General features: G+C 71.5%; 53 protein-coding genes, 2 tRNA genes and 3 pseudogenes (1 of these 58 running past the window's edge). 23 read left to right on the top strand and 35 right to left on the bottom strand.

The window, feature by feature from the left end:
* Nucleotides 1-638: pseudogene (locus AB0873_RS09940) on the top strand (IS5 family transposase); the annotation flags it as partial.
* A 1,269-nt stretch (nt 639-1,907) separates the two neighbouring features.
* Here the strand turns inward: AB0873_RS09940 and AB0873_RS09945 are convergent.
* A complete protein-coding gene (locus tag AB0873_RS09945; RefSeq protein WP_366599320.1) occupies nt 1,908-2,192 on the bottom strand; it encodes a hypothetical protein in 285 nt (94 codons plus the stop codon).
* 722 nt (nt 2,193-2,914) lie between these two features.
* Between AB0873_RS09945 and AB0873_RS09950 the strand changes: the two genes are divergently transcribed.
* Nucleotides 2,915-4,138, top strand: a complete 1,224-nt coding sequence (locus AB0873_RS09950) for an MFS transporter (protein ID WP_366599321.1) — start codon at nt 2,915-2,917, stop codon at nt 4,136-4,138.
* A gap of 379 nt (nt 4,139-4,517) precedes the next feature.
* On the opposite strand, the gene AB0873_RS09955 is transcribed toward AB0873_RS09950, so the two are convergent.
* The 3 genes from AB0873_RS09955 to AB0873_RS09965 form a co-directional block, all read right to left on the bottom strand.
* Entirely contained in the window at nt 4,518-4,649 is a 132-nt protein-coding gene (locus AB0873_RS09955; protein ID WP_366599322.1) for a hypothetical protein, read from the bottom strand.
* Between the two features lie 126 nt (nt 4,650-4,775).
* On the bottom strand, nt 4,776-6,338 hold the full coding sequence (locus tag AB0873_RS09960; RefSeq protein WP_366599323.1) for a recombinase family protein: 1,563 nt from the start codon (nt 6,336-6,338) through the stop codon (nt 4,776-4,778).
* A gap of 52 nt (nt 6,339-6,390) precedes the next feature.
* Nucleotides 6,391-6,843, bottom strand: a complete 453-nt coding sequence (locus AB0873_RS09965) for a SigE family RNA polymerase sigma factor (protein ID WP_366599324.1) — start codon at nt 6,841-6,843, stop codon at nt 6,391-6,393.
* A gap of 152 nt (nt 6,844-6,995) precedes the next feature.
* On the opposite strand from AB0873_RS09965, the gene AB0873_RS09970 reads away from it, so the two are divergent.
* The 4 genes from AB0873_RS09970 (at nt 6,996) to AB0873_RS09985 (ending at nt 10,414) form a co-directional block, all read left to right on the top strand.
* Nucleotides 6,996-8,747, top strand: a complete 1,752-nt coding sequence (locus tag AB0873_RS09970; RefSeq protein WP_366599325.1) for a proline--tRNA ligase — start codon at nt 6,996-6,998, stop codon at nt 8,745-8,747.
* 57 nt (nt 8,748-8,804) lie between these two features.
* A complete protein-coding gene (locus AB0873_RS09975; RefSeq protein ID WP_155329571.1) occupies nt 8,805-9,230 on the top strand; it encodes a CBS domain-containing protein in 426 nt (141 codons plus the stop codon).
* A gap of 90 nt (nt 9,231-9,320) precedes the next feature.
* On the top strand, nt 9,321-9,749 hold the full coding sequence (locus AB0873_RS09980; RefSeq protein WP_366599327.1) for a SufE family protein: 429 nt from the start codon (nt 9,321-9,323) through the stop codon (nt 9,747-9,749).
* Between the two features lie 20 nt (nt 9,750-9,769).
* Nucleotides 9,770-10,414 carry a DsbA family oxidoreductase gene (locus AB0873_RS09985; RefSeq protein ID WP_366599328.1) on the top strand — a complete coding sequence of 215 codons (645 nt, stop codon included), beginning with the start codon at nt 9,770-9,772 and terminating at the stop codon, nt 10,412-10,414.
* Between the two features lie 67 nt (nt 10,415-10,481).
* Here AB0873_RS09985 and AB0873_RS09990 read toward each other — a convergent pair whose 3' ends face one another.
* From AB0873_RS09990 to AB0873_RS10015, 6 genes are all read right to left on the bottom strand, one after another.
* On the bottom strand, nt 10,482-11,030 hold the full coding sequence (locus AB0873_RS09990) for a YbaK/EbsC family protein (protein WP_366599524.1): 549 nt from the start codon (nt 11,028-11,030) through the stop codon (nt 10,482-10,484).
* A gap of 121 nt (nt 11,031-11,151) precedes the next feature.
* Nucleotides 11,152-11,346 (bottom strand): hypothetical protein, encoded by a 195-nt coding sequence (locus tag AB0873_RS09995; RefSeq protein ID WP_155329574.1) that lies wholly within the window; start codon nt 11,344-11,346, stop codon nt 11,152-11,154.
* Nucleotides 11,347-11,383: 37 nt separating this feature from the next.
* Complete coding sequence (locus AB0873_RS10000) at nt 11,384-12,199, bottom strand: NAD(P)H-binding protein (RefSeq protein ID WP_366599329.1); 816 nt, start codon at nt 12,197-12,199, stop codon at nt 11,384-11,386.
* Nucleotides 12,200-12,245: 46 nt separating this feature from the next.
* Entirely contained in the window at nt 12,246-12,887 is a 642-nt protein-coding gene (locus AB0873_RS10005) for a GAP family protein (RefSeq protein ID WP_366599330.1), read from the bottom strand.
* Between the two features lie 63 nt (nt 12,888-12,950).
* On the bottom strand, nt 12,951-14,330 hold the full coding sequence (locus AB0873_RS10010) for an MFS transporter (RefSeq protein WP_366599331.1): 1,380 nt from the start codon (nt 14,328-14,330) through the stop codon (nt 12,951-12,953).
* 123 nt (nt 14,331-14,453) lie between these two features.
* A complete protein-coding gene (locus AB0873_RS10015; protein ID WP_366599332.1) occupies nt 14,454-14,714 on the bottom strand; it encodes a hypothetical protein in 261 nt (86 codons plus the stop codon).
* 219 nt (nt 14,715-14,933) lie between these two features.
* Between AB0873_RS10015 and AB0873_RS10020 the strand changes: the two are divergent.
* Nucleotides 14,934-19,343 (top strand): annotated as a pseudogene (locus tag AB0873_RS10020) (HAD-IC family P-type ATPase); the annotation flags it as partial.
* 283 nt (nt 19,344-19,626) lie between these two features.
* Here AB0873_RS10020 and AB0873_RS10025 read toward each other — a convergent pair.
* The 8 genes from AB0873_RS10025 to AB0873_RS10060 form a co-directional block, all read right to left on the bottom strand.
* Complete coding sequence (locus AB0873_RS10025; protein ID WP_366599333.1) at nt 19,627-20,046, bottom strand: CBS domain-containing protein; 420 nt, start codon at nt 20,044-20,046, stop codon at nt 19,627-19,629.
* Between the two features lie 75 nt (nt 20,047-20,121).
* Complete coding sequence (locus AB0873_RS10030; protein ID WP_366599525.1) at nt 20,122-21,075, bottom strand: L-threonylcarbamoyladenylate synthase; 954 nt, start codon at nt 21,073-21,075, stop codon at nt 20,122-20,124.
* A 422-nt stretch (nt 21,076-21,497) separates the two neighbouring features.
* Nucleotides 21,498-22,238 carry an SEC-C domain-containing protein gene (locus AB0873_RS10035; RefSeq protein ID WP_366599334.1) on the bottom strand — a complete coding sequence of 247 codons (741 nt, stop codon included), beginning with the start codon at nt 22,236-22,238 and terminating at the stop codon, nt 21,498-21,500.
* 28 nt (nt 22,239-22,266) lie between these two features.
* On the bottom strand, nt 22,267-22,425 hold the full coding sequence (locus AB0873_RS10040; RefSeq protein WP_366599335.1) for a hypothetical protein: 159 nt from the start codon (nt 22,423-22,425) through the stop codon (nt 22,267-22,269).
* 46 nt (nt 22,426-22,471) lie between these two features.
* Nucleotides 22,472-22,759, bottom strand: coding sequence for a type II toxin-antitoxin system RelE/ParE family toxin (locus AB0873_RS10045; RefSeq protein WP_366599337.1), 288 nt, complete (start codon nt 22,757-22,759; stop codon nt 22,472-22,474).
* A complete protein-coding gene (locus AB0873_RS10050) occupies nt 22,756-23,040 on the bottom strand; it encodes a type II toxin-antitoxin system Phd/YefM family antitoxin (RefSeq protein ID WP_091614758.1) in 285 nt (94 codons plus the stop codon). Before AB0873_RS10050 ends, AB0873_RS10045 begins: the two co-directional genes overlap by 4 nt.
* 278 nt (nt 23,041-23,318) lie before the next feature.
* On the bottom strand, nt 23,319-23,798 hold the full coding sequence (locus AB0873_RS10055; protein WP_366599338.1) for a hypothetical protein: 480 nt from the start codon (nt 23,796-23,798) through the stop codon (nt 23,319-23,321).
* Nucleotides 23,799-24,056: 258 nt separating this feature from the next.
* Nucleotides 24,057-24,317 carry a hypothetical protein gene (locus AB0873_RS10060; protein ID WP_366599339.1) on the bottom strand — a complete coding sequence of 87 codons (261 nt, stop codon included), beginning with the start codon at nt 24,315-24,317 and terminating at the stop codon, nt 24,057-24,059.
* Nucleotides 24,318-24,531: 214 nt separating this feature from the next.
* On the opposite strand from AB0873_RS10060, the gene AB0873_RS10065 reads away from it, so the two are divergent.
* The 3 genes from AB0873_RS10065 (at nt 24,532) to AB0873_RS10075 (ending at nt 26,399) form a co-directional block, all read left to right on the top strand.
* Nucleotides 24,532-24,945, top strand: coding sequence for a contact-dependent growth inhibition system immunity protein (locus AB0873_RS10065; RefSeq protein ID WP_366599340.1), 414 nt, complete (start codon nt 24,532-24,534; stop codon nt 24,943-24,945).
* Nucleotides 24,946-25,142: 197 nt separating this feature from the next.
* Complete coding sequence (locus AB0873_RS10070; protein ID WP_366599341.1) at nt 25,143-25,385, top strand: hypothetical protein; 243 nt, start codon at nt 25,143-25,145, stop codon at nt 25,383-25,385.
* Between the two features lie 279 nt (nt 25,386-25,664).
* On the top strand, nt 25,665-26,399 hold the full coding sequence (locus tag AB0873_RS10075) for a hypothetical protein (protein WP_366599342.1): 735 nt from the start codon (nt 25,665-25,667) through the stop codon (nt 26,397-26,399).
* Between the two features lie 86 nt (nt 26,400-26,485).
* Here AB0873_RS10075 and AB0873_RS10080 read toward each other — a convergent pair whose 3' ends face one another.
* A complete protein-coding gene (locus tag AB0873_RS10080) occupies nt 26,486-27,067 on the bottom strand; it encodes a hypothetical protein (RefSeq protein ID WP_366599343.1) in 582 nt (193 codons plus the stop codon).
* A 209-nt stretch (nt 27,068-27,276) separates the two neighbouring features.
* Between AB0873_RS10080 and AB0873_RS10085 the strand changes: the two genes are divergently transcribed.
* Entirely contained in the window at nt 27,277-27,405 is a 129-nt protein-coding gene (locus tag AB0873_RS10085) for a hypothetical protein (protein WP_366599526.1), read from the top strand.
* Nucleotides 27,374-28,524 (top strand): annotated as a pseudogene (locus tag AB0873_RS10090) (site-specific integrase). The gene AB0873_RS10085 and the pseudogene AB0873_RS10090 overlap by 32 nt, the downstream one beginning before the upstream one ends.
* Nucleotides 28,525-28,579: 55 nt before the next feature.
* Here AB0873_RS10090 and AB0873_RS10095 read toward each other — a convergent pair.
* The 6 genes from AB0873_RS10095 to gyrB form a co-directional block, all read right to left on the bottom strand.
* Nucleotides 28,580-28,655: transfer RNA gene (locus AB0873_RS10095), tRNA-Ala, on the bottom strand.
* A gap of 46 nt (nt 28,656-28,701) precedes the next feature.
* Nucleotides 28,702-28,830: a DLW-39 family protein gene (locus AB0873_RS10100; RefSeq protein WP_208862918.1), complete on the bottom strand. Its 129-nt coding sequence runs from the start codon at nt 28,828-28,830 to the stop codon at nt 28,702-28,704.
* A gap of 42 nt (nt 28,831-28,872) precedes the next feature.
* Nucleotides 28,873-28,949 (bottom strand) — tRNA-Ile (locus AB0873_RS10105).
* 267 nt (nt 28,950-29,216) lie between these two features.
* The gene (locus AB0873_RS10110; RefSeq protein WP_366599344.1) at nt 29,217-30,158 is read right to left on the bottom strand and encodes a DUF3566 domain-containing protein; all 942 of its coding nucleotides are present in this window, start codon (nt 30,156-30,158) and stop codon (nt 29,217-29,219) included.
* A 4-nt stretch (nt 30,159-30,162) separates the two neighbouring features.
* Nucleotides 30,163-33,942, bottom strand: coding sequence for an intein-containing DNA gyrase subunit A (gene gyrA, locus AB0873_RS10115; protein WP_366599345.1), 3,780 nt, complete (start codon nt 33,940-33,942; stop codon nt 30,163-30,165).
* Nucleotides 33,943-34,073: 131 nt separating this feature from the next.
* On the bottom strand, nt 34,074-36,020 hold the full coding sequence (gene gyrB / locus AB0873_RS10120; protein ID WP_366599346.1) for a DNA topoisomerase (ATP-hydrolyzing) subunit B: 1,947 nt from the start codon (nt 36,018-36,020) through the stop codon (nt 34,074-34,076).
* A gap of 501 nt (nt 36,021-36,521) precedes the next feature.
* Between gyrB and AB0873_RS10125 the strand changes: the two genes are divergently transcribed.
* Nucleotides 36,522-37,076 (top strand): hypothetical protein, encoded by a 555-nt coding sequence (locus AB0873_RS10125; RefSeq protein ID WP_155329594.1) that lies wholly within the window; start codon nt 36,522-36,524, stop codon nt 37,074-37,076.
* 78 nt (nt 37,077-37,154) lie between these two features.
* On the opposite strand, the gene AB0873_RS10130 is transcribed toward AB0873_RS10125, so the two are convergent.
* The 5 genes from AB0873_RS10130 to dnaA form a co-directional block, all read right to left on the bottom strand.
* On the bottom strand, nt 37,155-37,673 hold the full coding sequence (locus AB0873_RS10130; RefSeq protein ID WP_155333979.1) for a DciA family protein: 519 nt from the start codon (nt 37,671-37,673) through the stop codon (nt 37,155-37,157).
* Nucleotides 37,674-38,007: 334 nt separating this feature from the next.
* Nucleotides 38,008-39,141 carry a DNA replication/repair protein RecF gene (gene recF / locus AB0873_RS10135; protein ID WP_366599347.1) on the bottom strand — a complete coding sequence of 378 codons (1,134 nt, stop codon included), beginning with the start codon at nt 39,139-39,141 and terminating at the stop codon, nt 38,008-38,010.
* A gap of 16 nt (nt 39,142-39,157) precedes the next feature.
* Nucleotides 39,158-40,030, bottom strand: a complete 873-nt coding sequence (gnd, locus tag AB0873_RS10140; RefSeq protein ID WP_366599349.1) for a phosphogluconate dehydrogenase (NAD(+)-dependent, decarboxylating) — start codon at nt 40,028-40,030, stop codon at nt 39,158-39,160.
* Between the two features lie 41 nt (nt 40,031-40,071).
* Entirely contained in the window at nt 40,072-41,205 is a 1,134-nt protein-coding gene (gene dnaN, locus AB0873_RS10145) for a DNA polymerase III subunit beta (RefSeq protein ID WP_366599350.1), read from the bottom strand.
* A 776-nt stretch (nt 41,206-41,981) separates the two neighbouring features.
* A complete protein-coding gene (dnaA, locus tag AB0873_RS10150; RefSeq protein WP_366599527.1) occupies nt 41,982-43,781 on the bottom strand; it encodes a chromosomal replication initiator protein DnaA in 1,800 nt (599 codons plus the stop codon).
* 682 nt (nt 43,782-44,463) lie between these two features.
* On the opposite strand from dnaA, the gene rpmH reads away from it, so the two are divergent.
* The 6 genes from rpmH to rsmG all read left to right on the top strand — a co-directional run bounded on the left by rpmH (nt 44,464) and on the right by rsmG (nt 47,945).
* Nucleotides 44,464-44,601, top strand: coding sequence for a 50S ribosomal protein L34 (gene rpmH / locus AB0873_RS10155; protein ID WP_155329601.1), 138 nt, complete (start codon nt 44,464-44,466; stop codon nt 44,599-44,601).
* A 36-nt stretch (nt 44,602-44,637) separates the two neighbouring features.
* Nucleotides 44,638-45,045, top strand: a complete 408-nt coding sequence (rnpA, locus tag AB0873_RS10160) for a ribonuclease P protein component (RefSeq protein WP_366599351.1) — start codon at nt 44,638-44,640, stop codon at nt 45,043-45,045.
* On the top strand, nt 45,042-45,329 hold the full coding sequence (yidD, locus tag AB0873_RS10165) for a membrane protein insertion efficiency factor YidD (RefSeq protein ID WP_155329603.1): 288 nt from the start codon (nt 45,042-45,044) through the stop codon (nt 45,327-45,329). Before rnpA ends, yidD begins: the two co-directional genes overlap by 4 nt.
* 4 nt (nt 45,330-45,333) lie before the next feature.
* A complete protein-coding gene (gene yidC, locus AB0873_RS10170) occupies nt 45,334-46,326 on the top strand; it encodes a membrane protein insertase YidC (protein ID WP_155329604.1) in 993 nt (330 codons plus the stop codon).
* A 211-nt stretch (nt 46,327-46,537) separates the two neighbouring features.
* Entirely contained in the window at nt 46,538-47,128 is a 591-nt protein-coding gene (locus AB0873_RS10175; protein ID WP_366599352.1) for a R3H domain-containing nucleic acid-binding protein, read from the top strand.
* 112 nt (nt 47,129-47,240) lie between these two features.
* Nucleotides 47,241-47,945 (top strand): 16S rRNA (guanine(527)-N(7))-methyltransferase RsmG, encoded by a 705-nt coding sequence (rsmG, locus tag AB0873_RS10180; RefSeq protein WP_366599528.1) that lies wholly within the window; start codon nt 47,241-47,243, stop codon nt 47,943-47,945.
* A 484-nt stretch (nt 47,946-48,429) separates the two neighbouring features.
* Here the strand turns inward: rsmG and AB0873_RS10185 are convergent, their stop codons facing one another.
* On the bottom strand, nt 48,430-48,723 hold the full coding sequence (locus tag AB0873_RS10185; RefSeq protein WP_366599545.1) for a hypothetical protein: 294 nt from the start codon (nt 48,721-48,723) through the stop codon (nt 48,430-48,432).
* Here AB0873_RS10185 and AB0873_RS10190 point away from each other — a divergent pair.
* The 3 genes from AB0873_RS10190 to AB0873_RS10200 all read left to right on the top strand — a co-directional run bounded on the left by AB0873_RS10190 (nt 48,617) and on the right by AB0873_RS10200 (nt 52,303).
* Nucleotides 48,617-49,681 carry a ParA family protein gene (locus AB0873_RS10190; protein WP_366599529.1) on the top strand — a complete coding sequence of 355 codons (1,065 nt, stop codon included), beginning with the start codon at nt 48,617-48,619 and terminating at the stop codon, nt 49,679-49,681. The genes AB0873_RS10185 and AB0873_RS10190 overlap by 107 nt on opposite strands.
* Nucleotides 49,682-49,708: 27 nt before the next feature.
* Nucleotides 49,709-50,701: a ParB/RepB/Spo0J family partition protein gene (locus tag AB0873_RS10195; protein ID WP_366599353.1), complete on the top strand. Its 993-nt coding sequence runs from the start codon at nt 49,709-49,711 to the stop codon at nt 50,699-50,701.
* Between the two features lie 681 nt (nt 50,702-51,382).
* The gene (locus tag AB0873_RS10200; RefSeq protein ID WP_366599530.1) at nt 51,383-52,303 is read left to right on the top strand and encodes a hypothetical protein; all 921 of its coding nucleotides are present in this window, start codon (nt 51,383-51,385) and stop codon (nt 52,301-52,303) included.
* Between the two features lie 68 nt (nt 52,304-52,371).
* Here AB0873_RS10200 and AB0873_RS10205 read toward each other — a convergent pair whose 3' ends face one another.
* Entirely contained in the window at nt 52,372-53,352 is a 981-nt protein-coding gene (locus tag AB0873_RS10205) for a D-alanine--D-alanine ligase (RefSeq protein WP_155329609.1), read from the bottom strand.
* 7 nt (nt 53,353-53,359) lie between these two features.
* Nucleotides 53,360-54,673 carry a PLP-dependent aminotransferase family protein gene (locus AB0873_RS10210; RefSeq protein WP_155329610.1) on the bottom strand — a complete coding sequence of 438 codons (1,314 nt, stop codon included), beginning with the start codon at nt 54,671-54,673 and terminating at the stop codon, nt 53,360-53,362.
* Between the two features lie 295 nt (nt 54,674-54,968).
* Here AB0873_RS10210 and AB0873_RS10215 point away from each other — a divergent pair, with 295 nt between their 5' ends.
* Nucleotides 54,969-55,634, top strand: coding sequence for a GNAT family N-acetyltransferase (locus tag AB0873_RS10215; RefSeq protein WP_366599354.1), 666 nt, complete (start codon nt 54,969-54,971; stop codon nt 55,632-55,634).
* A 15-nt stretch (nt 55,635-55,649) separates the two neighbouring features.
* Here the strand turns inward: AB0873_RS10215 and AB0873_RS10220 are convergent, their stop codons facing one another.
* Both AB0873_RS10220 and trxA read right to left on the bottom strand, forming a co-directional pair.
* The gene (locus AB0873_RS10220) at nt 55,650-56,813 is read right to left on the bottom strand and encodes an N-acetylmuramoyl-L-alanine amidase (RefSeq protein WP_155329612.1); all 1,164 of its coding nucleotides are present in this window, start codon (nt 56,811-56,813) and stop codon (nt 55,650-55,652) included.
* Nucleotides 56,814-57,128: 315 nt separating this feature from the next.
* Nucleotides 57,129-57,245: the end of a thioredoxin gene (trxA, locus tag AB0873_RS10225; RefSeq protein ID WP_155329613.1), read on the bottom strand. Its footprint extends 207 nt past the window's final position; 117 of the gene's 324 nt are visible here — the last part of the coding sequence; its start codon lies beyond the right edge, outside the window; it ends in the stop codon at nt 57,129-57,131.

The following is a 57,245-nucleotide window of genomic DNA, read 5'->3' on the forward strand; positions in this document are numbered from 1 at the left end:
TTCGGCTGTTCCCACGAGGCGATCGCCGATGCCACCTGCTCAGCCACCACGATCCGCGGCCGCCGTGACGAATGGATCCGCCTCGGGCTGTTCGCCCAGCTCAAACAGATCGCCCTGGACGCCTACGACCGGCTCGTCGGCCTGGTCCTGGACGACATCGCCGTGGACGGCTGCATCACCAAAGCCCCGGCGGCGGCGAGGTCGCCGGACGCTCCCCGGTCGACCGGGGCAAACAGGGAATGAAACGCTCCACCATGGTCGACGGCTACGGCATCCCCCTCGGTCGGGTCCTGGCCGGCGCGAACCGGCACGACTCACCCCTGCTCGGCCCCACCCTCGACCACCTCGACGACCTCGGCCCACTACCGCAGGCCATCACGGTGCACCTCGACGCCGGCTACGACTCCGCCACCACCCGAACGCTGCTGGCCGAACGCGGCCTGACCGGCGAGATCGCCCACAAGGGCGACAAAGCACCCATCCAAGCGAGCCAACGGTGGCACGTCGAACGGACAAACAGCTGGCACAACGCGTTCAACCGACTCCAACGCTGCCACGAACGAACAGAGAAAGTCATCGACGCCTACCTCGACCTCGCCGACGCGATCATCACCGTCCGCAGCCTCATCCGACGCGCGCTGATGTTGCTGGTCCCGATCGTTGGCTTCCTGGTGCCGGTGAGTCTTCCCTACGTCGTCCTACTTCTGGTGCCAGGAGCCACCGCGGGTGGCGAGTTCGCGGAGGCGATCGACAGAGTGGGTCACCTCACCGGCATCCTCGGCGTGCTGGTGGCGATACGCATCTTCCTCAACGGGCTGCGCTACATCGCCCAGCCCGGCAAGCCGCGCGGGAAGGTCCCGGGTCTGCGTTTTCCGGACGGTCTGTCCAGCAGGGGACGTGACCGGCTCGCCACCAACGCGTTCTGGTTCACGATGGCCCATACCGTCGAGCTGCTCGCCGCCATGTATCCCGTTCTCGTCCTGGTCGCGGTGATACCCGACCTGGCCGATTCCGCCGCGCCGACACCGGACGCCGAGCACGCCGCGCCGGACGTCGACTCCGCACTGCCCCCTCTGCTCGGCGTCATCGTGGCTTTCCTGGCGGTGACGCCGATGCTGGTGCCTGCTCACATTGCCGGATCCGTCCTGCGCCGTCGCTTGGCCGGATGGGAGTTGTCGGTAGAGATCTGCCAGTTGTTGGCTCCGCCTGACGTGGAAGAGCGCGCCGACTCGCTGGAGATGCCCGAACCTCTCCGCGCGGTGGCCGACGCCCACCGCGGCAGTCTGGTCGACATCGCCGTGCTGCTCGATCAAACCGCCGGGCTGTGGGATCGCCGGCAAACACGAGGGTTCGCCCCGCACCCCGCGGCGACCGTACTGCGAGCGGTGAGCGCGTCCATCCGACGACACCTGCAAAGCCCACAGTCGTGCGACCCGACGCTTCCCCTCGACCTGCAAGAAACGCTGCGCACGGTGCTGGACCTACTGGTCGAACCGGAAGGGACATCGTCACTGCCCGAACTCGCCTCAAGGGTTCAGGCGTTCGATGAGGACGGAAGTCCGACAGCAGAGACATTCGTCAAGCCACCCGGGCGCCTCGCGGTGGCGTTGACAAGGCTCACCGACAGCGCGCAGCGAACCGCTGCCGTCCTGGCCGCTGCGGCGGGAATGGCGGCCACCTTCATCGCTGTAGCGCTGACCGCAGCAGGGCAGATCGAGGCCGCTGAGCTGCTCGGCCACCTGAGGTGAGCAGCCTTACCGCTAGCCTGCGACAGTCCATTCAGCGGGTAGTCGCTCTGCGATGGGGGCCACCGCCGAGGCGATTCAGAAGGCACCCACCGCGCGCCTCGACTCCGATCAGCGCAGTGGTTCCGCACGGCTGTTGGGGCGTGTCGCCCCGGAGTGTGACTAGCACACGAAGACACGCTGGTGCAGCCGGCTCATCTCCTCACGGAGGTGCACGGCCACCGCGGGCAGGGACGGCGGCTGGCCGCTGTCCAGCGTCACCCGCACCGGTGTCCGTGAGTGCCGGTCGCCGCCCTCGAACCATCTCGCGGTCGGAAGCGACGGCACCCCGGCGCGCCGGGACAGGGTGGTGAGGGCTTGCACGGGCAGCAGGACCTGCACCGCCGGCAGGTTGAGCTCGCTGATGCCCGCGGTGACGTCCCCGGCGCAGCGCAGGCACGGCTGCACCGGCAGTGGCCGGTTGTCGGACGCCGCCGGGCCGCAGGGGGATGGTCCTGTCCGGCGTCGTTCATGCCCCACATACCCGACGCCGCCCGCCGCCTGTCCGCCGGTCGTGGGAGCCGCGAGGGCGAGTGGACGGTCGCGGCCCAGCAGGGCACGAAGGCGCTGGCGAAGAGGTGTCGGCGCGCCATCCCATGGCCAGCGACCTCTGGTGGAACAGGATGTACGCGTCCTGGTCCTCATCCGGGCCCCGCCACGGATGCGGCGGCAGCTCACCGTAGCAAGCGGCGAACATGGTGCCCGCGAAGACACGGGCACCCTGCTCCGGGCCGGGCTGGGCTTCCCCGCGGCCGTCCGCCTCTCGCTTCCCGGTCACCGGCTCAACCTAGCCCTTCAAGATGCTGGTCGCCGCCAGCCTTGCGGTAGCCGGCATACACTGGGCACCGCGGGCACCGGGCGCGGTCGCATAGCCGGCAGAGGTGGGCCAAGCCGTGGACGCCGGCGACCTCGTCGTGCAGCAGAGTGCGGCGATCTCGGCGAGCTGACCCCGCTGCGCGACACTCAGCGGCGCGAGCAGCGCTGTCAGCGCCTCAAGGGCCTCGCGCGGTCGCTACGGCTTCGCGCCATTGATCAACGCCGGCAGCGCTGATAGCCTGCGGACAGAATCGGGATTTGCACGCGTCCGGTGGCTGGGTAGGCGCGTCTCTTCGTCATGCGAGGAGAACGCCGTGTCATACCGAGAACTCTTCCGCGCGAGCCGTCTTGCCATCTTCCCCGTGGGCCTGCTGGCGCGTCTGCCGTACGCCATGACACCCCTGGGTACTCTCCTGTTGCTGCAGCAGGCGACGGGCAGCTATGCCTTCGCGGGGCTGGCTGCCGCCGCGCAAAGCCTCGCGATCGGGGCAGGAGGCATCGCCGTTGGCCGCCTCGCCGATCGCACCAGCATCCGCCGGCTCGGACTCATCATGGCCGTCGCGAACGCCATCGCTCTTACCGGCCTGCTCGCCACGACCACCGCTGGCGAGGTCGCGATGTTCGCCGCCGCTGTCCTCGTCGGCGCAACTCAGCCGCAGGTAGGTCCGCTCGTGCGTGTCCACTGGTCCCACCTGACCCGATCGCGACCTGATCAGCCCGGCTTGATCACCACCGCACTGTCATATGAAGCGGCAGCGGACGAGGCAAGCTTCATCGCCGGACCCGCCCTCGTCGGACTCCTCGCCGCAGCATCCGCACCGGTACCGGCCGCAGCGCCGCTGACTGCCTGCATCGTGCTCCTCGTCGCCGCCGCCATGCCGGTCGCGTTGCTCTACCGCAATGCACCGGACAAAGCACCAGAGCAATCGACCGCCGTGCCGCTACCCAAAGCGGGACTCGCCGCCCTGTGTGCCGCCATGGCCGTCATCGGCGCCCTCTTCGGCACCGTGCAGGTAGGGGTGACCGCCTACGCCACAGCCGCAGACAACCCCTCCGCCGGCGGACTCACCTACGCTGCGCTGGGCGCGGGAAGCGCCGCCGCCGGCATCGCATACGCCTGGATCCCAGCCCGGATCTCCATGCGAACCCGATACCGCATCTCCGCGGCGACGCTTCTGATCGCCATGCTCTCGCTACCGGCAGCCGGGACGTCGCTGCCACTGGAGGCCGCGATGCTGGTTGCAGGATTGGCCATCGCGCCACACATGATCACGCTCTACGCCATGACCGAGCAACTAGCGCCCACCCGAGTCGCCATCACCATGACCATCGTCTGCGCGGCAGGCCCAGTCGGCACCGCCGCAGGCCAAGCCCTCGCTGGCCTGCTAGTAGAGCAATCCGGACACCGCGCCGCATTCACCCTGGCACCCCTGCTCGCAGCCGTAGCGCTCACCCTAGCGCTGACCAGCCGTGTCGCCTCACCTCTACAAACTGGCGCGGTCACGACCCGAACCGCAGACGCCAGCAGCAGAATCTGACCGAACCACCCCCAACCTTCCTGGGTCATGCCAAGTGCAACCCTGCTGATGAGCTGGTCCCTCTGACAGTTCTCGCCGAAGATGCCGCACCCGATATGCCACGTCGGCGTTCTCCGCCACCGACGACCGAGTCCTGTCACGCCACCGCGCGCCTCAGATCGGACCAGCGTGGCAGCACTTCCGGACTGACCGGGCGTGTCGCCTCGGTCGTCGAGCGTGAGGTGAACCAGCCGGCGGAACTACGCTCAAGTGACGCGGCCACGGCCGCGCAGCCCCGAGGAGGTAGCGGGCGGGGCGCGGTCGCTCGCGGTGCGCGCGCCGCGGTCATCGCGCGGCGGGCGGCGCGAGCGGCGGCGCACATGCCGCGCGGCCCGTGGCATTAGAGGTTGCGGCAGTCTCCGCGCTCGTCGGGTTGGTGGGCGGAGGCGACGTCGAAGGCGAGCCGCCACAGCAGCGGATCGGTGACGTCGTCGGGCAGCACGGCCTGGGTGCTGAGTCGTTCGCGTGGCACAGCTGGACACCTTCCGTCGACGGATCACGCCGCCCGCCCAAGGGGGCGGGCGGCGGACACCATCGACGCTCAGCTTTAGGCGAAGGTCAAGTCGTCACGCGACTCGCCTGAGGCTGCCGGGAGGGATCAGGCCGCTTGTTGGTCCTGTGGGCCGAACTTCCACCGCCAGGCGAGGCGGTGGCGGCCGAAGGTGCGGCGTTCGCCCTTGAACCCGGCACGCAGGAGTTTGATGTCGGCGACGAGGCGGATGATCTCCCGCTTGACCGCAATGTCGTCACCGAGGTCCTGCCACGCCTGCACCGCCTGGTCGCCGATGCGTCCGCGCAGCACGGCGGGGATCCCGGCGTCGGCGGCGCGTTGCTCGTGCTCGGCGATCTGCGCAAGGAGCCCCTTCTCGGCGCGGGCGTAGGCGATCGCGGTGACCTCGCCCTCCTCACCCAGCTTCCGCCAGTCCTCCAGCTCGCCGCGCAGTCGTTGCGCTTCGGCGCGGGCGTGGGCGACTTCCTCGTCGGTGGCGCTGGCGGCGGTGAGGATGTCGTGCACGTCGGGGCGGGACAGCCATGCCACCACCGTGCGCTGCACGTACTCGTCGAGAAATTCGGCCTTGACCGCGGCGCACCGCTTGTGCAGGCACGAGTACACCTGCCCGGTCCAGCCGTGCCGGTTCGCCTTCTGCGACGACAGCGGCCCGTCACACACCCCGCAGCGCACCAGGTACGACAGTAGATGCACCGCGCGGGCAGGCCGCGTGGTCGTGCGGGACGGGTCGCCCAGCATCCGCACCACCGACCAGTACGTCTCCTCCTCGACCAGGGCGGGCCAGATCCCGTCGCCGACGATCTCCCCTCGGAGTACCCGCTTGCCGATGTAGGCCGGATTCATGAGTTGCTTGCGCAGGATGCCGCGCCGCCAGATCCCGCCCTGCGACGCCGGGATGCCGAGTCGGTTCAGTTCGGCCTCCCGGACGGTCAGCGGCGTGCCTTCGGAGATCTTGCGGAAGTTGTCCCGGACCACCTGCGCGTGCGAGTACTCGGTGACGGTCCCGTCCGCCGCCACGGCGGTGCGGATCTCAGTGTCGGGCTCCTGGCGCAGCAGGGCCTTGGTGCGCTGGTCGTAGATCCGCCGGTACCCGTAGGTGATCTTCCCGTGCGGGCGGCCCGCTTCGGCCGCGCCGACGATACCGCGCAGCACGTTGTCGCGGATCGAATCGGCCATCCACTCCGCCTGCACCGCCTGGAAGCCGAGCATCATCCGGTCGTTCTTGTCCCGCAGGTCGTACAGCACCCCGCCGACAAGCCAGAAGTTGAGACCCACCTCGTGGCACATGTCCCGGATCTTCACGAACACCGCGAGGTCCCGTTCCTTGCGGGAGATCTCCCACACCACCAGCACGTCGCCCTTACCGGAGCGGATCTGCTCGATCAACAACTCGAACTGCTCCCGCTCCTTGGTAGCGCGGCGGCTGGCCGAGCGGTGGTTGTCAGTGAACGACCCCGCATCGGTCCAGGACCGCTTCGTGATCTCCGCCAGGTTCAACACGCCCTGGTCGTGGACGCTCTTGCCCTGCTCCTTCTTGTCCTGACTCGCGCGCTGATACCGCAACGCTCGTACCTCTACGCCACCGGCCAGCAGCGCGTCCTTGCTGTCAAACCGGCCCCGGTTCCCCGACCGGGCCTTACGCCGTACCATCAGAGCCGTCCCCCTAGATCGACGTTCGTGTCGGCAACATCGACCATAGCTTCTAACGATTCTTGACAGTGCCGACGGTGACGCCGAGCAGGTCGGCGGCCTCGGCTTCGGTGCGGTCCTCGAAGAACCGCAGGACCAGCACGGCGCGCTGCTTGGCGGACAGCCGGGCCAGCGCGGCTCGCAGGGTGAGCCGCAGGGTGGTCTGCTGCGCGTGGTCGGCGGCCGAGTCGCCTCCGCGTGGCTCGGGCAGATCACCCGGCATCGACTCGGCCACCTTGCGACGCCGCCACCAGGAGACCTGAAGGTGGTACATGGTCTTGCGGGTGTACGCCTCGGCGTTCCCGCTGTGGTGCAGCCGGTTCCACGACCGGTGGGTCCGGGCCAGCGCCGACTGGACGAGATCCTCGGCCAGGTGCTGGTCACCGGTCAGAAGGTAGGCCGAACGCAGCAGCGCTGGCGTGCGCGTCCGGACGAACGAATCGAACTCACTCAGCTGAGGGTCCACACGGGCCGATCCTTGGGGTCAGGTGGTGCATCATCGTGATGCCTCCCCAGACGTCGCCCCGCGCGGGCATGGTTGCCCCGCGGGACGAGCAATTTCCGGCGGGCCGACAAATCGGATCGCCGCCCTGGAAGGCATGGCCGTACGCTGCGGCAATGCTGCTACGGATGTCGACCCTGCTGCTCCGGACCCGGCGCGAGGACCCGGCGGACGCGGAGGTGCCGAGCCACCGACTGCTGCTCCGCGCCGGCTACATCCGGCGCGCCGCCCCCGGCGGCTACACCTGGCTGCCGCTGGGCAAGCTCGTCCTCGACCGGGTCACCGAGGTGATCCGCTCGGAGATGCTCGCGATCGGTGACCAGGAGGTGCACTTCCCGGCGCTGCTGCCGGCGGAGCCGTACCGGACCAGCGGGCGGTGGACGGAGTACGGCGACGACATCTTCACCCTCGCCGACCGGCGGGGCGCCGACCACCTGCTCGCCCCCACCCACGAGGAGTTGGCGGCGCTGCTGGTGAAGGACCTGTTCACCTCGTACCGGGACTTCCCGGTGACGCTGTTCCAGGTGCAGACGAAGTTCCGCGACGAGGCCCGGCCCCGGGCCGGCCTGCTGCGCGGGCGCGAGTTCCTGATGAAGGACGCGTACTCCTTCGACCTGGACCAGGCCGGGTTGCAGGCGGCGTACGACCGGCACCGGGAGGCGTACCGGAAGGTGTTCGACCGGCTCGGCCTCGGGTACACGGTGGTGCACGCGATGTCGGGCGCGATGGGCGGCTCGGCCTCGGAGGAGTTCCTGGCCGCCGCGGAGGTCGGCGAGGACACGTACGTGGGCTGCACGGCATGCGACTACGCCGCGAACACCGAGGCGGTCACCACGCCCGCCCCGCCGGCCGGCGACCCGGACACGCAGCCGGCCACGGAGGTGCACGACACGCCGGAGACGCCGACGATCGCCAGTCTGGTCGACCTGGCCAACGACCGCCGCCTCGCCGGCCGCGCCGACTGGACCGCCGCCGACACCCTCAAGAACGTCGTCCTCACCGTCCGCCGGCCCGATGCCGAGCCGGAGCTGCTGGTGATCGGGCTGCCCGGCGACCGGGAGGTGGACCTCAAGCGCGTCGACGCCGCGCTCGCACCGGCCACCGTCGCGGTCTTCGACGGCTGGGCGGACCAGCCGGAGCTGGTCCGCGGCTACATCGGGCCGCAGGTCATGGCGAAGCTCGACATCCGGTACCTGGTGGACCCGCGGGTGGTGCCCGGCACGGCGTGGCTGACCGGCGCCAACGAACCGGGCCGGCACGCCACGAACGTCATCTGCGGCCGGGACTTCGTGCCCGACGGCACGATCGAGGGGGCCGAGGTCCGGCCCGGGGACCCGTGCCCGGCCTGCGGCACCGGTGAGCTGACCCTGCGCCGGGGCATCGAGATCGGGCACATCTTCCAGCTCGGCCGCCGCTACACCGACGCCTTCGCGGTGGACGTGCTCGGGCCGGAGGGCAAGCCGGTGCGGCCCACGATGGGCTGCTACGGCATCGGGGTGTCCCGGGCGGTCGCGGCGATCGCCGAACAGCACCACGACGAGCGCGGTCTCGTCTGGCCGGCGGCGGTCGCGCCGTGTGACGTACACCTGGTGGCGGCCGGAAAGGGCCCGCAGCTGGAGGCGGCGCTCGACCTCGGCGGACGCCTCGCCGCCGCCGGCCTGCGGGTGCTGGTCGACGACCGGACGCACGTCTCCGCCGGGGTGAAGTTCACCGACGCGGAGCTGGTCGGCATCCCGCGCACCGTCGTGGTCGGCCGCCGTCTCGCCGACGGGTACGCCGAGCTGCGCGACCGGGCCACCGGCAAGCGCACCGAGCTGCCGATGGACGGTCTGGTCGAACGCCTCACCGCCGACATGCGTGTGGTGTAGTCGAGACGTCACGGGGTACCGCACCCCGATCGGGTGGATCGTTACTGGAGGGCTCCCATGGCCGGTTACAAGGTCAGCGACGTGATGACGAAGCAGGTCATCTACCTGCCGACGGAGACCACCCTGGACGAGGCGGCGAAGGTGATGAAGGAGGCCGACATCGGCGACGTGGTCGTCACCGAGGGGGCCACTCTCGCCGGCATGCTCACCGATCGCGACATCGTGGTGCGGGCCGTCGCCGAGCGCAGCGACCCGGCCGTCACGACCATCGGGTCGATCATCACCCGCGAGGTCGTGATGATCGAGCAGAACTGCACGGCGGGTGAGGCGGCGGCGCTGATGCGGGAGCGGGGTGTCCGGCGGGTGCTGGTCTGCGACAGCGAGCGGAAGCTGGTCGGCATCGTCTCCCTCGGTGACCTGGCCATGCAGCTCGACCCCCAGTCCGCCCTCGGCCAAATCAGCGAGCAGGCCCCGACGGTGTAAGGAAGGGCCCCTTGTTAACGCCTCCGGTAGAGGAAGGGCCCCTTCTTAACACCTCCCGTCGGACGCAGTCGCCAGCGGTAGCCTGGCGGGATGCCCGAGATGCCGACCCGGCTGGCCGAGATCGTCGACGAGTTCGCCGCCGCACCCCGCGACGTCGTGCTGGAGATGCTGCTGGAGTACGCCGACGTCATCCCGCCGCTGCCGCCCGAGCAGGCGGACCGGGAGGGCATGGAGCAGGTGCCGGAGTGCCAGACGGCGTTCTTCCTGCGTGCCCGGGTGACCCCGGAGGGCACCGTCGAGACGCTGTTCGACTGCCCGCCCGAGGCCCCCACCACCCGCGCGTTCGCCGGCATCCTCGCCGAGGGGCTCGCCGGGGCCACGCCGGCGGAGGTGCTGGCCGTTCCCGACGACCTCTACCAGCGGATGGGGCTCGCCCAGGCGATCAGCCCGCTGCGCGTACGTGGCGGCACCGCGATCCTGGCCCGGCTCAAGCGCCAGGTCCGGGAACAGAGCCGCTGACCGGGGAGTTGTCACCGGGCATGGAGATCGAGATCTACGCCGACGTGGTGTGCCCCTGGTGCTACATCGGCAAGCGCCGGCTGGAGCAGGCCCTCGCGTCGTACGACGGTGACGTGACGGTCCGCTACCGGCCCTTCCAGCTCGACCCGACGCCGGTGCCGGAGTCCCGTCCGCTGATCGACGCGCTCGCGGACAAGTTCGGCGGCCGCGCCCGGGCGGAGCAGATGGCCGCCCACGTCACCGGGGTGGCCGCGGGTGCGGGTCTGACGCTGAACTTCGGCCATGCTCTGGCCGCGAACACCTTCGACGCGCACCGGCTGATCTCCTGGGCCACCGACCGTGGTCGGGCCGGTGAGACGGTGGACGCACTTTTCCGCGCGCACTTCACCGACGGCGTCGACATCGGGTCGCGGGACACGCTGGCCGCGCTCGCCGGCGAAGCCGGTCTGGACGCGGCCGAGGCGCGCGCCTTCCTCGACTCCGACGAGCGGGTCGCCGAGGTCCGTGCCGAGTTGGCCGACGCGCGGCAGCTCGGCGTCACGAGCGTCCCGACCTTCGTGCTGGCCGGGAGGTACGCCGTCACCGGCGCCCAGGAGCCGGAGACCCTCGTCGCCGCGCTCGAGGAGGTGCGCCGCCGCGAGGCCGGCGAGACCTCAGTCAATTGATGATCATCATGTTTCACGTGCAACAGCATCGATGATCGTCTTCGGCTACGCGGTGGTCGCCCGCCGCTCAGGCGGGTCGGGCCAGGTCGTCGAGCACGCGGGCGTTCGGTAGCGCACCGAGCGCCGGGCCGGGCAGCGCGATCTTGCTGTGCCGCACTCCGGAGCCGATGATCACATGCGGGGTGGCGATCACCCGCGCGTCGACCAGGATCGGCCACTCCTCGGGCAGGCCGATGGGCGTGATGCCGCCGTACTCCATGCCGGTCGACTCCACCGCGTCGGCCATCGGGGCGAAGCTCGCCTTGCGCACGTCGAGCGCCCGCCGGACCACGTTGTTCACATCCGCCCGCGTGGTCGCGAGCACGACGCAGGCCGCGTAGCGCACGAGGCCCTCGCGCTTGCCGGCGACCACCACGCAGTTTGCCGACACGTCGAGGCCCACGTCGTACGCCTCGCAGAACGCCGCCGTGTCGGCCAGATCGGCGTCGATCGGCGCCACCAGCACGTCGTCGACGTCCACCGGCGCGTCGGCGGGCCACTGCGCGAGGGCGGCGGCCACCGGCGCGGCGAGCAGATCCGGGCGGGTACGGGCAGATTCGGTCTTCAGCGTCCCCATCACGGGTGCGATCCTCGCACCCGTGATGGGGAACCGCCCACCGACCGGCGGTGCCGACGGTCGTGTTAACAACGGGCCCTTCCTCTACCGCAGGCGTTAACAAGGGGCCCTTCCTTACACCTCAGCTGCCGGTGAGGAAGCCGTTCTCGCGGAGCAGGGTGCGGTCGCGGTGGGCGGCCAGCTCCGCGGCGCGCTCGGCCTGGATCCGGCGCACCTCCATCTCCTCCAGCGCGTGCCGGATCGCGAGCCGGATCACCCCGTAGAGGAAGACGAACCCGCCGACGTACAGGATCACGGTGGTCACCATGGCGAACATGGCGCCACCGTAGGCCGGACGTGAACGGCGCGAACGTTCACTTTGCGCCGGTTCCCCCATACGTGTCGCTCAGGTACTCCGACCAGGTGCGGATGCCGCGCGGAGCCGCCCCGGTGACCAGCCCGCCCGCCCGCAGTTCCCGGCCCAGCCGACCGGGTACGCGCACCGCCAGCAGCGGTCGGCGCGTACCCCGGGCCGCGTTCCACGCCCGGACCGCCTCGTCGAACCGGAGCACCTGCGGCCCGCCGTACTCCTCGACCGCCCGCAGCGGGCCGGCGGTGAGCCGCTGCACCAGCCGCTCCGCGACATCGCGCGGGTCGACCGGCTGGGCGACCACCGCCCGGTCCCCGATCACCGGCCCGAGCCGGCTCGCACCCCGCAGCATCTCGTCGAGGAACCCACCGAACTGGGTGGCCCGCAGCACCGTCCACGGCACCTCACCGGCGCCCACCACCTGCTCGGCATCCCGCTTGTGCCGGTAGTAGGGGATCGGCACCCGGTCCACGCCCACGATCGACACGTACACCAGGTGGCGGACGCCGGCCTCGCCGGCGGCGACGACCAGCCGGCGCGTGCCGAGCACGTCGACCCGGTAGGTCTGCCGCCCGTTCGGCGCGGACGCCAGGTGCAGGACCGCGTCGACGCCGGCGACCGCCGCTCGCAACCCCTCCCCGGTCGCCAGGTCCACCGACACCCACTCGACCGTCGGCTCGTCGCGGGCGTGCCGGCTCGTCGCCCGTACGCTCCACCCCTCGTCGAGCAGCCGGGGCACGACGACCCGCCCCAGCCGTCCACCCGCGCCGGTCACCAGGACCCGCATGCCGTCCTCCTCCGCGTTCAGGCTGTTCCACACCGGTAGACGGGGCCGGACGGCGACCCGTGACCCGGCGAGAGCCGGCTCACTGGAGCGCGTCCTGCAACGTCAGCGCGAGGAACAGCGCGATCACCACCTCGCTGATCAGCCAGGAGTGCCGGTCGGCCCAGTCCCGCATCCGGGGCAGCACCGCCGCCGCCCGCGGACCGAGCAGGAGCAGCGCCAGCAGCGGCACCGCCAGCAGCAGCACGGTGAGCAGGACGAACGGCAGCAGGTGCCACCACGGCAGGTCGTGCCGGGCCGTGCTCGCGCCCGCGCTGAGCATGGTGAGGTCGTCCACGGGCATCGCACCGAGGAGCAGCGCCGCCAGCCGGGCCGCGTACGCCGGGCCGGACCGCTGCAACCGGTCGATCCAGGACGGCGTGCCACCGCGGTGTCGCCGGACGAACACGACCACCGCCAGCACGACCAGCACCGCGATGACGAACCAGTCGATCCAGCCCTCGATCGTCCGGCGATCGGCGCCGCCCGCGGGCAGATTGACCTTGACCGTGCGGGTGGCCAGCCAGCTCAGCGTCGTGCCAGCGGCGACGACGACGGTCGCACCGGCCAGATACCCCAGCGACGCGGCGCGTGGCCGCTCGGCGGAGGCGAGGAACACCGCCGCGACCAGCGGGGTCCCGGCGACCATCACGACGGCCATCGGGAGGGTGCCGAGGAACTCCATCGCCCGTCATCCTCTCGGGCCGGGCCCGGTCGCCGCGGCGTTTTCCCCGGACCGTCGTCCCGCTCACCGCGTCGCCGGCACCACCCGGTGGGCCAGCAGAGCGCCCAGCAGCCCCAGCCCGGCGGCGACCGCCAGCGTGCCGGCGTAGCTGCCCGGACCGGGTGCCGCGCTCGCCGCGAGCAGCGCACCGGTCAGGGCCAGGACGGTCGCCGCGAAGAGCGAGTCCCCCAGTTGCAGCGACGAGCTGTTCCGGCCCTGCTCCCCGGGGGCGGACAGCTCCAGCGTGAGCACCGACAGCGAGGGGTAGAGCAGGCCCATCCCCAGCCCCGCCCCCGCCCACCCGAGGACGGCGACCCACACCGGCACGGCCGGCACCAGGGCGGACGTCACCACGGCGGTGCCGAGGGTGATGCAGGCGAGGCCGACCGTCGGCAGCGTCGCGCGGGAGCGTGGCACCGGCATCCGCCCCTGCAGCCACGAGCCACCCGACCAGGCCAGCGCGCCCACGGTGAGGACCAGCCCGGCGGCGGTGGGCGACAGACCCCGCTCCCGCGTCAGCATCAGCGGGATCACCACCTCGGCGGCGACGAACGCGGCGGACGCCAGCCCGCGCAGCCCGATCACGGTGGGCAGGCCCCGGCCGGCCCGGAGGAATCCCGCCGGCAGCAGCCGGGGCGCGCTGACCAGGAGCCCGGCCAGCGCCGCCCCCACCAGCGCGACGGCGGTGATCCCGCGCTGCTGCCCCCCGACGTGCAACAGTGCGGCGCTCACCGCCGCCGCTCCGGCCCAGCCGAGCCGGGTCAGCGCGCCAGCCGGACGACCGGCCGCCGGTACCGCGCCGACCGCCCGCAGCCCCGGACCGATCAGCAGGCCCGCCGGTACGGCCACCGCCGGCACCGCCAGGAAGACCCAGCGCCAGCCGAGGTGCTCGACCACCAGGCCCGCCACGGCCGGGCCGACCAGGGACGGCACGACCCACGCCGCCGCGAACGCGGCGAAGATCCGCCGGTGCAACCGCTCCGGGTACACGCGCCCCACGACCACGTACAGCGCCACTGACAGCAGGCCGGACCCGAACCCCTGCACCACCCGGCCGACCACCAGGACCTCCATGGAGGTGGCGCTCCCGGCCACCACCAGGCCCGCCACGAACCACCCGAGGCCGTGCCACACCGGGCCGCTCGGCCCGCGCATGTCCGACCAGAGCCCGGACAGCACCATGGCGAGCACACCGGCGGCGAAGGGCCCGCCGAAGGCGATGCCGTACAGGGCGATGCCGTCGAGACCGCGCGCGACGGTCGGCATGGCGGTGCCGACCGCCAGCGCCTCGAACGCCAGCAGGGAGACCAACGCCACGACACCCACCGTCATCGCCCGCAGGCGCGGTGCGAACAGCCCACCGGCCGGCGTGGGCGGGGCCGGGGTCGTCATCGTGGCGGTCACCGGGCACCCCGACTCTCACCCGTCACCGGCATCCACCACAGGTCACGGCTCTCGCCGGGCCATCGCCAATCGATCAGCACCCGCCCAGCGTGCGACCTCAACCGCAGTTGAGGTCAAGCGTGACTACGCGGCCTCCAACGCCTCGCCCAGCCCCTTGGCGAGCCCGGACAGGTGCTGGTCCGCGAGCAGGTGACCGGCGGTGATCACCAGCGCGAGCGGCCATTCGATGACCTGGAGCGCGGCCAGCACCCCCAGGCCCGCGTAGTACGCCAACTTGTCCGGCGGCGGCACCGCCACCTCACCCAGCACCGGGACGTCCACCCGGCGGCTGAACGCCCGGACCGTCTCGCGTTCCCCGCTGAGCTCCCGCGTCAGCGTGCTCATTGCGACCTCCACTAGAACGGCGACGGCACCCGGATTCCACCGACCCGCCCGTCCACACCCGGCCGGCCAGGGAAACTTTGCTGCTCCCCGGGGCATAACGGACGTCCGGCCGGGAAGCCAGCCCGCCGGAGGAGCAGGCATGGGAGGCGAGATGGAGTACGGCGGCGGGAACAGCAGCACCGGGGGGTCGGGCCGGCACCTGTCCGGTCGTACGCCTCGATGACGCCGCTGGGCCGGGTCGCCGGCCGTCTTCGCCCTCCGGCCGCCGTGTCGCAGGTGGTGGGGGAGGCGTCCCGGAATCTCGGCTCGGCCGCGGTCCGGCTGGCCGGGGTCGCCGGCCTGACCCGCCGTCGGGTCTGGTCCCGTCCGGGCCGGCACCACATCGAGGTGCACGGCGTCTGCCAGGACGGCGGGGACGTCCTCGCCCGGCAGGTCGAGCGGGCGCTTGAGGGGATGCCCGGCGTGGCGTGGGCGCGGGTGAACGCACCGTCCGGCCGGGTGGTCGTCGCCGTCGAGTCGCCCGAGCCGAAGCTGCGTGACCTGATCGCGACCGTCGACCGGGCCGAACGCATCTGTCCCCACGAGCCCGACCCGGAGATCCCGCCCCCGCATCCGCCCGAGGAGGGGCCGCGCACCCCCCGTACGCTCGGCGCGCTCGTGTCCGACGCGCTCGGTCTCACCATCTCGGCCGCGACCCGGATCCTGCCCTTCACCCCTGCCCCCGCCGAGGTCGCCGGCCTGCTCGGCGCCGTCGACCTGCATCCGAAGCTGCACGCCCTCGCCAACCGCGGGCTGCGGGCCGACCCCCGCGCCGACCTGCTCTTCCCGCTGGCCGAGGCGGTGGTGCAGGGTCTGACCGGCGGTTGGACCGGCATCGTGCTCGATGGTGCCCAGCGCGTCGTGCAGTGGGGTGAGGCCCGGGCTCAGCTCGCGGCGTGGACGAAGGCCGAACCCCGGCTGACCGGCGACCCGGAGCGGGCCGTCGCCCGCACCCTGGACTCCGAGCGGCCCCGGCCGAAGCCGGACGGGCCGGTCGAGAGGTACGTGACGCGGATGCTCCACACCGGCGCGGTCGCCGCGGCGGCGGCCACCCCGCTCGTCGGCGGCAAGCGGGCCGCGGCGCTCGGCCTCTCCGCACTGCCGAAGGCCCCCGGCTCGGGTCGTGAGGGGTACGCCGCCCAACTCGGGAACCTGCTGGCGCGGCGCGGCGTCATCGCCATGGACCGTGGCGTGCTGCGGGAACTCGACCGGATCGACACGTTGGTTCTCGACGCCGCCGTGCTCGGCTCCGACCGGGGGCTGCTGGCCGACCTGGCTCCCCTCGGGGACGCCGACGCGGGCGAGGTGGCCTCGCGCGCGTTCGCGCTCTTCGACCCGGACGAGCCCGACGCGTGCCGGGAGGCCGACGGCTGGCGGATCGGTCCGGTCGACACGCTCGGCGCCGCGGACCCGGGGAACACCCCGGAGAGCGAGCGGCTACGGGCGGCGGACGGCCGGGTGCTCGGTCTGGCGCACGATGACCGGCTCGTCGCGGTGCTGCGGGTCGAGGCGGAACCTGCGCCGGGCGTGGACATCCTGCCGGCCGCCGCCCGGCGGGCGGGGCTGCGGCTGGTCGTGGCCGGAGACGACCCCGACCGGTACGACTTCGCCGACGCCGTCCTGCCCGGCGGTGAGCAGCTCGCCGGGACGGTACGCCGGCTGCAACAGGACGGCGCGGTGGTGATGCTGGTGTCCGGGGACCGGACGGCGCTCGGCGCCGCCGACTGCGGTCTCGGCATGGCCAGCGACGAGGAGTTGCCCCCGTGGGGTGCGCACCTTCTGGTCGGCACCGATCCGCGGGTGTCCGCGCTGGTGGTGGAGGCGGCCGGCGTGGCGCGGCGGATGAGCGCGCAGAACATCCGGCTCGCGCTCGCCGGCACCGGGCTCGGCGCCCTGTCCGCGTTCACCACCGACCGGGAACTGCTCCCCGGCCGGACCCTGGCGGCGGTGAACGGCACCGCCGCGCTGGCGTTCGCCAACGGCGTGTGGCGTGCTCACCACCTGCCCAACCCGGCCGACGCGCCCGCCCCGCGCAAGGCGGTTCCCTGGCACCTGATGCCGGTGGAGACGGTCCTCGACCAGCTCCACAGCACCCCCGACGGCCTGGAGTGCGCCGAGGCCGCCCGGCGGCGGGGCGGCGTCGGACCCGACGGCCGCGCCCCGTCCACCCTGCTCCGGGCGTTCCTCGACGAGCTGGCCAACCCGCTCACCCCGGTCCTCGCCGCCGGGGCGGTGCTGTCCGCCTCCTTCGGCTCGCTCGTCGACGCCGCCCTGGTCGGCGGTGTGCTCGGCGGGTCGGCCCTGGTCGGCGCGGTGCACGAGCGCAACACCGAGCGTTCCCTGGCCGAACTGCTGTCCCGCTCGGCGGTCACCGCCCGGGTCCGGCGGGACGGCACCGACCGCGTGGTGCCCGCCGACGAGCTGGTTCCCGGCGATGTGATCGTTCTCGAACCGGGCGACGCCGTACCCGCCGACTGCCGGGTCCTGGAGGCGGTCGGGCTGGAGGCCGACGAGTCCTCGCTCACCGGCGAGTCGCTGCCGGTGAGCAAGACCGACCAGCCGGTCGCCGCGGCCGCCGTCGCCGAGCGGCGCTCCATGGTGTACGAGGGCACCACCGTCGCCGCCGGGCAGGGCCGGGCGGTCGTCGTCGCCACCGGTGCCGACACCGAGGCCGGGCGCAGCATGGCGTTGGCCCGGCACGCTGCGCCCAGCGGCGGTGTCGAGGCGCGGCTCGGCGGGCTGACCAGCAAGTCCGTACCGCTCGCGCTGGGCTCGGCGATCGCCGTCGCGGGCGCCGGCGTGGCTCGGGGCGTACCCCTGGCGGAGACGGCCGCGACCGCCGCGAACCTGGCGGTCGCGTCGGTGCCCGAGGGGTTGCCGTTCCTCGTCAGCGCCGCGCAACTCGCCGCGGCCCGGCGGCTGGCCGAGCACGGCGCCCTGGTCCGCAACCCGCGCACGATCGAGGCGCTCGGTCGGGTCGACGTCCTCTGCTTCGACAAGACCGGCACGCTGACCGAGGGTCGGCTGGTGCTCTCCGGCGTCGGCGACGGGGACCGGTACGCCCCGGTCGACCGGCTCGACGACCATCTCCGCACGGTGCTCGCGGTCGCGCTCCGCGCCACACCGGACGCCGAGGATCCGGAGCAGCTCCCGGAGCAGACCGACCGCGCGGTTCGCCGGGCGGCGCGGGAGGCCGGCGCGGTGGAGCAGACCGGGGCGGCGGCCTGGCATCCTGTCGGAGGGTTGCCCTTCGAGCCGTCCCGCGGCTACCACGCCACCGTCGGCACCTGCGACGGGGGCCTGCTGCTCAGTCTCAAGGGCGCCCCGGAGACCGTGCTGCCCCGCTGCGTGAACCGGCGCACGGAGGCCGGCGTGGTGCCGATGGACGAGCCCAACCGGGCGGCGGTGCAGCACGAGTTGACCCGCCACGCCGGGGCCGGGCAGCGGGTCCTCGCGATCGCCGAACGGGCCGTGGACGACGAGACCGTCACCGACGACGACGTCCGGGGCCTGACCTTCGTCGGGATCCTGGCGCTGGGTGACGGGATCCGCGCCAGCGCCGCGCCGGCCGTCGCCAGCATCCGCAGGGCCGGCGTGCACACCGTGATGATCACCGGCGACCATCCCGCCACCGCCGAGGCGATCGCGTCGGTGATCAGCGCCGGCGACGGCCAGCGGGTGGTCACCGCCGCGGAACTCGACGACCTGGACGACGAGGCAATGGCCGCCCGACTGGTCACCACCGACGTGGTCGCCCGGTGCACCCCCGCCCACAAGGTACGGATCATCCAGGCGTTGCAGGCCTGCGGCCGGTGCGTGGCGATGACCGGTGACGGCGCGAACGACGCCCCGGCCATCCGTCTCGCCGACGTCGGCATCGCGCTCGGCCAGCGCGGCACCCCCGCCGCCCGGGCCGCCGCCGACCTGGTCGTCATGGACGACCGGCTGGAGACCATCATCGCCACGCTGACCGAGGGACGGGCCATGTGGTCGTCGGTCCGGCACGCGCTGAGCATCCTCGTCGGCGGCAACCTGGGCGAGATCGCGTTCAGCATCGTCACCGCCGCCGCCGACGGCCGTTCCGCCCTCAACGGCCGCCAACTGCTGCTGGTCAACCTGCTCACCGACCTGGCCCCCGCGCTGGCCATCGCGGTCCGCCCGCCGCGCCCCGAGCACAGCGAGGCCCTGCTCCGGGAGGGCCCGGACACCTCCCTCGGCACCACCCTGGACCGGGAGATCGGGGTCCGCGCCACCTCCACCGCGCTCGGCGCCACCGCCGGCTGGGCGCTGGCCCGGTGGGCGGCCGGTTCACCCCGCCGGGCCGGCACCGTCGCCCTGGTGTCGCTGGTCGGTACGCAGCTCGGCCAGACCCTGCTGGCCGGCGGCACCACGCCCGGCGTCCTCATCTCCACCGCCGGATCGGTGGGCGTGCTCGTGCTGGTCGTGCAGACCCCCGGCCTCAGCCAGTTCTTCGGCTGCACCCCGCTCGGGCCGATCGGCTGGACGATCGCCACCGGCTCCGCGGTCGGCGCCACCCTCGCCAACGGCGCCGTGGCCCGGCTGGTGGAGCGCCTGCCGGCCCCGCCGCGAGCCGCCACCGACCTGATGCACCGCCTGCCGCTGCTACCCGACGCGGACCTGCTGCACCGGCTGCGCCGGTGGCCGACCGGCGGGCAACCCGGACCCGACGGGCAGCGTGGTCCCGACGGCGCTACCGCCGGCCAGCCCGGTCCGGACCGGTCGGCCGCGGAGCGTCCCGCGGACGCCCCGACCGCGTGAGTCCAGCGATCAGGGGTACGGGTGTCCCCGTGAGCGGGAACGCGGGTCACCATGGACGGCCGGCAGGGCGCCGAGCTGGGGTCGTGCCGTGCCGTCAGCTGCGCTCGGAGATGGCCTCGATGAGGTCACCGACCGGGCGCTCCGGCAGGGACCGGGCCACGTCGGCGACGGCCACGATGCCGACGAGATCGTGCCCGTCGATCACCGGCAGCCGGCGCACCTTGTACTGGCTCATCGTCCGCAGGATCTCGGCCGCGTCGTCGTCGGCGCCGATGGTGACGGCCTCACCCTGCGCCAGCTCACCGGCGGTGACATTGGCCGGGTCGCGGCCCTCGGCGAGCACCTTCACCACGATGTCGCGGTCGGTCAGCATTCCCTTGAGCCGGTTGTCGTCCCCGCAGATCGGCAGCGAACCGACACCCAACTGGGCCATCTGCTTCGCCGCCGTCCGGAGGTCGTCCTGCTCACGGACGCAGGTCACGTCCTGGGTCATGATCTCGCGTGCGGTCGGCATGGGTTGTGACACCTCACTTCCGGGGGGTTGTTGCCGTTTCTCCTACCCCCACGGTCGCGGCCCATGCGCGCACGTTCACTGCCAGGTGGCCGCCGCCCGGCGCAGCCGGTCGTTGATCGCCCGGCCGACACCCACGTCGGGCACCGGCTCGGCGACGATCTCGGTGACGCCGGTGCTGTCCAGCCGGTGCAGCGCGTCGAACAGCCGGGCCGCCGCCTCGGTCAGGTCGCCGCCGGCGGAGAGCACCGCCACCTCGGCCCAGTCGCCCGCCGGCCGGTCCCGGAACGCGAGGTAGCCCCGCCGGGCACCGTCGCCGGCCGCCGGCTCCGCGCCGGAGACCACCCGCAACGGCGTACGCGGGGCGTAGTGCGCCGCGAGCGCGCCGGGCGCCACCGGCTGCCCGGAGCTGCCCGGGCGTACGACCACCGGCCCGACCGCCTCCTCCAGCGACTCGACCGGCAGCGCACCGAGGCGCAGCACCACCGGCTGGTCCCCCCGCACGTCCACGATCGTCGACTCGATGCCGCAGCGAGCCGGCCCGCCGTCGAGCACCACGTCCACCGCCGCGCTCAGGCCGCGTACGACGTGCTCGGCCCGGGTCGGGCTCAGCTGGCCGAAGCGGTTGGCGCTCGGCGCGGCCACCGGCACCCCGGCCGCCGCGATCAACGCCCGCGCGGCATCGTGATCCGGCACCCGCACCGCCATCGTCTCAAGACCCGACGTGACGATCGGTGGGATCACCGCCGGCCGATCCACGATTAGGGTCAGCGGCCCCGGCCAGAACCGCTCGGCGAGCGCGGCCACCGCCGCCGGCACCGAGCCCACCAGCTTCTCCAGCTCCGCCGCCTCGGCCAGGTGTGTGATCAGCGGGTCGAAGCTCGGCCGTGCCTTTGCCTCGAAGATCCGGGCCACCGCCCGCGCGTCGAGCGCGTTGGCGCCCAGCCCGTACACGGTCTCGGTGGGGAAGGCCACCAACCCCCCGGTACGCAGGACGGAAGCCGCCTCGGCGATGCCGCTGTCGGCGGGCAGGACTCGCGGTGTGCTCACACGTCCGACGCTAACGTGCCGCGGCCTACGACCTCCGCACGGCCCTCCGACGCCGCCCCACCAGCATCAGGCTGGCTGGCATTCATCGTGGACGAAGAAGTCGGCCAGACCCAGCTCCAACGGGCCATCAACGCGCTTGCGCGTGAGCTGCGGTTCGTCTACTTCGACGGTGACGGCTGCCTCGACCACCAGTAGTCGGTGTCTCCGACTGAGCCTCGGTGTGGCAGAGCGTGTGCGGTTGCGGCCGTGAGCAGGCCGGATGATGTGGTGAGCCGGAGGTACCACCATGCGAACCACACCGTCATGATCGCCGGTGACCCGCTTCCCCTGGCAGCGGCAGCAGCGGTCGCAGGCCGGCCCGGGTCGTGACGGAGTACCGTGTGCGACGCGTCGGAGTGCGCGGATCAGACCGCTCGGCCGCAACACTTCTTGTACTTGGCCGTCGATCCGCACCAGCATGGTGAGTTGCGCGGTGGCGGCCATGCGATTGTGTGCTCCTCCGGCAGGGTCTCGCTGTAGCGGGTCTTGAGCGCCGGATCGAGGGCGGACTCACCAACCCGGTCCGCGAACTCGCAGAGACCGGTGACAGTTGCCGGCACCACCCGGATGGCTGGCACACCGCTGTTCGTCAACTCACGCCACCGGCGCTCCGCAGCCTGATAGTGCTCGTCGTCGGTCACGGCGTGTTCCTGAGGCCACCGCCGTCGCGCCTCGGCCCGCTCCTGGCGCTGAAAGATCACCATCCGCACCTGCCGTGGCACCCGTCCAGACTTCACGGCGTCCCGCACACCATCCACGTCGACGATCTGCCGCCGCTGCGTCGGCGCCGCCGGAGCCAGCTCATCGGTAGCGTCCGGAACCAGACCCAACTGCTGACGGACCTCACGACGGCCGCGAATCATCACCGACGACATCTGCATCCAGCCATCCGAGCCGCTCAGCGCCCGCAACTCCTCGGTCGACAGGCGGGCCACCGCCCGGTCGTACCAGCGCAACGCACCGTGCAGATCGCCTCGCTCGGCGAGGAGTTCGGCGACCAGCGTGCAGTGACCGTCGTTCGTCGCCGCGTCGCAAGCCAGGCGGTCCAGCACGTCATGCGCCTCGTCGGCGTCGCCTTGCTCGAATCGCACCTCTGCGAGCTGCACCGTCGCGTAGCAGCCGTCCTCGCCGCCGTCAGCGATCAGTCTGTTCAGCAGGTCGGCTGCGCGATCGAGCCGCCCCCGCCCGGCGCCATGTGTCTGCAGCCTCGAGCAGGATCTCACCCCGCTCGTCCGGATACTGCTCTACCTCGGCCTCAAGGGCTGCGGCCTCGGCAGCCACGTTCATCGACACGGCGCTCACCGTACTCAATGCCTCCGGCGTCGGAGGGCCAGGGGCGTCAGGAGCGGTAGACATCCCTTCGATGATCTATGTCCACAACGGTCACGGTGCGGTTATCATCGTCGTCGCGGTAGATGATCCGGTAGGTGCCTCGACGGGCACTGAACCGATCTGACAACGGCGGCAGCAAGCGCTTCCCGACCCGGTAGGGCTCTCGCACCAACGGCCCGGTCATGAACTCGTACGCGGCAACCGCGACGGCCTCTGGCAACCGTTCGGCGAGCGCTCGACGGACGGTCGGCGTGGCGCGCAGCGTGTACGGACCTTCCGGCAGCCGCCGACTCACGCGGCAGAGGCGCGACGGGCGCGAATGGTCTCCGCAAGCTGGTCGGCGGACACCTCTTCACCTCGGGCCAGTTCCGCGTCGGAGTCGGCCAGCCGTCGCAGGGTACCCGCATCTCCGAGAACCGCGACGGTTTCCTCGAGCCGCTCAAGATCTTCCACCGAAACCAGCACGGCGGACGGCCGGCCGTGCACCGTCACCGTCACCCGCTCGTGGTGGTCGTGCACCCGCCCCACCAGCTCAGAGAGCCGGGTCTTCACTTCCCCCAACGGCAGCGTCGTCATGGTCACAAGTATGACCAAAATCCGCCTTGGGTGTCCACCGTTTCGACGGATGCTACGCCGGCAAGTTCGCCTGGTGACCACATCCCGCTACAAGCCGGCAGGCGAGAAAGATGCGTGGAGCCCAGGGGACTCGAACCCCTAACCCCCGCCTTGCAAAGATCAAGACTACTGTCGGCCGGCGTCGGCTACTGCCGCTGACCTGCTCGTCCTGTCGACTCGCGTCGACTCATGACCGGGCCAGTCTGCTGGCTTGGCTGTACGGATGGCTGTACAGCCATCTAGTCCTCGGCAACCAGGTAGGGCGCGTAGCCGAGAGGAACCTCGCTCACCTCTAGCTCGCTGAAGATCAGGTTGAGGTTGTGTCCATTCATCTCGATGCGGACCTCGTGGAAGTCGATTCCAACTTGCTCAGCCCATTCTTGGGCGCGCCGCGAGTCGGCAACCAGCTGCGCTCCGGGGTAGAGCGACTGCCATCTCACTGCCCACACGTAGCCGTCGAGGTCCGGCCCGGTCTCCGGGTCCGTCAACCGTTCATCCAACGACTCCCGCCAGGTGTTCGAGCTCAGGGCGGTGCTCGCCTCGGCCTGCACGCAGTGCTTGAAGAGGTATCGAAGATGCGCCGGCTGGATGCCGGTCCTCGGGTCCGCCGTCGCGTAGACGATGACCTCGTAGTCGCGCATGTAGTTGGTGTAGGCGTGGTACACCACGGCCTGGTCGAACATGTCGTCCAGTGCTCGGCGCAACTCGGCGATCTCCACGCCGCCTGTTCTATCAGGCGCGCCGGCCGGCCTTGGGGATTAGTAGTGCGTGCGCCTGGTGGCGCGACCCTGAGCGGGCGAAAATCGGGCTGGGGGCGTCCGGCTGACGTCGTTTCCTCTTGGCGCTGTCCGAGCCCGTATCAGAGAAGATCGCTGATGGCTGGTCAGGTGACCGCTTCCGTGCTCAGCCTGTCCGCCGGTGTCGGCTGGTGTTCCCGTCAGCGGATGGCCTTGTCTGTACGGATGGCTGTACGGCGCTCACGCCTCCGGGCCGTCCTTGGCGTGCCTGTCGCGCTCGCGAAGCCGCCGCAACCGCCGGAGATACTGCCCCGCGTAGGAGCGCTGCGCATCGTCCAGCGCCTGAGCTTCTGGGTCTACAAACGCCTCGTAGTAGGAGACCTCGGCCGGGTCCTGGTCGTGCTCGATCAGCTGACCGAGTGCCTCAGCATCCTGCGAAAGTGGCCGCCTCTTCGCAGCCTCCTCGCGCCAGACGTGCCCGCTGCTGTCGTCGTCCTGCACGGTGGCGATGGTAGACCCAACCAGGGTCGCCAACCTTCAGTTTGGAAGAGCGTGCTCAAGCGGTCGTGATGCCCGAAACGCCTGCGGGCGGCGGCCGGCCCGGCTGCGTCTCGTGTCCGCTCGTGCCCGCTGCGCGCCATGGTCACTGGCCCACGATGGCCCGCCAGCCTCTCGTGCACCCCCAGGGATCGTGGTGCGGACTACCCTGTCCGCCGTGACGACGATCGAGCAGCTTGAGCGGGAGGTCTGGCCGGATCCCGGTCCGGATGCCACCTCTCTCGTCAGGCGTTGCGTCAAGCTGCGACGTAAACCGTTGGCTGAGTTCACCGTCGAAGATCTGCGCATCATGCTCGGGCAGGAAATCGGCGTGCCCGCCTTGCTGCCCCGCGCGGTACAAGTTCTGCTCCGCGACCCGTTGGCTGAGGGCGACTATTACGCGGGCGACCTGCTTTCCAACGTGCTGCGGCTACCTGACTCGGCGTGGTCGAGCCTACGAGCGGAGCGGAAGCGGCTGGCATCTGTTCTAGCTGAGCTCGTTGCCGGTCCCCCGTTCTCCGACCCTGACCTTAAGCCTCGCGACCCGGACCGACTGCTTCGCGACGCCATCGTGCGATTTCTTGGGCAGTGAGAGCGGATCTCCTCGTCGGGCAGTCGTAGACCGTCCAGCCTCCCCGGACGGGGACAAGGTGGAGCGCCTCACCAGCCGAACGACCTTGGCCCCGTCCGGGGAGGCTGGTAGCCCTCGTGGTGCCCGGCGAGGGGATCCGCGGCGGCATCTCTGAGGAGGGCCGGGGTCTGGGGCGGAGCCCCAGCTATGGTCTTGCGATGAACGCCGTGAACGTGGTCGAGAAGTTCGGGGCGGATGGCTTCCTCGAACGGTCATGGGTCCTGCCAGCAGAAGTTGTCGTGCCGCTCAGGGCTCATGTCAGCATGACCGAAGAGGGCTGGATCATGTACGAGTGGCCGGTGACGGCGGAGATAGCAGCCATCGTTCAGCCCTGGGTCGATGAGACGATCGACGTTGCGTCCGGCGCGTGGAACATCGGTTCCGAACAGGCTCCCGACTAGCTCAACATCCGCTGCCGTTCCTGGTGTGGCCGGCCGGCCCGGCCGATGCCGGCCGGAGGTCGCCAGCAGGCCGGGGCCGGGCCGGCGCGGCCCGCTTGCGGGCCGCCTTGATCCTAAAGAGGCCAATTCGGCAGTGTCGAGTGGCCTACCCGTGTCGTGTCCCGGCTGATGCTTTACACCTGCGTCCCACCAGACGCTTGGCATGATCGACGCTTCGTTGTTCAGCGTCGACCGATCGGCTAACCAGTCCTGCAATCGCCGGCTCGTAGGGTCACGAGCATGATCGGCAAGGTTTCCGCTGCCACGGTGCGCCACCGGCACGTTGTCTTGACGCTTGGTCTGCTGGTGGCGGGCGTGAACGCTGCGGCTATGGGTTTCGTGCCTACCTTGGGGCAGCGGCTGTTCTTCCCGCTGCTCTTCCTCACCTTGGCGGTCCTGGCCCTGGCGATCATCACCATGGGGATCCGTCCGGCCTACTTCGTGGTGCAGCCGCAGATTCCGGCCTTCGCCACACCCGCGCCGGCATGGAAGGTGTTCATTGCCCTGGGCTTCCTCGGACCCGCATCGGCCAGCATCGGCGCATTGGTGCGCTCGACCAGGCAGGGCATTGCGTCGGCGTTCGACGTGGTACCCAGCGTCCCTTGGGTCGTGCTGGTCGCGCTGCTGGTGGTTGAGGCATGGCGGGGTCACGGGGTGCAGTTCCATCCTCACGGGGTACGGCAGAACTCAGCTCTCGGCTCGCTCACTGTGCCGTGGGAGGCCCTACTGTCCGCTCAGATCCCCCCGGGCACCGATCGCCCCTCGTGGCTCCGGATGACGTTCGCGGAACCCCAGTTGGTTAGGCGGCGTGGCATTCCATGGAGCCGGAAGGCTCTGCGCACGGACAACATCGACGCCGGATTCCTCACCGCTGCGATCCGGCACTACGTCTGTCACCCCGAACACCGGGCCGCGATCGGCAGCAAGGCCGAGTACGAAAGGCTTCTCGCCGAGTTGCCCGAGCGGGACGGCTGAAAGAGCGGACAACAAACCTAGGCCAAACGTCAAGCATGTCCTGGGACGGATCCGTCAAGCATGTGGTGGGACTAGACACGAGTGGCCTACCCGCCGCCGAGGTTCCGGATCTCTTCGTAGAGGTCGTCTGCGGCGCTGGATCCTCGGTACGGGTCGCGGCGGAGCATCGCGGCGAAGCGGCCGAGCCGCTTCTTGATCCAGGAGATTTGGCGGTCTGCTGGTAGGTCGAGGATCGGCCGAATCGCAGCGGTGGCCGAGTCGAGGTCGCCGATTTGGAGGTAAGCGGTGCCCTGGTAGACGTGGGCTAGCGCCTCGTCGTCGAGGGACCGGCTGGCCGGCGGCTCGTGCTCCCACAGTGCGATTGCTACGCCGGCCTCACGGGCAGCTCGTTCGGCGTCGGCTCCCCCGGCTAGCCAGATCAGGCTGCTTCCGGCGTAGTAGTGCTGCTTGGCGACGGAGAAGCCGAACAACCCTTCCACGGAGTCGGTGGTGGCGAGGTGTTCGCGCTCGCTCTGGGCAAGGTCCAAGGCTCGGTTGGCTCCGGTCGAGTCGCCCAGGTTGGCGTGGCACTGGGCGACGCCGCAGAGCAGACGGATCTGGCCGGTGCCTCGTGTCTTGTATTGCAGTCCGTCGTGCACGTAGTCCAGGGCCTGCCGCCCCTCGGGCACCGGGTCCTGCGGGCAATCTCGGAACGCATCCAGTGGCGCGCCCAGCTCGACGCCGCCAGACGCGATCAGGCACCACCCGATGTTTCGGCAGTGGGCTCGGCTCAGTCGGTAGAGCAGGAAGGGGAGGAAGGATGAGCGAGCGTAAGAGCGTTCGCCCGGCTGAGGCCGCCGTGCTGCTGGGCGTGTGCCGGGACACCGTGTACGTGCTGATGCGGTCGGGTCGGCTGCGGTCAAGGCGGGTCGTGCCCGGCTCATTCCGCTGTCCGCGATCGATGAGTTCCTTTCGGCAACTGAGGAGTTCGCGGCATGACCGGCCGGCGTCGTCGGGCGCATGGTGAGGGCTCGGTGTACGAGCAGCGGCCGGGAGTCTGGGCGGCGGTGATCGACCTGGGCTGGGTCGACGGGAAGCGGAAGCAGAAGTACGTCTACGCCAAGAGCGAGGCTGAGGCGGTTCGGAAGCGCGACGAGCTGCGTCGGCAACTCCAGCTCGGCGTCGACCTCACGGCGCAGCCTCGGACGGTGGAAGCCTGGCTGGCCGAGTGGCTGCGGGATGTGAAGGCGCACGACGGGACCCGGCCCTCCACCCTGGCTCGCTACCGCCTGGCGGTAAGCAAGCACCTGGTGCCGGGGCTGGGTCGGGTGAAGCTCGATCGGCTGACGCCTCGGGATGTGCAGCGGTTCCTGACCGGGCTTCGGGGCAAGCTGGCACCGGCCAGCATCATCAAGGTGCACGCGGTCCTGCGCGTCGCCCTGGCCGACGCTGAGCGGATGGACCTGGTGCCGCGCAACGTCGCCAAGGCGGCCAAGCCGCCGGCTCTCGGCCGGTCCGAGCGGCGTGCCCTCACTCCTGAGGAGGCCAAGAGTCTGCTGTCGGCGCTCACGGGTGACCGGCTGGAGGCGCTGTTCGTGCTGGCGCTGGCGACCGGGCTGCGGCGGGCTGAGCTGTTGGGCCTGCGGTGGTCTGATGTCGACCTGCCGGGTCGGGCGCTGTTCGTTCGGCAAACGCTCCAGCGAACTGACAAGGGCCTGGCGTTCGTGCCGCCGAAGACGCACCGGTCCAGTCGGCCGGTGCCGCTGTCCGCGCTGGCCGTTCGGGCGTTGGAGTCGCAGCGGGTGCGCCAGGCGAAGGAACGGCTTGCCGCCGGCGAGGTGTGGTCGGATCTGGACCTGGTGTTCGCCAGCACGATCGGCACGCCAATGGAGCCGCGGAACGTCAACCGGCGCTTCGAGCAGCTCCGCGCGGCGGCCGGCCTCGACTGCTGCACCTGCACGACCTGCGGCACGCGTTCGCCACGTTCCTCCTCGACCAGGGCGAGGAGCTGCGGACGGTGATGGAGCTGCTCGGGCACTCCACGATCCGGATGACGGCCGACACCTACGGGCACGTCCTGCCGGCGCGGGCTCGTCAGGCTGCCTCGGCCATCGATCGCGTGCTAGGCGAGGAGGGGACGGCGTGACCGCTTGGCTGTACGGATTGCTGTATTCGGTACCGAGATCAGCCGGTGTTTGTGCTGGTGGAGCCCAGGGGACTCGAACCCCTAACCCCTGCCTTGCAAAGGCAGTGCTCTGCCAGTTGAGCTAGGGCCCCGGGGGCGGTCGACGCCGCCTGGTGCTGGCAGGAGAGAGAGACGCGCTCAGCGCAGGTCAGGCGCCGTGGTCGCCTCGTGCCACAGCGCGCGCTCGTCGTTGGAGGCCTTGATCTTCTTGGCCACCACGGCCGCCACACCGACGACACCGACCAGGATCAGCAGCTTCTTGAACATTGGGGCGACCCCTCACGCTCGACAGTGCCGTCGGACGATCTCTGGTGGGGCTAGCTGGAATCGAACCAGCGACCTCAGAGTTATCAGCTCTGCGCTCTAACCGACTGAGCTATAGCCCCGCGTAGCGACGAGCAAGGTTAACCCATCCGCCGGGCCGCCCCCAAATCGGGGTGGGCCTGGCCGCGTGGCCTCGCCGCCCCTGAACCTACCCGAGCCCCGGGCGGCCCGCCCACCGACTTTCCGGGAGGCCGCCCGCAAGACGCCGCATCCTGCGGTGTCCGGGGCGCGGGATACCGCAGGATGCCGCAACCGGAGTGGATCAAGCACCGGGGTCGGACGACGGATCGCCGGGAGCCGCACGTGGCGACACCCGGCGTCCGGTCGTCTCAGTCGCGCTCGGCGAGCGTCAGCTCGATGCCGCCCACCAGGTCGGCGCACACGTTGTAGATGAACGCACCGAGCGTGGCCAGCGCCGTGAACAGCACGACGTTCACCAGGCCGATCAGCGCCGAACTCAGGATCACACCCCGGGCGGTGATCTGGAACCCGCCGGTGCTCTGGCCGCCGCCGGCGCTGACCAGGTCAGTCAGGCTGTCGTTGACGCTGGCGAACACGCCCATCGCGTCCAGCGCCAGGTACAGCACCGAGGTCGCGACCACCACGACGATGAAGAGCACCACCGACACCGCGAAGGCGAACTTCATCACCGACCACGGGTCGATCCGCCTCAGGTTCAGCCGTGCCCGGCGCGGTCCGCGGGAGGCGGCCGACGTCACCGAGGTACGCGCAGCGCGTACCGCCTCACCCACGCGCGCGGCGCCCACGGCCGCCGCACCGCTGATGCCCGGCGGAAGGCCCCCGCCCTGCGGACGGCCAGCCGGACGGGCGTCCGTCTGCGGCCGGGCCGTCCCGGACACCCGCGGCTGCGTGCCGGTGTTGCCGGTGACCAGGGGCTGCGTGCCGGTCGCGCCAGCCGTGGTGGACGTGCCGGTTGTCGTGGCGCGCCCGGCACCGACGGCGATCGGCTGGGTCGTCGCCGGCCGCGCCGCGGTCGACGTGGCGGTGCCGCCGGCGCTGGGGGCGTCGACCTTCGTGGCCTCGGCCGGCTTCTCCGGCTTGTCCGTGGCCTCCGGCTCCTCGGCGGGCTTGTCCGGCGGCGGAACCATCCCGGGAGCCCTCGTGAACTTCGGGGCAGGCGCGTCGGCGGGGACGGTCGCCCGACCCACGGCCGCGCGGCCGGTCGCTGGTGCGCCGCTCTTCGCGGCCTCCTCGTCGACCGGGTTGGCCGAGGTCCCCGCGTTCCCCGACTTCGCCTGTGTCTCCGTCATTCAACTAGTCCTGTTCGTCAGGCTCGTCGGCATTGCGAGCAATCGCCACGATAGTCACGCCATCCGGGAGGTCCATCAGCTTGACCCCCATTGTGTTCCGATCACGCGTACGGCGTACAGGCTTCACCGGAGTCCGGATGACCCCACCGTTGCTGGTGATCGCGAACAGCTCGTCGTCCGGGTCGATCACGACAGCGCCGACCAGACCACCGCGTCGCTCGGTGATCTTCGCAGTCAGCACGCCCTTACCTCCCCGGCCCTGCACCGGGTATTCCTCGATCGGGGTGCGTTTCGCATACCCCCCGTTCGTGGCCACCAGGACATCCATGCCCTCCCGGACGACCTCCATGGCGAGCAGCACGTCGTCCTCGCTGAACCGCATCCCGATCACACCCGACGTCGCCCGGCCCATCGGCCGCAGCGCCTCGTCCGAAGCGTTGAAGCGGATCGCCTGCGCGTTCTTGGATACCAGCAGCAGATCCTCGGTGCGGGCGACGAGCGCGGCCCCGACCAACTCGTCCTCATCGCGCAGGTTGATCGCGATGATGCCGCCGGACCGAGGGGAGTCGAACTCCTCGAGCTTCGTCTTCTTCACCAGGCCGTTCTTCGTGGCCAGTACCAGGTAGGGCGCCACCTGGTAGTTCGGAATCTCGATGATCTGCGCGATCTGCTCGTCGGGTTGGAAGGCGAGCAGGTTGGCCACGTGCTGGCCCTTGGCCACCCTACTGGCTTCCGGAAGCTCGTACGCCTTGGCCCGGTAGACACGCCCCTTGTTGGTGAAGAACAGGATCCAGTCGTGCGTCGAGCACACGAAGAAGTGGCTGACGATGTCGTCCTGACGCAGCGACGCACCGCTGACACCCTTGCCGCCCCGCCGCTGCGAGCGGTACGCGTCGACCTTCGTGCGCTTCGCGTACCCGGTCCGGGTGATCGTGACCACCACGTCCTCGCGGGCGATGAGGTCCTCCATCGAGACCTCGCCGTCGAACGGGATGATCTGCGTACGCCGTTCGTCGCCCCACTTCGCGACGATCTCCCCCAGCTCCTCCGAGACGATCCTCCGCTGCCGCTCCGGCTTCGCGAGGATGTCCTTGAGGTCGGCGATCTCCAGCTCCAGCTTGGCCAGGTCGTCGAGGATCCGCTGCCGCTCCAGGGCGGCCAGCCGGCGCAGCTGCATGTCGAGGATCGCGGTCGCCTGGACCTCGTCGATGTCCAGCAGCTGGATCAGGCCCTGCCGGGCGTCGTCGACCGTCGGCGAGCGCCGGATCAGGGCGATCACCTCGTCGAGCGCGTCCAGCGCCTTCGCCAGACCGCGCAGGATGTGCGCCCGCTCCTCCGCCTTGCGCAGCCGGAACGCCGTCCGCCGGCGGATGACCTCGATCTGGTGCTCGACGTAGTAGCGGATGAACTGAGCCAGGTTGAGTGTGCGCGGCACCCCGTCGACCAGCGCCAGCATGTTCGCGCCGAAGGTCTCCTGGAGCTGGGTGTGCTTGTAGAGGTTGTTCAGCACGACCTTCGCGACCGCGTCCCGCTTGAGGACGAGCACGATTCGCATGCCCGTACGCCCGGAGGACTCGTCCCGGATGTCGGCGATCCCGCCGAGCTTGCCCTCCTTGATCAGCTCGGCGATCCGCTCGGCGAGGTTGTCCGGGTTCACCTGGTACGGCAGTTCGCTGACCACCAGCGCCGGCCGGCCCCGCTTGTCCTCCTCGACCTCCACCACCGCGCGCATCCGGATCGAACCCCGCCCGGTGCGGTACGCGTCCTGGATGCCGGCCTGGCCGACGATCAGGCCGTGGGTCGGGAAGTCCGGGCCCTTGACGATCTCCAGCAGCGCTTCGAGGGTGGTGGCCTCGTCGGCCTCCGGGTTCTCCAGGCACCACTGGACGGCTGCGCCGATCTCCCGCAGGTTGTGCGGCGGGATCTTGGTCGCCATGCCGACCGCGATGCCCTCGGAGCCGTTGATCAGCAGGTTCGGGATCCGCGACGGCAGGATCGTCGGTTCCTTGGCCCGGCCGTCGTAGTTGTCCTGCAGGTCGACGGTGTCCTCGTCGATGTCCCGCAGCATCTCCATGGCGAGCGGGTCGAGCTTGCACTCGGTGTTGTGACTGACGAAGCCGTCGGAGACGAAGGAGTGGTCCTCGGTGTCCACCCGGATGCTGTAGACCGGCTGCACTCCCGCGTCGGCGACGCCGGTCACCTCGGCGTAGTAGAAGCGGCCGTCGACGAGCGGCTCGACCACCTCGAGCACCTCGGCGTTCGTGATCCGCGTCGCGATCTCGTCCCGGTCCCGCTCCCAGCGCTCGACCCGGTCGACGTTGTGCCGGCGCAGCCAGTCCCGCTCGGTCCAGCGGCTCGCGCCGTGCTCCCGGATGAAGTCGCCGACCAGCGGCACGAAGTCACCGGACAGCGCCCTGCTGCTCACCGGCACCGCCGCCAGCTCCGCTTCGAGCTTGGCCTGCTTGCGGCCGAGGAAGCCGACGTGAGCGGCGAAGATCCGCGCGTCCCGCCGGTTGGTGACGACGACCTTGATCTCACCGTCGTCGTACCGGCACTGCCGGCTGACCACGCCGAACTCCAGCAGGAGCTGCTGCACCTCACGGGCCAGCCGCTCACTGCGGGTGGAGTACGAGATCTGGATGGTGTGACGCGGCAGCAACGAGGACGACCCGTCGCCCTCGAACAGCGCCTGGAGGAACGCGCGCTTGACCGCGGCCGGGCCGCGCCAGACGAACTCCGGCACGAACTTGCCGGCGCTGCGCACGCCCACCAACTCGCCGAGGATGCTGTCCCGCAGTGCCGTGACGTCCTGCACGTCCACCTCGTGCAGCGTGCTGCCCGAGGCGATCACACGCTCGCTGACGTACCGGGGGCCGCCGACCGCGAGGTCGTAGGCGGCCAGCACCCGGATGAAGAAGTCGCGGTCGACGTTGTTGAAGCCGGCCCGCCCCTCGGACACCCAGCCCTCGCTCACGAAGGCGCCCGCGAAGACGGCTGCCTCGACATGCTCCAGCATCGGGTAGCCGATCTCGTCCGGCACGCTGCGCTGGAGGACCACCCGGTCACCGGGGGCGATCTCGGCGAGCAGCTTCCACAGCAGGGTCGGCACGCCGGCCACGTCCACCAGGCAGAGCACCGGGTGGTTGTGGGTGCCGGTCAGTTCGTACCCCTCGCGGGTGCGCAGCCGCAGCGTCGGGTGCTCGCCGGAGTGGAAGAACTTCGACGCGCGGACCAGGTCGCCGTTGCGGTCCCGGACCTTGAGGTCGATGTCGGTCTCGCTGCTCGGCGTCGCGTCGGCCACGAGGTCGCCGATCCGCACGCTGCCCTCAGCGGTACGAATTCGGGCATATCCTGTGAGGCAATAACGCATCGCCGCAGCCGGGTCGTTTCCGGGCGAGCCGAAGTTGCCGTTGCCGTCGACCAGCGGGTAGCGCAGCGACCACGGCTGTGCCATCCGGACCAGCGCGTCGTAGATCGCCGAGTCGCCGTGCGGGTGGAACTGACCCATCACGTCACCGACGACGCGGGAGCACTTCACGTAGCCGCGGTCCGGCCGATACCCCGAGTCGAACATCGCGTACAGGATCTTGCGGTGGACCGGCTTGAGCCCGTCCCGGACGTCCGGCAGCGCGCGCCCGACGATCACGCTCATCGCGTAGTCGAGGTAGGAGCGCTGCATCTCGACCTCGAGCCCGACCGGCTCGATGCGGTCGTGCGCGACGACGGCACCGACGGTCTCGGGGACCTCGGGCTTGTTCGGTGTGGACTCGGGGGTATCGGTCACTTGTTAACCCTTATCAGACTCAGAGTCGTTTTCCTGCTGTGGATAACGGCTGTGGAAACCGGCCAGGCTGTGGATAACTCTGTGGACCCGTAGGCCCGGCCGGTGGATGGCCGGCCGGGTCGAAGCGGGCGTCAGATGTCCAGGAACCGCACGTCCTTGGCGTTTCGCTGGATGAACGAGCGGCGCGCCTCGACGTCCTCACCCATCAGCACGCTGAACAACTCGTCGGCGGTTGCCGCGTCGTCGAGCGTGACCTGACGCAGCGTACGCGTGGCCGGGTTCATCGTGGTCTCCCACAGCTCGGGATAGTTCATCTCGCCGAGACCCTTGAACCGCTGGATGTCGTCCGGCTTGGCGTTGGGCTTCTTCTGCTGGCGCAGGGCGATCAGCCCGTCGCGCTCCCGGTCGGAGTACGCGTACTGGGCGTCGTCGCCCTTCTTGTTCCACTTGATCTTGTAGAGCGGCGGTGCGGCCAGGTAGACGTGGCCCAACTCGACCAGCGGCCGCATGAAGCGGAACAGCAGGGTGAGCAGCAGCGTCTGGATGTGCTGACCGTCGACGTCGGCGTCGGCCATCAGCACGATCTTGTGGTAGCGCAGCTTCTCGATGTCGAAGTCGTCGTGGATGCCCGTGCCGAGCGCGGTGATCAGCGCCTGGACCTCGTTGTTCTTGAGGACCCGGTCGATGCGGGCCTTCTCGACGTTGAGGATCTTGCCGCGGATCGGCAGGATCGCCTGCGTACGCGGGTCGCGCCCCTGCTTGGCCGAGCCGCCGGCGGAGTCGCCCTCGACGATGAAGACCTCGGACTCGCGCGGGTCGGTGGACTGGCAGTCGGCCAGCTTGCCCGGCATCGAGCCGGACTCCAGCAGCGACTTGCGCCGGGCCAGCTTGCGGGCCTGCTGTGCGGCGATGCGGGCGCGGGCGGCCTGCGACGCCTTCTGGATGATGATCTTCGCCTCGGCCGGGTTGCGGTCCAGCCAGTCGACCAGCCACTCGTTGCAGACGCGCTGGACGAAGCTCTTGACCGGGGTGTTGCCGAGCTTGGTCTTGGTCTGGCCCTCGAACTGCGGGTTGGCCAGCTTCACCGAGATGATCGCGGCCAGGCCCTCGCGGATGTCCTCGCCGGAGAGCTTCTCGTCGCCCTTGAGCAGCTTCTTGTCGGTGCCGTAGCGGTTGACGACGCTGGTCAGCGCGGCCCGGAAGCCCTCCTCGTGGGTGCCGCCCTCGTGGGTGTTGATCGTGTTGGCGAAGGTGTAGACCGACTCGCCGTACGACTCGTTCCACTGCATGGCGATCTCGACCGACATGCCCTCCTCCTCGGCGCCGAACTCGACCACCGTCTTGTGGATCGGGTTCTTGGAGGCGTTGAGGTGCCGGACGAAGTCGGCGATGCCGCCCTTGTAGCAGAAGGTGACCTCGCGCTGCTTGCCCTCCTCGCCCTCCGCGACCCGCTCGTCGAGGAGGTGGATGGTGAGGCCGCGGTTGAGGAAGGCCATCTCCTGGAGGCGCCGGTAGATGGTCTGGAAGTCGAACTCGACGGTCTCGAAGACCGTCGGGTCGGGCCAGAAGGCGACCGCCGAGCCGGTGGCGTTGGTGGGCTCGCCCTTCTCCAGCGTGGTGGGCTTGGAGTTGGTGTACGACTGCCGCCAGAAGTAGCCGTCCTTCTGGATCTCCACGGCCATCCGGGTGGAGAGGGCGTTCACGACGGAGACGCCGACGCCGTGCAGACCGCCGGAGACGGCGTACGCCTTGCCGTCGAACTTGCCGCCGGCGTGCAGCACGGTCAGGGCGACCTCGACGCCCGGCTTCTTGAGCTTCGGGTGGAGGTCGACCGGGAAGCCGCGGCCGTTGTCGGTGACCCGGACCCCGCCGTCGGCGAGCAGCACCACGTCGATGGTGTCGCAGTGCCCGGCCAGCGCCTCGTCCACCGCGTTGTCGACGACCTCCCACACCAGGTGGTGGAGACCGCGTTCACCGGTGGAACCGATGTACATACCGGGGCGCTTCCGGACCGCCTCCAGCCCTTCGAGGACGGTGATCGACTCGGCGCCGTACTCCTGCTTGTCCTGCGCTGCCACCCTCGGCCACTTTCTCGCGCCGTTGCGCGCGCCGGGTGGCGCGCCGGACGCGGGGTTCGGCGGACAGGACGCGACGTCGGCACGCGGACCGGCGCGCCGGGGACTCATCCGGGCTGCGGGTCGAACGCGCCGGTCGCCGCGGTTGCCCGCGGATCGCGATCGGCTCGACCCGACGTGGGACGATGATCGCGGGCCCGCACCGGCCCCGTGTCTCGTCGCTCCGCACCGGGTCTTCGTCTCAGCGTCAATCTTACTGTGCGCGAGCGACAGAACCACCACTCGGCACCCCTGCGGGGCGTCTCAGACCTCCATAGCGGCCCGAACGTCGCCATCCGCGACTCCCCCTACACGCGTGACCCTGATCGACGGCCCGCACCGGCCGTCCGGCGGTCCCGCGCCCGGCGTGTCCCAACGCCGCGACGAACGGTGGCTTGATCTTTGGGGGCGGGAACCGGACGATCGACCCGTTCGAACGGACACGGTCTTGAGAGGTGACGCCAGATGGGGCTGGACAACGTCGCGGTGCACTGGCCGCGGACCGGCCGCTTCTACGACCCGGTCGCACCGGCCGAGTTCGTCGACTTCGGCGAAATCGTGGACATGCCACGCATCTCGGCGCCAACCGCGGCGCTCGCCGAGTTGATCGCGAAGACCGGCACGGTGCGGGCGACCGCTTACACCGAGCTGGTCGACCTGATCCTCGGGCTGGAGAATGTGCTGTACGCCACAGAGAACTCGGCCGAGGACGAGGATCCGGTGATCGACCCGGACGGCTGCTCGTGGATCGCCGACGGGGTGGAGAAGTTTGTGGCCCGCCACCGCCCGGTCGGCGAGGCGGTCACCTTCGAGTCGGTCAGCGAGGTGCTGCGCTCACTGCTGGGCGACGGACGCCTGGCCGAGCAGCAGCTGCGCTGGCTGGACAGCCGGCTCGACCGGCTGCGGGACGAGAACGGCGACCCGCCGCAGTGGACCTTCACGTGCGCCGAGCTGAGCGTGCTCGCCGCGTTCTACCGCCGCTGCGCCGACCGGGGGTTCGCGGTCTACGCCGACGCCTGAGGCTCGACGACCGCGGGCGGGATCTGCTCCGCGGTCGTCGAGCCCGCCGGGCGGGAGGCCCGGCGCGGCAACTGACCGTCAGCCGTACGTGTCCCGGGGTCCTCGGCCCCGCACCCGGCGCGGGCCGCGCGACCAGGACGGCGCGGCCGGCCCGTGGATGTGCAGCCTGCGTACCACGTTGTGGCCGACCTCACGGGCGATCTGCTGGAGCAGCGAGCCCGCGAGCAGCCGAAGCTGGGTCGCCCATGCCGTGGACCGGGCCTCGACGGTCAGCTCGCCGTCCTCCAGCTTCACCGGCCGGCTGTGCTGGGCGACCTCCGGCCCGACCACCCGCTCCCAGGCCCCGAAGACGGTTGCCTCGGCCGCCGGCTGCTGCCAGCCCCGGGCCTTCACCAGCCGATCCAGGACCACGCCGAGCGGCTGCGGGTCGCGCGGGTCCGGCCCGGGCCCGGAGTAGCCGCGCAGCCGCCGCTCGCCGCTGCCGTCACCGCCGCCACCCGGGGTGCGTCGCCGGGTCTTCGCCGCCGCTTCCCGGCGGGCCTTCGCCGCGTCGAGCACCGCCCGCGCGAGCTGCGGCCCGGCCGCCCCGGGCGGCAGCTTCCCGGCCTCGCCGGAGCCGGTGCCCCCGGTCGCGCCTGCGGGGTCCGTCGCCGGTGCGCCCTTCCGACCGGATCCGGCCGTGCGGTCCCCTCCGGCGGGCCGTGCGTCCGCGCCCTGCGGCGCGTCACCACCGGCCGGCCGGTCCGGGTCCGGTCCCGGCCGGGGACCGGGGCGGTCGCCGTCGGACGTCGTCCGGCCGACCGCCGCGCCGGTCGCGCCCCGGCGGCCCGCGCGGCCGCCCCGGCCGCCGGCTCCCGAGGGAGTACGCGCACCGTCCGCCCCGGCCGGGGCCGTGTGTCCCGGCACCGGGCCGGTGGTGCCCGGCTGCGGATCATCCGACACGGTGCACCGTCCCCTCGCCGACGGCGTACCGGGCGCCGCGCAGTCGCGCCGGCACGTCGTCGTCCACCGCGCAGGTGACCAGCAGCTGGCTGGCACCGCCGACCAGGTCGGCCAGGCGTTCTCGCCGGCCGGTGTCGAGCTCCGCGAAGACGTCGTCGAGCACCAGCACCGGCTCGATGCCGTCGGCTCGCAGCAGGTCGTACCCGGCCAGCCGGAGCGCCAGCGCGTACGACCAGGACTCCCCGTGGCTGGCGTACCCCTTGGCGGGCAGCAGGCCGAGCGTCAGCGCGAGGTCGTCGCGGTGCGGGCCGACCAGGGTGGTGCCCCGTTCGATCTCGGCGGACCGGGCCTCGGCGAGCGCGGTGGTCAGCGCCGCCGCGAGGGTGGCGCGGTCGGTGGTCGGTTCGGCGAGCTCCACCGACGGCCGGTACGCGATGCCCGCGGCGCCCTTGCCGGCGGCCACCGCGTCGTACGCCTTGGTGACGTGCGGGGTGAGCGCGCCGACCAGCTCGAGGCGGCCGGCGAGCAGCTCGGCGCCGTGCTGCGCGAGGTGCGTGTCCCAGACCGCGAGGGTCGACAGGTCCCCGCCGCGGGAGCCGCCCGTCTTGCGGGCGAGGTACGCGGTGCGCAGCAGGGCGTTGCGTTGCTTGACCACCCGGTCGTAGTCGGCACGCACCCCCGCGTACCGGGGCTGGCGGAGCACCAGCAGGTCGTCGAGGTACCGGCGGCGTTCGGCCGGGTCGCCCCGGACGAGTTCCAGGTCCTCAGGAGCGAACAGCACCAGGCGCAGGGCGCCGAGCACGTCCCGGGCGCGGCGGGCCGGGGACCGGCCGAGCCGGGCGCGGTTGGCCCTGCCGGGGACGATCTCCAACTCGACCAGCAGCTCGCGCCCCTCGTGCACCACGGCGCAGCGGATGACCGCCGAGGTGGCGCCCATCCGAACGAGGGGGGCGTCCGTGGCGACCCGGTGCGAATCCAGGGTCGCCACGTAGCCCAGCGCCTCGACGAGGTTGGTCTTGCCGACGCCGTTGGGGCCGACGAGGACGTTCGCCCCCGGTTCGAGGTCGACGCCGACCCGCTCGTACGAGCGGAAGTCGACCAGTTCGATCCGGCGGACGTACACGGGCTGTGGACGGGCGTCAGCGCTTGCGGACGGCGTGCCCGCCGAACTGCTGGCGCAGCGCGGCGACGGCCTTCATGGCGGGCGAGTCGTCCTGGCGGGATGCGAACCGGGCGAAGAGCGAGGCGGTGATGACGTTCAGCGGGACGGCGAGCCGGACCGCCTCGTCCACCGTCCACCGGCCCTCGCCGGTGTCCTCGGTGTAACCGCTCAACTCGGCGAGCTCCGGGTCCTCGTCGAGGGCGCGGTCGAGCAGGTCGAGCAGCCACGAACGGACGACCGTGCCCTCGCGCCACGACTTGAACACGCCGGGGACGTTGGTCACCAGCTCGGAGGCGGTCAGCAGCTCGTAGCCCTCGGCGTAGGCGTGCATGAGCCCGTACTCGATGCCGTTGTGCACCATCTTGGCGTAGTGCCCGGCGCCGACCGGCCCGGCGTGGACGAAGCCGAACTCACCGGCCGGCTTGAGGGCCTCGAAGATCGGCATGAGCCGCTCGACGTGCTCCTGGGAGCCGCCGACCATGAGGGCGTACCCGTTCTGCCGGCCCCACACGCCGCCGGAGACGCCGACGTCGATGTACCCGATGCCGCGGTCGTTGAGCCGCTCGGCGCGGGGGGCGTCGTCGCTGAACCGCGAGTTCCCGCCGTCGATGATGATGTCGCCGGTGCCGAGGACGTCGGCCAGCTCGTCGATGGTGGCGTCGGTGACGCCGGCGGGGACCATGACCCAGACGGCGCGGGGGGCCTCCAGCTTCTCCGCCAGCTCCGCCAGGCTCGCGACGTCGCTCAGCTGCGCGTTGTGGTCGAAGCCGACCACCTCGTGGCCGGCGGCGCGCAGCCGCTCGCGCATGTTGCCGCCCATCCGGCCGAGCCCTACCAGGCCGAGCTGCATCTGTCCGTACCTCCGTGCGTCGTGGTTCTACTCGGGTGCGATCAGCGGGAGACGCGGATCGGCATGATGAGGTACCGGTACCCGGGCAGAACCTCGCCATCCTCGCCGGCCGGCGAAATCACCGCCGGCTTGAAGGCGTCGACGAACGAGAGCACGGCGAACTGGGCCCCCAGGTTCGTGAGGCCGTCGATCAGGTACTGCGGGTTGAAGCCGATGGTCAGCGGGTCGCCGGTGAAGGTGGCCTCCATGGCCTCGCTGGCACGCGCCTCCTCGGTGCCGCCGGCCTCGACGACCAGCCCGTCGGCGCTGAAGCTCAGCAGCACCGGCGTGGTGCGCTCGGCGACCAGCGCGACGCGCTTGACCACCTCGATGAGGGTGCTCACCGCCACCTGGGCCTGCGCGTTGTGGCTGGCGGGGAAGAGCGAGCGCACCGGCGGGTAGTTGGCGCCGTCGAGCAGCCGGCTGGTCGTGCGGCGGGTACCTCCGGCGAAGCCGATCATGCCCTCGCCGGCGGCCCCCTGGGACAGCGCCATCGTCACCTGGCCACCGAGCGGGCCGAGGGCTTTCGCCGTGTCGTGCAGGGTCCGGGCCGGCACCAGCGCGTTGAGGCTGATCTCGGAGTCGTCCGGGTTCCACTCCATCTCGCGCAGGGCGAGCCGGTAGCGGTCGGTGGCGAGCATCGACAGGGTGCCGCCGGAGAGCTCGATGCGTACCCCGGTCATCATCGGCAGCGTCTCGTCCCGGCCGGCGGCCACGGCCACCTGGGCGACGGCGGCGGCGAAGGCGGCCGCGTCGATCGTGCCGGCGCTCTCCGGCATCTCCGGCAGGCTCGGGTAGTCCTCCACCGGCATGGTGGGCAGCGTGAACCGGGCGCTGCCACAGACCAGCTCGAGGTGAGCGCCGACGGCGGCGATGTCGACCGGCTTGGCCGGGAGCGCCTTGGTGATCTCGGCGAGGAGCCGGCCGGAGACCAGGGCGGCGCCGTCGGCGTCCCCCTGCACCTCGACGGTCACCTGGCTGGAGACCTCGTAGTCGAACCCCGACACCTGCAGGTTGCCGTCGGTGACCCGCAGCATCACGCCGGCGAGCACCGGCACGGACGGCCGGTTGGGCAGGCTCTTCGCGGTCCAGGCCACGGCCTCGGCGAGCGCGTCACGCTCCACTCGGAACTTCATCAATGCCTCCGCGTCGACGTCAGCGACAACTCTCTCATGCCGACCGCTGCCTACCGACCCGCCTGAGCGTGCGGGTACCCATCGCACCTTAGGGCGCATGGGCATCGGCTGTGCGCCCGACCCCGTGCCGTCCCGGTGCCGGCGAGCCGCCGACGGCGGCGTTCGGCCCGATCCACAGGAAGTCCAACGGTGATGATTGGTTTTTGTTGTCTTAGAAGATCTAACTAGTCGTCTTCATCGCACCTGTGCAAACTGTGGAGAACCGTCGTCCGCGCAGGTCAGACAGGTTATCCACCGGTGGTTTCGCTGTGGAGAACCAGGGGTACAACCCGTGTCGCGATCCACAGGCGGCGGCTGCCCCCAGGCTGTCCACGGTTGTCCACCGGTTGTCCACCGGTTGTCCACCGGTAATCCACCGACTTTCTCCCCAGCCCTGTGGATCACCGGACGCGTGTCGATCGGCGTCATCCCCAGAACCTTCAACAGCTTCCCCACAGGGGTGCCGTCCGCGGTGGACAACGACGAGGTTGTCCCCAGGCGTCCACAGCGTCGTCCCCAGGGTTTCTCCACAACCTGTGGGTAACCGGGCGGCGGACGGACGGTAGTTTTCCACCGACGGTGGATAACAAGGTGTGGACAACGAGCCGGAGTGTGGGCGGTCACGCCCAGGATGCTGCGGTCTCGACCATGTCGAGGGTCAAGCCCTGGCCCCTGGAGAACGCAGAACACCCGGCCGGTGGACCGGCCGGGTGTCATCGGTACGGGGCGGACAGACGTCAGGTGGTCTGCTTGATCCGGTTGGTCAGCTCGGCGATCTGGTTGTAGAGCGAGCGGCGTTCGGCCATCTGCTGGCGGATCTTCCGGTCGGCGTGCATGACGGTCGTGTGGTCCCGGCCGCCGAAGGCCTGCCCGATCCGGGGCAGCGACAGGTCGGTCAGCTCCCGGCACAGGTACATGGCCACCTGGCGGGCGTTGACGAGGACCCGCGAGCGGGAGTGCCCCCGGAGGTCCTCCAGGCTCACCCCGAAGTAGTCGGCGGTGGAGACCATGATCTGGTCCGCGGTGATCTCCGGGCCGGCGCCGTCCGGGATGAAGTCCCGCAGCACCTCCTCGGCCAGCGACAGCTCGACCGACGAGCGGGTGAGGCTGGCGAACGCGGTCACCCGGATCAGCGCGCCCTCCAGCTCGCGGATCGAGTTCGACACCCGCGAGGCGATGAACTCCAGCACGTCCGGCGGGGCGAAGAGCCGTTCCTGGGCCGCCTTCTTCTGCAGGATCGCGATCCGGGTCTCCAGGTCCGGCGGCTGGATGTCGGCGAGCAGGCCCCACTCGAACCGGGTCCGCAGCCGGTCCTCCAGGGTCGCGAGCTGCTTCGGCGACCGGTCCGAGGTGATCACGATCTGCTTGTTGGCGTTGTGCAACGTGTTGAAGGTGTGGAAGAACTCCTCCTGCGTCCGCTCCCGGTTCTCCAGGAACTGGATGTCGTCGATCAGGAGGATGTCCACGTCCCGGTAGCGGCGCTGGAAGGCGCTGGTCTTGTCGTCCCGGAGCGAGTTGATGAAGTCGTTGGTGAACTCCTCGGTCGAGACGTACCGCACCGAGCGGGCGTTGCCCAGCGTCGTGGCGTAGTGCCCGATGGCGTGCAGCAGGTGGGTCTTGCCCAGCCCGGAGCTGCCGTAGATGAACAGCGGGTTGTACGCCTTCGCCGGTGACTCGGCCACCGCCACGGCCGCCGCGTGCGCGAACCGGTTCGACGAGCCGATGACGAACGTCTCGAACATGTACTTCGGGTTGAGCCGGTTGCCGCCGCTGTCCGCGGGCGACGGCAGCCGCCGGTCGTCCCGGCCCCCGGGCCGGTGGTGGTCCACCCGTCCCGGCCCGCTGTCGGTGCCGAGGTCCCGCGGCAGGGGCCGGATCACGTGCTGGTCCCGCGGCGACACCCCGTCCTGGCGGTACCGGGCGTCGAAGGCGCGGCCGTCCACCGTCGGGTCGAGTCGGGCCGTCTGCTCGTCGAAGCCGCGCCGCTCGGGCCGGCGGACCGCAGGGTCGGGCCGGGGCGGTTCGGCGAAGGCGTCGCCGAACAACGACTCCTGGGCGTCCCGGCCCACCGCGGGGACGCGATCGGCGACGGGGGGCGGCGGTCCGGCCGGCTCCTCGATGCGCCGTTCGGGTTGCGCCTGCTCGGGGATCAACGGGAGCTGCCGGCCGGCGTCGTCCTCCGGCGCCAGGCCGTCCGGCCCGGCGCCGTACGCCTCGCCCGGCTCCGGCTCGGGGGTGCTGCGGTAGACGGTGCCCGCCGGGCGGCCGGAGGCGTCCTCCGGCACGCGTACGGTGACGGCGACCTGGATCGGTCGGCCCAGCCGGCGGGTGAGCGCCTCGGTGATCGCCGGGCGCAGCCGGGACTCGATCACGTCCCGGGTGAAGGCGTCCGGGACGGAGAGCAGTGCGGTGTCCTCGACGATCGCCCGGAGCCGGGTCAGCCGCAGGTACGCCCGCTGCTGCGCGGAGATGATCTCGTCGGCGAGCTCGTCGGTCGTCGCCGTCCACACCGCGGCAAGGTCGGTCGTACCGGCCACCGTCGTGCCACCCCCTCGCCTCTGCTCCCGGACGCCGCCGTTCTCCCCGTCGGCCGTCCCGGGCCCGCCGCGTTCGAGCGGGTGGAACACCCTCACCCGGACGACCGACCGACCCTCGTCCACAAGTTATCCACAGCCTGTGTACGTGCCGATTGTGGCCGCCCGCCGGACGCGGGTCGGACCTGCCCCCCTGCCAGAACGGGCGCTGAAGCGGGTACACCGTGCCGAACGATCCACCGCCCTGTCCGGTCTTGCCCTGCTGGCGGCGACCGCACCTGTCGACGCCCAGAGGCTGTCGGCGAACCCCTTCGCTCGCCCCGGGGTCTCCCGACAGCCTCTTACCGCAATCGGGCACGGTAACAGCGATGTCGGCACGCCTTCAACCGGCGACGCGCGGCCACCGTTGGCGGCATCCGCGAAAAGCGCCGCTTCGGTCGCCCGGGTTGGTCGGTGTCGCCGCTGGTGGGAGTGTTTGACGGTCGTTGCGCCCCTGCGTAGGCTGGAGCGGCTGCTCTCTCGCCCTCTGCTAGGGTGATGGATGCTTGCTGTCCGCGGCCTCCCCGCATCGCCGAGGTCTCGCGCCGCCGGGCAGCACCGATCGGAGGTCACCGCCAGGTGACCCGGACCAGACACGACCCCGGCGGTCCCCTCGCCCGGGGCGTACGACAACGGAGAGCCTGACGTGAGCAAGCGCACCTACCAGCCGAACAACCGCCGGCGCGCGAAGACCCACGGCTTCCGGCTGCGCATGCGCACCCGTGCCGGCCGCGCCATCCTCTCGACCCGTCGGGCCAAGGGGCGCGCCCGCCTGGCGGCGTAACGCCGGCCGGGTCCGATCCGCAGGACGTGGGCAGTCGTGCTGGCCGCCGCGCAGCGACTGCGGCGCAGCACTGACTTCGCCGCAGCGGTCCGCGGTGGCCGGCGCGCCGGACGCGGCGCCCTGGTCGTCCACCTGAGCCTGCCGGTCACCCCGACGGCCGCAATCTCGCCGGAGCCGGCGCGGACCGGTGCGGAGGAAACTCCCGCACCCGCCCGCGCCGGCTTCGTCGTGTCCAAGGCGGTCGGGAACGCCGTAGTCCGTAACCGCGTCCGCCGCCGGCTGCGGCACCTGGTTCGCGAGCGGCTCGCCGAACTGCCGGCGGGCAGCACCCTTGTGGTGCGCGCCACGCCGGCTGCGGCGGACGTGTCGTACCAGCGGCTCGGCGCCGACCTCGACGCGGCGATCACGGCCGCGCGCGCCCCGCGTGGGCGGCGGTCCCGGTGAGTACGGGGCAGGACGCGCCGCGCCCGACGTCACCCGGTGCGCGGGTGCTGGTCGGGCCCATCATCGCGTACCGTCGGTGGATAAGTCCGGCTCTGCCGGCCCGCTGTCGGTTCTACCCGTCGTGCAGCGCGTACGCCCTCGAGGCGGTCAGCCGCCACGGCGCGTTCCGGGGAGCCGGCCTGACGGTCCGGCGGTTGTTGCGCTGCCACCCCTTCCACCCAGGTGGATTCGACCCGGTGCCGGAGCCGGGCGGTCGCCGCCGTGCCGATGTGACTGGAGCCTGAGAAATTGAGTCTCGACTGGATCTACTACGCGATCTCGTGGATCCTGCTGGTCTGGCACCGGGCGTGGGACGCCATCGGGGTACCGGACATCGCGGTGCTCGGCACCAACTGGGCCTGGATTCTCGCCATCATCTTCCTGGTGGTCACCGTCCGGGTGATCCTCTTCCCGGTCTTCGTCAAGCAGATCAAGTCCCAGCGGGCGATGCAGGCGCTCCAGCCGCAGGTCAAGGCGCTGCAGGAGAAGCACAAGGGTGACCGGGAGACGCTCCAGAAGGAGATGATGGAGCTCTACCGGAAGGAAAAGGCCAACCCGCTGATGGGCTGCCTTCCGATGTTCCTCCAGATCCCGGTCTTTCTCGGTCTCTTCCACGTGCTCCGCCGACTCGACCCGGGCAAGAGCGAGGCGGGCAAGACCCTCTACGGCTGGACGATCGGTCAGTTCGAGAGCGCGTCCGCCGCGAAGCTGTTCACCGCGCCGATCGCCGGCAAGTTCGGCTCGACCGCCGAGGAACTGGCTGCGCTCCAGGCAAACGGCACCACGGTCAAGATCATGGCCGGCATCCTGGTGTTGGTGATGATGGGCACGACCTACCTCACCAGCAAGCAGATGATCCTCAAGACCGGCTGGGCGGAGGACCCGCAGCAGCGGATGATCCAGAAGCTGATGCTCTACGGCATCCCGCTGTCGCTGCTCGTCTCCGGCGCGATCTTCCCGATCGGTGTGATCATCTACTGGGTCACGAACAACCTCTTCACGCTCGCCCAGCAGCAGTGGGTGCTGCGCAAGTTCCCGCCGCCGCCGAGCGTCACCGCCGCCAAGTCGGGCACGTCGGGCGCGCGTAACCCGGTGCAGCCGGCGAAGACCGGTGGGCTGTTCGGCCGCAAGGCCGCCCCGCCGGCGCCGACCAAGCCGGCCGCGCCGAAGGTGGCCGGCCCGAAGCCCGGCGCCAAGCCGGTCAACCCGAAGAAGGGGCGCCCCGCCAAGCGGCAGGGCTGAGCCGTCCGGGCCGCCGTCGGGACACCGGCGGCGGCCCGTTCCGCACCGTGCCGCCGCCGTACGGCCGGCGCCGGAGCAAAGAGCCGCGCGTGGCGCGGCGACGGGCGAGACTGCCCGTACAGACGTGCCCGCGGGCACCGGCGACCTCCCGCCGGCCCCCGGGAGACCAGCGGACCCGACGGTCCGGCCGAGCGAGTACGGAGATGACACCGTGACCGACACCAGCATCCCCAGCGCCGACGAGTCCCTGGACGCGGAGGGAACCGAGCCCACCGCCGCGCCCGAGGCGGACGAGACCGACGAGGCCGCCGCCGGGGGCAACGAGAAGAAGGCCGCCGGCGACAGCGACCTGTTCCGTCAGAGCGAGATCGCCGCGGACTACGTCGAGGGCCTGCTCGACATCCTCGACTACGACGGGGACATCGACGAGCTGGTCTCCGGCGGGCGTCCGGTGGTCGAGGTGGTCGGCGCCCGCCTGCAGAGCCTGGTCGGCCAGCGCGGCGCCACCCTGGAGGCGCTCCAGGAGCTGACCCGGCTCGCCGTCTTCCGGCAGACCGGCACCCCCAGCCGGCTGCTGCTCGACGTCGGCGGGTACCGCGCCAGCCGCCGCAAGGAACTCGCCGCCGTGGCGAAGAACGCGGTGGAGAAGGTCAAGGAGTACGGCGAGCCCGTGCGGCTGGAGCCGATGTCCGCGTTCGAGCGCAAGTGCGTCCACGACGTGGTCAACGCCATGAGCGGCGTGGAGAGCGAGTCCGAGGGCGTCGAGCCGAACCGGCGCATCATCGTCCGGCCGGCGGACTGACCGGGTGACCCACGACGACACCGCGGCGGGCGCCGCGTCCGGCCCGGGTGGCACGCCACCCGGGCCGTCCCCTGTCGGCCCCCGCCCGGCGCCCGACCCGGCCGACGCCACGTTGCCTCCGGAGCTGGCCGGTGCCGCGCGTACCCTCTTCGGCGACCGGCTCGACCTGGCCGCCGCGTACGCCGAACTGCTGGTGACCGACGGTGTGATCCGGGGCCTGATCGGGCCCCGCGAGGCGCCCCGGATCTGGGACCGGCACCTGCTCAACTGCGCCGCCGTGGCGGAGCGCATTCCACCGGGCGCGACCGTGCTCGACGTCGGATCCGGCGCCGGACTCCCCGGCCTGGTGCTGGCCGTCGCCCGGCCGGATCTGGCCGTGACCCTGATCGAGCCCCTCGCCCGCCGTACCGCCTTCCTCGTCGAGGTGGTGGAGCACCTCGGGCTCGCCCGGACGGTCCGCGTGTTCCGTGGGCGGGCCGAGGAGGCGTCCGCCGGTACGCGGGAACGTGAACCCCTTACCGGCGACGTGGTGACCGCACGCGCCGTCGCGCCGCTGGACCGCCTGTCCACGTGGTGCCTGCCGCTGGCCAGGCCGGGCGGCCGGCTGATCGCTCTCAAGGGCGCCTCGGCCAGCGAGGAGATCGCCGAGCACGCGGCGACCGTGGGCCGCCTCGGCGGCGGTACGCCCGAGGTGCACCACTGCGGTGAGGGCGTCATCGATCCGCCGACGACGGTGGTCGAGATCGTGCGCGAGCGGGCGGTGGGACCGGCGCGGCCGAAGTCCCCGAAGCGCTCACGCGGTGGCCGCCGCCGCTGATTTCTCCCGCCGCACGACGCGGGTTCTCCGGCGCTGCCGGCGCTGCGGCCCTGCCCGGCTCTCGCTGGGCAGGGCCGGCTCTCGCCGGGCAGGGCCGGCTCCGCGGCGATGCCGGCTCTCGTGCGGCCTTGGCATGGCCGTCGGTCTTCCGTATCGGATCCGCCGATCCGCCTATCCTGTTCGGCGTCCGCGTCGTTGAACGGGTACGGGTGGGCGGGATGTGAACCCGACGTGGACCGGTTGCGCCCGCGAGCCGTAGGCTGGCCGCGCGTCGATAATGTGGAGCGGGCGGCGACGGACGATCACCTGAGTCCCGACCGCTTCCGCCGGGTCGCACGCTCCGAGTGCGAGCAGAGTGCGGCCCGTTGACGGGGTGCGGACCGACCATCCGAAGCGGGCAGGGATGACAGGTGCATGACGACGGCAGGTACGACGATCCACGCGTGACCGGGGCAGCGGGCGACTCTGTTTCACGTGAAACCGACTACCCGGGCTGGGCGGCGCACGGCTCCCCGGCGAGCCCGTCCCACCGGCCGCCGGACTGCGAGCCGGTCGTGCAGCGCGATACGCCGGCGACCGGCGTCGCCCGACCCGTACCGCCGGAGTTGCCGACCGCCCGGTCAGCGTCCGACGGGCCGCGTGCCGCCGGCAACGCGCCAGCGGCCGAGCGCGTGACGGCGGCGCGGGGCAACGCGGCCGCGTCGACGCGCTTCGAGGTGGCCGTTCCCCAGCAGCCCGCGCCCGGGTCGGTGCCGGATGCCGGTCGGGTGACCGACACGACGGCGAGTCCGGCCGTGCCGTACGGGCATGACGGGGACCAGGCCACGTACGTTTCACGTGAAACCCCGACGCGCGAAGAGGATGACCCACCGTTGGCGATGGAAGCGATGCGGGCCGTGCAGATCCTGAATCCGAGCGGCGAGGTGACCATGCCTCGTCCAGAGCGGACCCGGGTGATGTGCGTCGCGAACCAGAAGGGCGGCGTGGGTAAGACCACCACGACGGTGAACCTGGCGGTGGCGCTCGCCCTGCACGGTAACCGGGTGCTGGTGGTCGACCTCGACCCGCAGGGCAACGCCTCGACGGGACTGAACGTCCCGCACCACACCGGCGTGCCGGACGTCTACGACTGCCTCATCAACAGCGTGCCGCTGGAGGACGTCGCCCAGGCGGTCGAGGGCATCCCCAACCTGTGGTGCGTCCCGGCGACGATCGACCTCGCCGGCGCCGAGATCGAGCTGGTCTCCGTGGTGGCTCGCGAGTCCCGGCTGCAACGGGCCATCGCCGGGTACCCCGGTCACTTCGACTACATCTTCATCGACTGCCCGCCGTCGCTGGGCCTGCTGACGGTCAACGCTCTGGTGGCAGCGCAGGAGGTGCTCATCCCGATCCAGTGCGAGTACTACGCGCTGGAGGGGCTGAACCAGCTCATCAACAACATCAACCTGGTCCGTCAGCACCTGAACCCGCGGCTGGAGGTCTCCACGATCCTCCTCACCATGTACGACCGGCGTACCCGGCTGGCGGACGCGGTGGAGCAGGACGTCCGGAACCACTTCGGCGACAAGGTGCTCGAGGCGGTCATCCCGCGCAACGTCCGGGTCTCGGAGGCACCCAGCTACGGCCAGTCGGTGATGACCTACGATCCCGGATCGCGGGGGGCCACGAGCTACTTCGAGGCCGCCCAGGAGATCGCTGAGCGGGGCGCCAAGGCGCCGGTGAGCCGCAATGCGTAGTGGGTACGAGTCGCCGGGAGGCGTGGCATGAAGAACCGTCCTCGGGGCGGTCTGGGTCGAGGGTTGGGCGCGCTCATCCCCACCGGACCGGCGGCGACCGCAGCGACCGGTGCGTTCGATCCGAACGCCGGCAATTCCGCCGCTGCCGAGGTGGCACCTCCCCCGGCCGCCGGGCAGGGCGAGGCGACGCTGAGCCCGGTGCCGGGTGCCCGCTTCGCCGAGATCCCCGTCGACGCCATCGTGCCGAACCCGAAGCAGCCCCGGCAGGTCTTCGACGAGGACGCCCTGGAGGAGCTGAAGGTCTCCATCCAGGAGGTCGGCTTCCTCCAGCCGATCGTCGTCCGCCAACTCGACGGCGAGAAGTTCGAACTCGTCATGGGCGAGCGGCGCTGGCGCGCGGCGCAGGCGGTTGGCCGGGACAGCATCCCGGCGATCGTCCGGGACACCCGCGACGACGCGATGCTCCGGGACGCGCTCCTGGAGAACATCCACCGGGCCAATCTGAACCCGCTGGAAGAAGCGGCCGCCTACCAGCAGTTGCTCGACGAGTTCGGCGCCACGCACGAGGAGCTGGCCCGGCGGATCGGGCGAAGCCGTCCGCAGATCTCCAACACGATCCGGCTGCTGAACCTCCCGGCTCAGGTGCAGCGTCGGGTTGCCGCCGGGGTGCTCTCCGCCGGGCACGCCCGGGCGCTGCTGAGCCTCGACGGCGCGGAGGCGCAGGAGCAGCTCGCCCTGCGGATCGTCGCCGAGGGCCTGTCGGTGCGCGCCACCGAGGAGATCGTCGCGCTGTCGCTGAGCGAGAACGCCGACCGGAAGGAGTCGGCCAAGCGCCGTCCGAAGCCGCACGCGCCCGCGCTGTCGGATCTCGCGGACCGGCTCTCCGACCGTTTCGATACCCGCGTGAAGGTCGACATCGGTCGCAGCAAGGGCAAGATCACCATCGAGTTCGCGACCGTCGACGATTTGGAGCGGATCGTCGGCATCATCGGGGTCGACCAGGACGAGCCCGAGGCCTGACTCCCGGTACGCCACACTCGGCCGCGCGGTCCCGATCGGGGACCACGCGGCCGAGTCGTTTCTGCGACCGCACCGACCGACCGAAGTGCGTGATCCCGACCCAGACAGCGCCGTCGCCACCACCCGCCGGAGCCGCTCCGGTTGTGGTGCTGTCGGGGTCGCCTTCCCGCGCGATGTCGCATGCCGGTGAGCCCCGTCGTTTCACGTGAAACCGGGGCCGTCGGCCGCGGCGGAGGGGACGGCCGTTATCCACACCGGTTGTCCACAGGCCGCCCTCGTTTCACGTGAAACAGCGCGTGAAATCCCCTGCTGACCTGTGGATGACGGCCTGTGGTCGGCACCTGACGGGCCTGTGGATATCTCGTCGGTGGGGCCGACTCGGTGGCCGGAAAGCCGCCGGGATTGGAAGCGGAACGGGGAGGGACAGCAGTGACGAGACCGGCTAGGGTCAGCGTCGTGCACGACACCCCTCCCTCACTTCCGGACTTCACCCAGTGGCCGTCCTTCCCCTTCGAGGGCGACCTGCGCGTCAAGCAACTCGATGATCCGGTCCCGGTCGAGCCGCCCCGCAGGGGCGAGGGGCACCGGGAGTGCACCGCCTGCAACGCCCCCGACGATGCCTACATCTGGGTGGGCGAGCGGTGGCGGGTGCGCGCCATGGATCGGCCCACCGGCCTCCCGATGGTGCTGATCCTGGAATCCCGGTCCCATCTCGACCTCGGTGATCTGCCGAACCTGCTCGCTGCCGAGCTCGGGGTGATGACGGTCCGGCTCGAACGGGCCATCCGCTCGCTGGACGGTGTGGCGCGGGTCCACGTCAACCGCTGGGGCGACGGCTCGGCGCATCTGCACATGTGGTTCCTCGCCCGCCCGTACGGCCAACTCCAACTCCGCGGCACGTTCCTTCCGCTGTGGGACTCGATCCTGCCGCCGATCTCCGAGTCGACGTGGCGGGAGAATCTCGCCCTGGTCGCCGCGTGGCTGGCGGAGTTCGGCGGGCGCCCCCTCGCCGAACCGCCCCGCATCCAGTGGCAGGCGCCGTCCAGCTTCAGCGCGCCGGTGGCGACCGCCACGCCGGCCGAGGAGGAGGGCACCTCGGTGATGAGTTCGGTCGAGGAGACGCCGGTTCCCTCGACGGACGACCAGCCGTCGCTCCCTCCGACGGGCGACCGGCCGTCCGGCCCTGCCGCCGCCTCGACGAGAACGGCGACCGACGCTCCGGCGGCCGAGGGCGCGGACGCCCCTTCGCGTGGAGGCGGCACCGGCCCGTCGACCGGCGGCCCGTCGACCGGACAGCCGGCCGCCGACCGGTCGACTGACGGACCTGACGAGCCCACCGCCGCCACGGTCGACACGGCCCGCACAGCTGACGCGGTCGCGACCACCGCCGCCCGTGGAACGGCACGCACGAATGAGAACGCCGCCACGACCGAGTCGAACGCCACGGACGGAACCGGCGGGACGGCCGGCACGAACGACACCGCCGCCGGGCCGACCGCCACGGACGGAACCGCCACGACGGCCACGGACCGCTCCGGCGGTGGTTCCCCGCCCGACGATCTGCCGGCCCCCGCCACGCCGCTCACCAACCACCGCGACTGACAGAGCCGCCGCAGATCCTGGAAGCCTCCAGGATCTGCGGCGGCTCCGGAGCGAGGGGCCGGGAAAGGTCAGTCGCGCCGGGCGGCGGCGCGGGACACCAGGGTGCCGAGGACCCGGCCGAAGTCGAGGCCGGCCGCCTGCACCGCGAGCGGCAGCAGCGAGGTCTCGGTCATCCCCGGCGAGACGTTCACCTCCAGGACGTGCGGCTGGCCGGCCCCGTCGACGATGAGGTCCACCCGGCTGAGGTCGCGCAGCCCGAGCGCGGTGTGGGCGGCGATGGCCACCTCGGCGACCGCGCCGCTCACCTCGGACGCCAACCGCGCCGGACTGTGCCAGGTGGTGCGGCCGGCGGTGTACCGGGCGGCGTAGTCGTACACGCCGTTGCGCGGGACGATCTCCACGGCCGGCAGGGCCTGCGGGCCGTCCCCCAGGTCGACCACGGAGACGGCCACGTCCATACCGGGGACGTAGCGCTCCACCAGTGCAGTCGAGTCGTACGCGAAACAACCCACCATCGCGGCCGGCAGGGCCGCGGCGTCCCGGACCACGGCGGCGCCCAGACCCGAACCGCCCTGGGCGGGCTTCACCATCAGGGGCAGGCCCAACCGGTCGACGATGCGGTCCAGCACGGCCACCGCACCCAGCTCCGAGAAGCGGTCGTGGGGAAGCGCCACCCAGTCCGGCGTGGGGATGCCCGCCTCCCGGAGCACCGCCTTCGCGGACGGCTTGTCCCAGGCGAGCCGGGAGGCGCGCGCGTCGCACCCGACGTAGGGGATGTCGCAGAGGTCCAGCACGCCCCGGAGCGAGCCGTCCTCGCCTGTGGCACCGTGCAGGGCGATCACCACGGCGTCCGGCGGGTCGGCGGTGAGGGACGGCAGCAGGGCGACGTCGGCGTCGCGCAGTTCGGCGTCCACGCCGACGGCGCGCAGAGCGTCCAGCACCCGGCGGCCGGAGCGGAGCGAGACGTCCCGCTCGTAGGAGAGCCCGCCGGCGAGCACCAGCACGCGCAGGTCGGTCACGACGGACGAGTCGGCAGCGGTCGTACGCATGCCGGAATCATGCCAAGTCAGGTCCCGGGGTGTCGGAACCGGCCTGGCCACGCCGTGACCCCGGACGGCCGACCGCGCCGAACACCCGGCGCATGGCGATGTCCTGCTCCATGACGCCGGCCAGCCGCCGCACACCCTCACGGATCCGCTCCGGCGGCGGGAAGGAGAAGTTGAGCCGCATGTGGCCGGTGCCGGTGCCGTCGGCGTAGAAGCCGGTGCCCGGCACGTACGCGACCCGGGCGGCGATGGCGCGCGGCATCATCGCCTTCGAGTCGAGCCCGTCGGGCAGCGTGGCCCACACGAAGAGACCACCGCCCGGACGGGTCCACGTCGTGCCGGCGGGCATCAGGTCCGCGAGGGCGTCGAGCATCGCGTCCCGGCGCTCGCGGTAGACCTCCCGGTAGACCTTGAGCTGCTCGCGCCACGGCATCGTGCCGAGGTACGTCGACACGGCCGCCTGCGCGTAGCCGCTGGGGCACAGGATCTGCGCCTCGCTCGCGATCACCAGCTTGTCGCGGACGGCGTGCGGCGCGAGGATCCAGCCCACCCGCAGCCCCGGGGCGAAGGTCTTGGAGAAGGTGCTCAGGTAGAAGACGCCCTCCCGGCGGCGGGCCCGCAGCGGCGCGGGCGCCTCACCCTCGAAGCCGAGTTGGCCGTACGGGTCGTCCTCCACCACCAGCAGGCCGGCGCGTTCGCAGATGTCGAGCACCCGCTCGCGCCGCTCCTCGGTCAGCGTCACGCCGGTCGGGTTCTGGTAGGTGGGGATGGTGTAGAGGAACTTCACCCGGCGTCCGGCCCGCGCCTGCTCGGCGATGGCCACCTCCAGCGCCTCCGGGATCAGCCCGTCGTCGTCCATGGCGACGTGCACGACCTGTGCCTGGGCGGCCTGGAACACCCCGAGTGCCCCGACGTACGTCGGCCCCTCGGCGAGCACCACGTCGCCCGGGTCGAGGAACAGCCGGGCGACCAGGTCCAGCGCCTGCTGCCCGCCGACGGTGACGACCACGTCCTCCGGGGAGGCGCCGCACGCCGCGTCGACGCCGGAGAGGGCCATCACCTCGCAGATGCGCTCCCGCAGCTCGAGGGTGCCCTGGCCGATGCCGTACTGGAGGGTGGTCACCCCGTGCTCGGTGCCGAGCCGGCCGAGCATGTCGCCGACCGCGTCCAGCGGCAGCGCGGCGATGTAGGGGGCACCGCCGGCGAGCGAGACCACCTCCGGCCGGCTGGCCACCGCGAAGAGCGCCCGGATCTCCGAGGCCGTCATGCCCCGGACCCGCCGGGCGTACCGGTCGGTGTAGTCGTCGAGCGTCGTGCCGGTCATGCCATCACCTCGATGCGTGCTCGGGTGCCTCCCCGCCCCGGGCGTACCCGGGACTCCGGCGACCATGGCGACTCGGGGCGCCGGATGCCGATCCTAGCCGCCGCCCACCAGGGCCGTCGCCGGCCGGACGGCCAGGTCCACATCCCGGACGGTCCGTCACTCCCCACGGTGACCGTTTGCGCGTCCCCTCCCGTGACGTTCGCCGGCGGCGTACGATCGCTCGTCGGGGGGCAGGGAAGGCGGCGGTGTCGTTCCGTGCCGGTCTCACCTCCGAGCCTAATGTGGGGATGCGCCAATGTCGCGACGTCTGGTCAGCTTGACCCTCGACACCCTGGAGGACCTGCCCCGCCCGTGCCGCCAGTGTGTCTACTGGGAGCTCGATCCGGTCTCTGCCGATCGGGCGTGCACCGCCGGGGACCCGGGCCTGGAGAAGGAGGCGTGGGTCTCCCAGACGCTGCTGGAGTGGGGCTCCTGCGGCAAGCTGGTGTACGTCGACGGCATGCCGGCCGGGTTCGTGATGTACGCGCCGCCCGCGTACGTGCCGCGCTCGATGGCCTTCCCCACGTCACCGGTCTCCGCCGACGCGGCGCTGCTCATGACGGCGAACGTGGTGCCCGCCTTCGCGGGTGGCGGGCTCGGCCGGATGCTCGTCCAGGGCGTCGCCCGGGACCTCACCAAGCGCGGCATCAAGGCGATCGAGGCGTTCGGCGACGCGAAGTTCGGTGATGCCGACGACGCGACGCGGGCCTGCGTGGCACCCGCCGACTTCTTCCTCTCGGTGGGCTTCAAGACGGTCCGCCCGCACCCGCGCTTCCCCCGCCTCCGGCTGGAGCTGCGCACGGCGCTGAGCTGGAAGTCCGACGTCGAGTACGCGTTGGAGAAGCTGCTGGGGTCGATGAGCCCGGAGACGCTGCTGCGGCCGGTCCGCCCCGCCCCGGCGACCCGCTCCACCGCCCGCTGACGGCCACCGGTCCGGTCAGTCGACGACGGTGCCGGCGGCCACCACCGCCCGTAGCTCGCTCACGTCGATCGACCCGGTCGGGACGTCCCGTTCGATCGGGTAGTACATCCGCTGCACGGCGGCGACGATCGCCTCCACCACCCGGTCCCGGAAGCGCGGATCGACCAGCCGGGCGCGGTCGGTGGGCGAGGTCAGGTACCCCACCTCGACGCGGACGGCCGGCATCCGGGTGAGCCGCAGCAGGTCCCACGCCTTGGCGTGGGTACGGCAGTCCCGCAGCCCGGTCCGCGCGACGATCTCCCGCTGCACGAGCCCGGCCAGCCGCTCCCCGGTCGCCGAGGTCACCCCGTTGTCGGTGCCGTAGTGGTACGTCGCCACGCCCTCGGCGGCCGGGTTGGCGTGCCCGTCGAGGTGCAGGGAGATGAAAACGTCCGCGCCGAGCGAGTTGGCCAGGTGGGCCCGGTCCACGTCGGGCAGGCTGTCCGGCAGCGCCGGACCTCGGGTGAGCTGCACCCGCACGCCGGCTGCCGCGAGCCGCCCTTCCAACCGGCTGGCGAGGTCGTGCACCAGGTCCGCCTCGGTCCAGCGCAGCGCGCCGTCGGGCACCACCACACCGGGGTCGGTGCCGCCGTGGCCGGGGTCGACGACGACGGTCCGCCCGATCAGGGCGGGTCCGGACTGCCGGATGGCGTCGGACTCGCGCAGCCACTGCGGCCGTCCGCCGACGACCTTGCGGCCGAGCCGGCGCAGCGCGTCCATGGTGTGCGGGCCGCAGGTGCCGTCGGGGGTCAGCCCGACCTCCCGCTGGAACTGGGCGACCGCCCGCGAGGTCCGTACGCCGTAGATGGCGTCCGCGCGGCCCACGTCGTACCCCATCTCCAGCAGCCGCTCCTGGAGGGACCGGACGTCCTCGCCGGTGAGCGGTTCGGGCACCGCGTGGTAGAGGGTGCGGGCGCCGAGTCGCCAGCGGGCGGCGTCCAGGGCCCGCCACGTCTCGGCGCCGACGCGACCGTCCACGCTGAGGCCGCGGGACTGCTGGAACGCCCGCACGGCCCGTTCGGTGTGTGCGTCGAACTCGTCGGCGTCGGGTGCCGAGGGCGAGAGCAGGTCGAGGGTGGCAAGCACGGTACGGATCTCCGTGACCGCTGGTCCACGGTCACCAGGTCGGATCGGACGCACGCTCGACCCCCTCTGCACGGACGCTGGCTGGCCGGGCGGCCCTGAGAGGCGGTCCGGGAACCCCGCAGCGGCTGCGGCGGGCCCAGGCGGCGACCCGCGGTGTCGGAGGTCGGTCCGGACCCGGCACCGGTGTCGGGGCAGACCTCCGAGCCGCCGGATCGCCGGCTGGCCTACACCTCGCTCGCCCGGGCGTTTCCCGACCGCCTCTGGCTTGAGGTTATGCGCTCGCCGCGCCCGAGGTGTGCGGGCCGGGAAAAAGACGCCGACCCCGCACCCGGGTACTGCCGGGTGCGGGGTCGGCGGCGTCAGCGCAGGTCAGAGTGCCGATTGGATGAGCTTGACCAGCTCGCCCTTCGGCTTGGCGCCGGCGATGGACTGCACCGGCTCGCCGTTCTTGAACACGGTGAGGGTCGGCACCGACATGACGCGGTA

It is taken from the genome of Micromonospora sp. NPDC047707, assembly GCF_040704235.1.
Classification (GTDB): Bacteria; Actinomycetota; Actinomycetes; order Mycobacteriales; family Micromonosporaceae; genus Micromonospora.

Coding starts and splice junctions, on each gene's coding strand:
- AB0873_RS10110 (WP_366599344.1), bottom strand. CDS start 30,158: ATGACGGAGACACAGGCGAAGTCGGGGAACGCGGGGACCTCGGCCAAC.
- AB0873_RS10070 (WP_366599341.1), top strand. CDS start 25,143: ATGAACGCCGTGAACGTGGTCGAGAAGTTCGGGGCGGATGGCTTCCTC.
- AB0873_RS10005 (WP_366599330.1), bottom strand. CDS start 12,887: ATGGAGTTCCTCGGCACCCTCCCGATGGCCGTCGTGATGGTCGCCGGG.
- AB0873_RS09970 (WP_366599325.1), top strand. CDS start 6,996: ATGCTGCTACGGATGTCGACCCTGCTGCTCCGGACCCGGCGCGAGGAC.
- AB0873_RS10205 (WP_155329609.1), bottom strand. CDS start 53,352: ATGCGTACGACCGCTGCCGACTCGTCCGTCGTGACCGACCTGCGCGTG.
- AB0873_RS10025 (WP_366599333.1), bottom strand. CDS start 20,046: ATGCCGACCGCACGCGAGATCATGACCCAGGACGTGACCTGCGTCCGT.
- AB0873_RS10125 (WP_155329594.1), top strand. CDS start 36,522: ATGGGGCTGGACAACGTCGCGGTGCACTGGCCGCGGACCGGCCGCTTC.
- AB0873_RS10215 (WP_366599354.1), top strand. CDS start 54,969: ATGTCGCGACGTCTGGTCAGCTTGACCCTCGACACCCTGGAGGACCTG.
- AB0873_RS10050 (WP_091614758.1), bottom strand. CDS start 23,040: ATGACGACGCTGCCGTTGGGGGAAGTGAAGACCCGGCTCTCTGAGCTG.
- AB0873_RS09990 (WP_366599524.1), bottom strand. CDS start 11,030: ATGGGGACGCTGAAGACCGAATCTGCCCGTACCCGCCCGGATCTGCTC.
- AB0873_RS09980 (WP_366599327.1), top strand. CDS start 9,321: ATGCCCGAGATGCCGACCCGGCTGGCCGAGATCGTCGACGAGTTCGCC.
- AB0873_RS10200 (WP_366599530.1), top strand. CDS start 51,383: ATGGTGCTGATCCTGGAATCCCGGTCCCATCTCGACCTCGGTGATCTG.
- AB0873_RS09975 (WP_155329571.1), top strand. CDS start 8,805: ATGGCCGGTTACAAGGTCAGCGACGTGATGACGAAGCAGGTCATCTAC.
- gnd (WP_366599349.1), bottom strand. CDS start 40,030: ATGCAGCTCGGCCTGGTAGGGCTCGGCCGGATGGGCGGCAACATGCGC.
- AB0873_RS10100 (WP_208862918.1), bottom strand. CDS start 28,830: ATGTTCAAGAAGCTGCTGATCCTGGTCGGTGTCGTCGGTGTGGCGGCC.
- AB0873_RS10210 (WP_155329610.1), bottom strand. CDS start 54,673: ATGACCGGCACGACGCTCGACGACTACACCGACCGGTACGCCCGGCGG.
- AB0873_RS10015 (WP_366599332.1), bottom strand. CDS start 14,714: ATGAGCACGCTGACGCGGGAGCTCAGCGGGGAACGCGAGACGGTCCGG.
- AB0873_RS09995 (WP_155329574.1), bottom strand. CDS start 11,346: ATGTTCGCCATGGTGACCACCGTGATCCTGTACGTCGGCGGGTTCGTC.
- AB0873_RS10195 (WP_366599353.1), top strand. CDS start 49,709: ATGAAGAACCGTCCTCGGGGCGGTCTGGGTCGAGGGTTGGGCGCGCTC.
- dnaN (WP_366599350.1), bottom strand. CDS start 41,205: ATGAAGTTCCGAGTGGAGCGTGACGCGCTCGCCGAGGCCGTGGCCTGG.
- AB0873_RS10075 (WP_366599342.1), top strand. CDS start 25,665: ATGATCGGCAAGGTTTCCGCTGCCACGGTGCGCCACCGGCACGTTGTC.
- AB0873_RS09960 (WP_366599323.1), bottom strand. CDS start 6,338: ATGGTACGGCGTAAGGCCCGGTCGGGGAACCGGGGCCGGTTTGACAGC.
- AB0873_RS10085 (WP_366599526.1), top strand. CDS start 27,277: ATGCGGTCGGGTCGGCTGCGGTCAAGGCGGGTCGTGCCCGGCTCATTC.
- AB0873_RS09985 (WP_366599328.1), top strand. CDS start 9,770: ATGGAGATCGAGATCTACGCCGACGTGGTGTGCCCCTGGTGCTACATC.